The organism is Lapillicoccus sp. (assembly GCF_039935575.1).
Taxonomy (GTDB): domain Bacteria; phylum Actinomycetota; class Actinomycetes; order Actinomycetales; family Dermatophilaceae; genus Lapillicoccus.
Map to the genome: position 1 here is coordinate 1 of NZ_JBDTKA010000062.1, position 56047 is coordinate 56047.

The window sequence follows — 56047 nt, forward strand, 5'->3', positions numbered from 1 at the left end:
CCGGCCCCGACGATGATCACCGGCAGCCCGTTCTGCGAGATTTCGTGACACGCCGCACACAGCGCTGAGATGTCCTCCGGCGCGAGGTCCTGCATCTCGTCGAGGAACACGGCGACGCCGCGCCCGAGGTCGGCAGCGAGACCACCGACGTCGGAGAGCAGCTCGACGAGGTCGATCTCGATGTCACCGGAGTCGGCCCGTCCGGTGGTGGCGATCGCGTCGATGCCGGGGTTCCAGCGGTCGCGCAGCTTCGCCGACGCCGGCACGTCCCGCTGGGCGAAGGCCTTGAGCGTCCCGAGCACCTCGTCGGTGCGGGCATGGCCCAGCTCGCGGACCGCGACGTGCAGCGCGGCAGCGAGTGGTCGCCGCAACCGCTGGTCGGGACGAGCCTCGAGCTTGCCGGTGCCCCAACCGGCCCGGACCGCAGACGAGCGCAGGGCGTTGAGCAACACGGTCTTTCCCACGCCCCGTAGCCCGGTGAGCACGACCGACCGCTCCGGCCGCCCCTTGGCCACGCGTTCAAGCACCACGTCGAACGCCAGCAGCTGCTCGTCGCGACCGGCCAGCTCAGGTGGACGCTGGCCGGCTCCGGGCGCATACGGGTTCCGCACGGGATCCATGGATCGGACTGTATGCGTCCGTCTAGCGTCGACCCGAGATTGCCGGAGACTCCGGTACGCGTGTCGTCGGTATAACCGTTGGCGCACTGTTAGCCGCTCGTGACAGCGTGCGACCCATGGCCTCACGGACGAGTAACTTCTGTATCGACGCCGCCGACCCCTACGCGCAGACCATGTGGTGGGCCCAGGTGCTCAGCGACCACCACCTCCCGGACGACGAGGAGACCGAGCCCGGGGCGGAGGAGTGCGGTCTCGTCGGTCCCGACGACCGCTACCTGCTGTTCCTCAAGGTGCCGGAACCCAAGACCGTCAAGAACCGGATGCACATCTGTCTTCGTCCAACCGACCGCAGCCGCGACGAGGAGGTCGACCGCCTGCTCGGGCTGGGAGCAACGCTGGTCAACGACCTACGGGAACCCGACCGCGGCTGGGCCGTGCTCGCCGACCCGGAGGGCAACGAGTTCTGCGTCCTGATGCCGCGGTCGGAGCAGCAGGACTAGCCCGACGACTAGCCCCCGACTAGCCCCCGACTAGCCCCCGACTAGCCCTGTCACGCTTCGAGGTCGACGACGTCGAACCGCTCGTCCGGGTGAGCGATCGCCTCCTGTTCGGCGATCAGCGCCAGCTCGTAGAGACCCGCGGTATGCGTGGCCTCGAGGATTGCGTAGACGCTGGCCGCCGTGCGGGACAGCGCGACTCGCGGCCCGTCGGTGAGCGTATGCGCGAGGAACAATGCCGCGGTGACGTCCCCTCCGCCCTGCACCGTCATCGCCAGCTTCGGCGTCGTCACCACCCAGGCGCCGTCCGGTGACACGCAGGCCATCTGGATCGCGTCGGCCGGCGTCTCCGCTGTCAGGACACTCGTCACGAGTACCGTCTTGGGCCCGCTGGCGCCGAGCGAGGTCATCGCCTCCACAAGGTCGGCCTGTGTCGATACCTTCGTGCTAGTGAGGAACTCGAGCTCGAACTGGTTCGGCGTGACGATGTCGGCGGCCGGCACGACGTGGTCACGCATGAAGGCTGGGATGCCCTCGCGCACGTAGAAGCCCCGCCCCACGTCACCCATCACGGGATCGCAGCAGTAGACCGCAGCAGGGTTCGCTGCCTTGACCCGCGCGACCGCGCTTAGGACCACCTCCCCCACCGCCTCGGCCCCCTGGTACCCCGACAGCACCGCGTCGATTCCTGGGAAGACCCCTCGGTCCTCGATGCCGTCGACGACCTCGCGGACGTCGGCGGCCGCAATGAGCGGACCCCGCGTCGCGCCGTATCCCGTGTGGTTCGAGAACGTCACGGTGTGCACCGGGTAGACCTCGTGACCGAGCCGTTGGAGCGGGAACACGGCCGCGGAGTTCCCCGCGTGGCCATAGGCCACGTGAGACTGGATCGACAGGATCCTCACGGGGTCCGGTCTCCCGCGGTGCTACTTGACCCGCGCAGGGTCACCGCTCGGTGCGACGATCGGTTTGCCGCTCGCGGCCCAAGCCATCATGCCGCCGTCGACGTTCGCGCTGTCGACCCCCTGCTGGACGAGCCAGGCCACAGCGCGGCCCGAGCGGGCACCGCTGCGGCAGACGACTGGGAGCACGTTGCCCGAGTCGGTGAGCTCCGCCAGCTCACCAAGCCGGGACGAGACCTCGCCGAGCGGGATGTGGACCGCGTTCGGGGCATGCCCGACGTCCCACTCGTCCTGTTCTCGCACGTCGAGCATGACGGCGTCGTCGGCGAGGCCGCGCGGCGCGACGGTGGGAGTCGAAGGTTGAAAGCTCATGAGACCATCCTCGCATTCAGGTCCGAGACACCGAGCTGGCCGTCACTTGAGCAACCGGGACATCCGCCGGTCGGCAAGCGGCTTCCCACCCGTCTGACAGGTGGCGCAGTACTGCAGCGAGGAGTCGGCGAAGGACACCTCGCGGACCGTGTCACCGCATACGGGACAGGGCAGGCCGGTGCGGCCGTGCACCCGCATCCCCTCGCGTTTGGCGTCCTTCAGCTCCTTGGCCGGCTTGCCCGACGCGGCCACCACGGCGCCGGCGAGCGTGTCGCGCAGCGCCGCATACAGGCGCTGGACCTCTTCCGGGTTCAGCGTGGCCGCGAGGGCGAACGGCGACAGCCGCGCTACGTGCAGGATCTCGTCGGAGTAGGCGTTGCCGACCCCGGCGATGAACTCCTGGTCGCGCAGCAGACCCTTGACCTGGGTACGCCGACCCGCAAGCATCGCAGCGAACGTCGCCTCGTTGAACTCTTCGGCCATCGGGTCGGGACCGAGTCTCGCAATCCCCGGGACCTCCCGCACGTCGCGCACGATATATGCCGCCAACGACTTCTTGGTCCCTGCCTCGGTGAGGTCGAAGCCTGACCCGTCGGAGAGCCTGACACGCAACGCAATCGGACCCTTGCCAGGACGCAGCACCGTCTGTGGCAGCTCGTCGGACCACCGCAGCCAGCCCGCCCGAGCGAGGTGGAAGACGAGGTGGATCCCGTCGATGTCCATGTCCAGGAACTTCCCGTACCGGTGGATGCCGTCGACGGGGCCACCGGCGAGCGCCGACGGCGGCGGGTCAAAGGTCTTGAGCACCGAGAAGGAGGCGAGGTCGACACGGGCGATCGCGAGACCGGCGGTCCGCTCGGCAAGGAAGTCGACGAGCGCCTGGACCTCGGGCAGCTCCGGCATGCGTGCCATGATCCCACGGGCACCTGCTCAGCGGCGGCAGGTGATCGCGTCGGCCGGGACTCAGCTGGAGGTGGGTTCTGGCAGCTTCCCTGCTGCCCGAAGGATCCGCTGCAGGCCGTAACCGTCGGGCGCGTAGTAGACCGGGACGTCCTTGGGTGCCCGGCTGGTGCGCGGTGACAGCTCCTCGTTCGAGACCGGGATCCCGTGCGAGAGCACCTGTTCCGTGGGGGTGAGCTGGCGGATCGCAATGGCGTCCACCACCTCGGGCCGGGCCTCGGCGAAATCCTGGTAGATCTTGGGGTCGTGCTGGCCGTCGTCGCCGAACAGCGTCCACACGATCCCGGGGAAGTCGCGCGCCAGACGGTCGAGGCTGGCCCGCTTGTGCTCCTGCCCGCTGCGGAACCAGCCGGTGTTGGTCGGCCCCCAGTCGGTGAGCAGCAACGGGCCGATCGGATAACCGTGCCCGCGCAGGAACCGGGTCAACGTCGGTGCCGTGTTCCAGGCCCCCGTCGAGACATAGACGATCGGCGCCCCGGGGTGGCCGGCGAGCAGGTCGCGGTACATCGGAGCCATCCCGGGCACGACCCGGCGGGCGGCCTCATGGCGCACGAAGGTGTTCCAGGCCGCGATCATCATCCGTGGCAGCGAGGTGGAGATGACGGTGTCGTCGATGTCGCTGACCAGACCATGGGTGACGTCGGGGCCGACGACGAAGACCTCGGCCTGGGCGGGCTCGGCGCCCTGGGCGGTCAACGTGACGTGGTGCCAGCCAGGCCCGAGGTCGTGGCCGCGGAAGCTGGCGTCGATGTGACCCGAGCGGTCCGCTCGCGTGTGGAACGTGCGGTCGCCGACCGTGACCGACACGGGCACGTCCATCGCGGGGGCTGTGACGAACGCCCGCCACCCCCGGTCGCGCGCGTGCAAGGAGCGCATCCCGCCGAAGGTGAGGTCTGGCTCGTCGTCGCCGGGTTGGCGGTCCCTACTGAGGACCACACGTCCGAAGACCCGGATGACGTTGTCGGCCTTGGCTGGGTCCAGGCCAGCGTTCAACATCGCGGCGGGACGGCTCGACCCATACCCGACGTGCCCGATGATCCGGTTCTTCCATCCCCGGCGCCGTAGCCCACGCTCGAGCTTGCGGTGCCACGCGTCCTCGGCGAGCGCTGCGGCATGGGGGCGTGCCATGCGCCCAATCTAGGACACCGGCCGGATCCGGCGACCCGGCTGGCCGGCTGGGACCGCCCCGCCCGCAGCTCCTCGAGGGTGCGCGCGAGGTCGCGATCATGGTCGGCATCAAACGGGGTGCGCTGGAGGTGGGGCAGCTGTCGGGTCCGCCGGTGGGTTCGTTCGAGAAGACTGACGATGGCCCCGACGAAGGCCACGATGATGGTGACGACGCCGGCGGTGCTGAGGATCTGGCTGAGATTCTCGTTCATGGCAGTAATCCTGCGCTCGTGGCATTCTCGCCACGAGTGGCTGGAATGCCACTATGCATCGATTTAGTGCCAAATGTGGCAGGCTGTTCTCGTGACCGCGACATGAGCCTTCGCACCGTGGCCGTCTTGCTTGCCGACCAGGCCGCCGTCTTCGAGTTCGGCGTCCTCCACGAGGTGTTCGGGATCGACCGGACCGCCCAGGGCGTTCCGGCGTTCGATCTGCGCGTCTGCGCCGAACATCCCGAACGTCCGGTCAACCTGCTCAACGGCCTGTCGCTCAACGTGCCACACGGGCTCGAAGGCCTCCTGGGAGCCGATCTCGTCGCCGTCCCGGCGACGGAGCTGCGGGAGTTCTCGCCGGCCCTCCTCACCGCGCTGCGGGACGCGCACGACGCGGGTGCCATCGTCTTGTCGGTGTGCAGCGGGGCGTTCCTCCTCGGGGCAGCCGGGCTGCTCGACGGGCGCGAGTGCTCGGCGCACTGGATGAACACCGTGGACCTCGCCGCGGCCTACCCGTTGGCGCGGGTCAACGGTGACGTGCTGTTCGTCGACGAGGGAGACATCATCACGAGCGCCGGCACGGCTGCCGGCATCGATGCCTGCCTGCACCTCGTACGCCGCGAGCTCGGCGCAACGGTCGCGACCACCATCGCCCGACGCATGGTGGTGCCTCCGCAGCGTGACGGAGGCCAACGCCAGTTCGTCGACATGCCCATCCCGGAGTGCACCGGCGACAGCCTGCGCGATGTGCTGCAGTGGATGAGCGAGCATCTCGAGACCGAGCAGTCCGTCGCCTCGCTGGCTCGCCGGGCCTCGATGTCCGAACGCACCTTCGCCCGGCGCTTCGTCGCCGAGGCCGGGACGACGCCCGCCAAATGGCTTGTGCTGCAACGAGTAGGCCGTGCTCGTGAGCTCCTCGAGGGCAGCAACCTCGGTATCGACCAGGTCGCCAGCCGCAGCGGGTTCGGCAGCGCCGCCCTGCTGCGGCACCACTTCACCCGCACGGTCGGTGTCCCACCGAGCGACTACCGGCGCAGCTTCAGCCGGGCCCTCAGCGCATGACGGATCTGGAGTCGTTGACGCGGGACCAGCTGCGCACCCGTCGGACGATCAAGTGGAACGCGGCCCCCGACGACGTGCTGGCGATGTGGGTCGCCGAGATGGACTACCCCACCGCACCGGCGGTGACGGACGCGCTGCACGCGGCCGTCGACAACGAGACGTTCGGCTATCCCCTCAACGCCCAGCACTCCGGGCTCGCCGACGTCCTCACCACATTCCTGCAAGACCGGTATGCCTGGACGGTCGACCCCATGCGGGTGCACCTCGTCGGCGACGTGCTGCACGGGGTCGCACTCGCGATCGAGCTGTTCAGCGGGCCAGACGACCCGGTCATCATCACGACACCCGCCTACATGCCGTTCTTCGACGTGGTCCCGCGAACCGGTCGGCCGCAGGTCCACACGCCCATGACGACCGTGGACGGACGTCCCGCACTCGACCTGGAGGCGATCGACCGGGCCTTTGCCTCCGGCGCGCGCACCCTGGTCCTTTGCAACCCTTACAACCCGCTCGGCCTGGTGCTCACCCGCACCGAGCTCCTCGCACTCGCCCAGGTCGTCACCCGACACGGCGCCCGCGTCATCTCCGACGAGATCCACGCACCGCTCGTCCTGTCCGGAACGCATATCCCCTATGCCTCGCTCTCCGACGAGACGGCCGCACACACCCTCACCGTCGTCTCCGCGAGCAAGGCCTGGAACCTACCCGGCCTCAAATGCGCCCAGGTCATCACCTCCAACGACTCGGACACCTCTGCCTGGCAACGGCTTCCGCTGGTCGCGACCATCGGGGTGTCAACGCTCGGCATCGAGGCGACCCTCGCCGCATACCGGCGCGGCGGGCATTGGCTGGGGGAGGTCCTCGAGCTCCTCGACCGACACGCCGACCTCGTCGCCGATGCCGTCGCGGCGATGCCGGGAGTGAGGCATCGCCGCAACGAGGGGACCTACCTGGCTTGGCTCGACTGCACAGAGCTCGAGCTCGACGTCGAACCTGCCGCGTGGTTCCTCGAGCGCGCCAAGGTGATGCTCAGTCCCGGACTCCCGTTCCGGGCCGAGCCGCGGCGATTCGCCCGGCTGAACTTCGCCACGACAACAGCGATTCTCGAGGAGTCCCTCGACCGGATGTCAGCGGCCGTCCACAGCCTCTAGCTCCCGAACTACGCCCTACTGCCAGCTGAACGACGCCCGCGGCGGGACGCGAGAGTGACCGACAAGGGCACGAACCGCTCAGGCGTAGACCTGAGACAGGGGCACGTCCGGGTCGGCGAGCTTCGTCCGGTCGACCGGCCGGTGCGAGGCCACCAGGGCCTGGATGTCGTCCTGGACGTCCCAGATGTTGACGTTCATGCCAGCCGTGACGTGGGCGTCGGTGTCGACCCAGAAGGCGAGGTACTCCCGTCCGGGGAGGTCGCCGCGGATCACGACCGCGTCGTCCGGCCCCCCGCGTCCGGAGTACTCGAGCCCGAGGTCGTATTGGTCGGAGTAGAAGAACGGCAGCTTGTCGAAGTCGCCCGCTTTGCCCAGGACGCCCTTGGCCACCGAAGGTGGGCGGTCCAGCGCGTTGGCCCAGTGCTCGACGCGGACCCGCCTGCCGAGCGCCGGGGTCTCGGCGTTCGCGACGTCACCGACCGCGAACACGTCCGGGTCGCTCGATCGGCCCTGGGCGTCGACGAGGATCCCGTTGTCGACGTCGAGGCCGCTGGTCACCGCGAGGTCGACGTTGGGGGTCACCCCGATCCCGACCACGACGACGTCGGCGGGGATGGACGTCCCGTCGTCGAGGCGTACCGACCCCGCGGTGACGCCCCCGTCACCGGGCTCGATGGCGTCGACCGTCACGCCGGTGCGCAGGTCTACTCCATGCTCCCGGTGCAGGGCCGCGAACGAGGCGCCGAGGGTGGCGCCGAGAACACCGATCAGCGGCTGTTCGGTCATCTCCAGCAGCGTCACCTCGGCTCCGGCGGCCCGCGCCGACGATGCCCCCTCCAGCCCGATCCACCCCCCTCCGATGATGACGACCTGAGCGCCGTCGACGAACGCCGACCGCAGCCGGTCGCTGTCCTCGATGGTGCGTAGGTAGAGCACGTTGCCGAGCTCCGCACCCGAAAGGGTGCTGCGCCGCGGGGAGGCGCCGGTTGCGATGACGAGCTTGTCGTATGCCGTCCGCTTCCCGTCCGTGGCCACCACCCGGTGCTCCTTGCGCTCGATCGCGGTCACCGCGGTGCCGATCCGCAGGTCGACGTCGTGCGAGGCATACCAGTCGAAGGGGTGGACCAGCACGTCGTCGGCCGTGCTCTCCCCCCTGAGGTAGTCCTTGGAGAGCGGCGGACGCTCGTAGGGCGCGTGCCGTTCTGCCGCAAAGATCACGATCGACCCGGTGAACCCTTCGTCGCGCAGGGCCTCAGCTGTTGTCGCGCCCGCCAAGCCGCCACCGACGATGACGACCTGCTGCACTTCGCTACCGCTCATGTCGCCAACCTACGCGGCGCCTGCCCCCGGCTTTCAGTCGTGGATGTGAGGATGTCGCCCATGATGGGCAGAGTCTCACGCCGTTCCCGTGCCGTCGTCATGGGCGCAGGCCTTGCTCTGGTGGTCCCTGCCGCTCTCGGCGGGTGTGACCTGGTCGGCGGCAGCAAGCCCGCGACGCCGGACGCGACGGTCAAGGCCCTGGCGGACGGACTAGCCGGCGGCGACCTCACGAAGGTGCCGTTCGACGGGGCGACGGGGGCCAACGTGGCTGCCTTCATGACCACCGTGACCGCCGACCTCAAGGACCTGAAACGCACCGTCAAGGTCACGCAGGTGAGCAAACCCAACGCGAACGACTCCAAGGCGACCGCGACCCTCACGTTCGTCTGGACCATCCCCGCCTCACTCTCCAGCCCGGCCGCAACAGCAACGGCGACGGGGACGACCACGGGAACGGCAACCACCACTCCGGCGCCCACCACCACTCCGGCGCCCACCACCACTCCGGCGGATGGGTCCGACGGCCTCTGGACATACACGACACCGGTCGGCCTGACCCGGGCGCAGGACACCACCTGGCACGTCGCGTGGAACCCGACCATCATCGCCCCCGACCTGACCACGAGCGAGCGGCTCACCCTCACCACCGCGCCGGCCAAGCGGGCCGACATCGTCGGGGCGAACAACGTCCCCCTCATGACCGAGCGGGCAACCGCGACCGTTGGGATCGACAAGACCCGGATCCCTGCTGCGAGCCTGGCTGCCTCGGCCACCGCGCTCGCCCAGCTGGCCGGCTCCGACCCCGCCGCGTACGCCGCGCAGGTGGCGGCAGCCGGCAGCAAGGCCTTCGTCCCGCTCATCACCGTGCGTGCCGACGACGCGCTCGTGACAGAACAGGCCGGGGCCATCGCGGCCATTCCCGGCGCCTCGGTGGTGGGCGGCAAGGCCGTCGTCGGGCCATCCCCGACCTTCGCGCGATCCCTGCTCGGGACGGTCGGCGAGGCGACGGCAGAGCTGGTCCAGAAGTCGAATGGTGCCTTGCACCAGGGCGACATCGTCGGCCTCTCGGGGCTCGAGCAGCGCTACGACATCCAGCTGCGCGGGACGTCCGGCGTGACCGTCCGGGCCGTGGTGAAGGACACGGCAGGCAAGGTCACCACGTCACGCGACCTGTTCACCCGGCCGGCAACCGACGGCAAGCCGCTCCAGCTGACCATGGATGCGACGGCGCAGACCGTGGCCGAGGCAGTCCTCCAAGGAGTCACGACGACACCCGCGGCTATCGTCGCGATCCGGCCGTCCACCGGAGAGATCCTCGCGTCGGCCAACGGACCGGCGGCCAAAGGGATTGCCTTGGGCACCTCCGGTCAGGTGGCCCCCGGCTCGACGTTCAAGATCGTGACCGCTCTCGCCCTGTTGCGCGCGGGGCTGACGCCGGACTCCATCGTCAGCTGCACCCCGACCTTCAACGCAGGCGGCCGGATCTTCAAGAACTACAACGACTACCCACCGGACAAGGTCGGCAACATCCCGCTGCGGACCGCGTTCGCGAACTCCTGCAACACCGCCTTCATCTCCAACAACGCGAAGATCACCCAGGCCGACCTCGCCTCGGCAGCCGCGGCCCTCGGTGTCGGTGTCGACCTCGACCTCGGCTTCCCTGCCTATCTCGGCTCCGTGCCGACCTCGGCCGGCTCAACCGAGCACGCGGCCTCGATGATCGGACAGGCCAGCGTGCTCGTCGCCCCGATGGACATGGCGACGGTAGCGGCCTCGGTCATGCACGCTGCAGTGGTCCGCCCGCGCCTCATCGCGGACAACCCCGCGATCGCCGGCTTCCCCACTCCGGCCACACCTCTGCAGCCGGCCGAGGCGCAGGCGCTGCAGTCGATGATGGGCGCCGTCGTCAGTGAGGGCAGCGGTCGGTCGCTGGCCGGGGTCGGGGTCACGCTCGCCAAGTCGGGGACGGCCGAGTACGGCACGGCCACACCGCTCAAGACCCACGCCTGGATGGTCGCCGGCAAGGGTGACCTCGCCGTCGTGGTCTACGTCGAGGACGGCGTCTCGGGCGCCCAGACCGCCGCACCGCTGCTCTTGTCCTTCCTGCAGGCATACGGGGGCTGAACTTCGCTGCGCGCAGGGGTGGTGCGGAGCAGCAGATCGCGATGGGGTGGGGGTGGGTCCCCACGGGGTCCTCGTCCTTCGGGCATCGCGGCTCGGGGACGGCGACGAAGGAGGCGCGGATGTCGGAAACGGCAGGTGAGACGACCGCGGAGGACACCGGCGAAACCGGGAAGTCCGACGCCGTCGAGGTCGACACGGTGATGGCACACCCGGTCGACCACGTGTGGAAGGTCCTCACGACCAACGACGGCGTCGCGGCGCTGCTGGGGTCCGGCGCGCGGCTCGGCAGCAAGGGCGAACCGTGGCGCGCGGAGGACGGCAGCCACGGCGTCTGGCGCAGCTATCACCCGCTCGAACAGGTCCGGGTCTCGTGGCACGCCGACGCCGATGCCCCGCGCTCGCTCGTCGACCTGCACCTGCGCCCCGAGGGAGACGGGACGCGCGTCATGCTGCGGCAGGAGCCGGCCGGCCCGGACAGCGCGGCCACCCGCACACGCTGGGCCGCCGCCCTGTCCCGGCTCGACGCGCTGGCTTGAGCCGACCGACCTCGACGGCTGTCCGTCGAACGGGAGATGGTCGCGATCGGCGGCCTCGGTGGCGTCGGATCGCGACCATCTCCCGTTTGGGTGACACGGGTCTGCACGGGTCAGCTCACGGGATCACGTCGCAGTCGGGGTTGCCTCCCGACGAGGCGGGATACTGGGTCGATGCTCCTCCCCGTCCGGGCCTGGCCGCTCGCCAGGGCGGTGGGCCTCACCGCCCTGGCGACCTCGGCCGTCCTGTCCGCCTGCACGGCCCCTGGGCTCGCGGGGTCGACCGGGACGGGCTCGGTCGGGTCGTCTGTTGCATCACCAGGGCCGGCGCTCGCGTGGACGCCGGTGGCGCTCCCCGCCGGAGTGGCTGTGCGGACGCTGACCACGATGGGAGACCGCCTGCTCGTCGGTGGCCTCGCGGCCGGCTCACCTCCCGCGCCGGTCATGCTCACCCTCGATGCCGGTGGAGCCAGCAGCAGAGTCCCGCTCACCCCGGCGTCCGGGTATGCGTTCGAGGCGCGATGGTACTCCGTGGCCACCGACGGCACCAAGATCATCGCCATCGGGGGCGCAACCGGCGGCGCCCACTCGAATGTGCGTTGGACCACGTGGACGGGAACCGCGGCCGGCGTGAAGGAGGTGCCACAGAGCTTCTACGCCTTCGGCGGTTGGGGCGCCGGCGACCTCGTGGACGCCGTCACGACGCCGGGCGGTGACGCGCTGGTCGGCAGCTGGGGAGGAGCCAAGGCCGGTCTCGACGCCGCGGTGTGGACGGAGTCCGGCGACGTCTGGACACGACAGGACCCCGCCGGCACAGCGCTGGAGAGCACCGCGACGCTGCTCGTCGGTCCGCGCGCCGCCACCCGCGACGGTGCGGGGATCCTTGTGGCGGGGTCCGCGCTCCACCTGGTGCCAGGGTCGGTCAACCAGGCGGCGGCGGTGTGGCGCTCAGCGGGCGTGGACACCGGTTGGCATCGCGTCGACCTAAGCGACCCAGGCACCTACAGCGAAGCCGTCTCCGCGACCTGCGGCGAGGCCGGCGCCGGCACCTGTGTCGTCCTCGGGCAGGTCGACGGGTCGCTGGCCGTCTGGGAGCTGGACGGCGACACCCCGAGGCGGCAGGGCGGCATACCGGCCATTGCCGTCGGCGACAAAGACGTCGTCCCGGCACCGGTCCTGCACGGGTCGGACGCCGTGGTGGTCAGCCCGGACGGGAGCCGAACTGCAGTGCTCGTGCGTGCGTCCGGGACCTGGCACACCTCGACCGGACCAGCGGGTACGCCGGCAGCGGCGGCAGCCGTCGGCGGCCGTCTCTACGTCGCGACGCGGACGACGACCGACGGGCCGACCACGCTATGGGCAGCCGCGCTCCCCTGATCAGGCGTCGAGCTCCGTCGGCAGGTCGAACAACGGGAACAGTGCGGTGTCGAAGTAGGCCGTTACGCGCTCGACTCCCTGCTCGCCGAAAGTCAGCTGTTGCAGGTGGAACGCCCGCCAGACGCCGTCGTCCTCGCGCATGTAGACGCCGAACGCGGGCTGCCCGTTGGCCGAGGTGGGCAGCAGCCGCATGTCGCCGGCCTTGGACGCGGGGCAGTTGTTCTCGATGAGCCGGCCGACGGCTTCGGCGCCCTGGTACCAGCCGGTGAACGGCGGCATGTCCCAGACGACGTCCTTGGCCAGCATCGCGACGATCTCGTCGATGTCGTATGCCTCGAAGGCCGTCACGTATCGGTCCAGCTGCGCCTGGACCTCGGGGTCGTCCACGACCAGGTCGGACGAGAACTCGTCGAGCGGCGCCATCTTGGCCACCTGGGCCCGGGCTCGCTGCAGACTGCTGTTGACGGCGGCTACGGAGGTGTCGAGCAGCGTGGCAACCTCGGCCGCATGCCAGGCGAGGACGTCGCGCAGGATGAGGACGGCTCGCTGGGTGGGGGTCAGGAACTGCAGGGCGGCAATGAAGGCGATGCGGATGGTGTCGCTCGACACGGCTGCGGCTGCAGGGTCGACCGGCGCAGTGCCGGCGATGACGCGGTCGGGAAGCGGCTCCAGCCACGAGATCTCCGGGCGCGCCTCCAGTGCGCCCGTGGGATCGGACACCGGCGCACCCAACCCGGTCGGCAGTGGGCGCCGCGCCCGGCCCTGCAGGGCCGTCAAGCAGGTGTTGGTGGCGATCTGGTACATCCAGGTCCGCACGGACGACCGGCCTTCGAAGCCGTGGAACGCTCGCCAGGCGCGCAGATAGGTCTCCTGCACGAGGTCCTCTGCCTCGTGGACCGAGCCGAGCATCCGGTAGCAGTGCGCGGTGAGCTCACCGCGCAGCGGGCCCACGAGGTCCACGAACTCGCGGTCAACGTCCTGGGGCGAGGTGGCGGCCCCGGTTGCGCTGCGCGGGGTGGCGAGGTCCGTCATGGAGAGGAAACTACGCGAGGACGCGATGAGTTCCGGTCGCGGTTCGCCGACTTCGTCACGGGGGAGGTGGGAGACCCGAAGGCGGCTACCTCGGTGATCAACTGCCTGACCGCGGACTCCCCGCAGGAGGTGGACGATCTCGTCAGCAAGGCGCTCTCGTCGGGCGGCTCGGAGTGGATGCCGAAGATGGTCGACGGTCCGGTGTACGGGCACAGCTTCACCGACCCGGACGGCAACGTCTGGGAGGTACTGCACATGGACGTGACGCAGCTGCCGGAAGGCGCCGACCGCTGACGCGGCCCAGATCAGTCGCCGCGCAGTGTGGTGATGGCGAGACGGATCTGGTGGTCGAACAGGAGGGCTGGCTCGGTGAACGATTCACCGCCCAGCTGACCGAACACCTCCAGGCTGATCGCCCCGAACATCGTGGACCAGAACAGCACACCCCGACCGAGCACCGCCTCGGCGAGGTCCAGCTGCAGCTCTCGGCTGATGCGCCGCAGGTCCTTGCCCAGCCCGCGGGGCAACGGCACAGACCCGTCACAATGGACGTCGCCGACGGCGACGCCCTCGGCGAGCAGGGCCAGGAGCGCCAGGACGATCCTGGTCCCGGGGGCGACCGTGACCTCCGCCGGAGCGGCATACCCGGGCACGGGGCTTCCATAGAGCAGGGCGTACCGAGCGGGTTCGGCCAAGGCCCACTCGCGGACGGTCTGAGAGATCGCGAGAAGTCTTGAGTCCCAGCGCCTTCGTGACTCGCGGACGAGCGTCATGTCCACCAGGTCACCGACCTCGTCGTAGGCGTCCACAACCAGCAGCGTGAGCAGGGCATCACGGTCCGCGACATAGCGGTAGACGGCGGACGACACCATCCCGAGGTCACGCGCGACCGCACGCAGCGACAGAGCGGCGGCTCCTCGCTCGGTGAGGTGCACCCTGCCGATCTCGATGATCCGCTGGCTGATGTCATCGCGTCGTTGCGCGCGCGGTCCTGTACTCACGCGTGTCAGTCTCCCACAAAACAAGAGCACTGCTCTTGACAAGCCCTGCAAGAGCCAGGCATCCTCATTTCGAGAGCACTGCTCTCGTATCTACTTGACAGCCGCAACGAGGAGAGCCATGTCCACCAGCCCCAGCACACCGCGTTACGTCGCCCCCACGGGTCGTGGCGACATCGCCACGACGAAGGTCATCCGCTGGCTGACCGAGCACGGCGTCAGCGTCTTCGGATCCCGGGTGCTGACCGTGCGTGGCCGCAAGTCGGGCACACCCCAGCAGATCCCGGTCAACCTGATGCCCCTGGACGGTGAGCGCTACCTCGTCTCGCCGCGGGGGATCACCCAGTGGGTTCGCAACGCCCGGGCGGCCGAGGAGGTCACGCTGGGCGTCGGACAGCGCGTCGAGCACGTCCGACTGGTCGAGGTCCCGGTCGAGGACCGGGTCCCGGTCCTGCGGGTCTACCTGGACCGCTGGGGATGGGAGGTCGGACGGTTCGTCGAGGGGCTGACCAAGGACTCGACGGACGCCGAGCTGGCTGCCGAAGCAGCAGGCATACCGGCGTTCAAGGTCGTCGATATCGCTTCGTGACCGGTTGCTCGCGCGACTCCCATCCAGCGTGGCTAGCGTGGAGGGATGGACAGACGCTGGTTGGTGCCGGCAGGAGTCACCGCTCTCGTGCTGCTTGCCGGCTGCAGCAGCTCGACTCCCGCACCCGAGCCAACAGCGACCGTGACGGCCACTGCGACCGCCACCAAAACGGCCCCGCCGTCCCCCAGCTCGGCCACCTCCTCGAGCACACCGGCCCCCACGGCGGCGGGGACAGGGGCGAGCACCCCGCCGGCTGCCGCCGCCCCCAGCGCCTGCCGGGCGCCCGATATCGGTCTGTCGATGGAGTCGGGCTCGGGCGCGATGATGCACATCGGCTACCTACTCTCGGCCAAGAACGACACCACCTCGACCACCTGCACACTGCAGGGATACCCCGGTCTGTCGTTGGTTTATGGGACCGCAGGGCAGCAGCTGGGCCAGGCGGCGGAACGCACCACGGCGGAGACCCCAGTGGTCACCCTTGCCCCGGGTCAGCGGGCCACCGCCTCGGTGCAGCTGGCCCGGTCCGAGGCCGTACCCAGTTGCGGCGCGACGGCCGCGGCGGGCTGGCGGATCTACCTGCCGGGCGAGACCGACGCCCAGTTCGTCCCGGCCGCGCTGACCGGCTGCTCTAACGCGGCGGTGCGGTTCCTGGAGGTCGAGCCGTTCCAGGTGCCCACCTCCTGACCCCCCGCTGTTGCGGCGTACCGGTTCGTTTGTGAGGGTTGCGAGATGAGAGTTCTTGTAGCCGGCGCGTCAGGGTTCGTCGGGTCGCGGCTCTGCCCGGCTCTGGAAGCGGCAGGCCACGAGGTGCGGGCGATGACCCGGCGCCCCGACACCTACGAGGGTGAGGGGACCGCGGTCGAGGGGGATGTCCAGAACGCAGCGTCCCTGGACGCCGTCCTCGAGAGGTGCGAGGCCGCGTACTACCTCGTGCACTCCCTGGGAAGCGACGACTTCGTGACCCGTGACGCGGAAGGGGCGCAGACGTTCGCCGAGGCGGCTGAGCGGGCCGGGGTGGCCCAGATCGTCTACCTCGGAGGGCTCGGCGACGACCGGGAGGAGCTCTCCGCGCACCTGCGCAGTCGGCGCCAGGTCGAGTCCGTCCTGGCTGGGTCCGGCGTACCCGTCACGACGTTGCGGGCTGGGATCATCATCGGCGACGGGGGGATCTCCTGGGAGATGACTCGGCAGCTCGTCGACCACCTTCCCGCGATGATCACGCCGAGATGGGTGATGACGCGGACCCAACCGATAGCGGTCGACGATGTCGTGCGCTATCTCGTCGGTGTCCTGGGTATGCCCGAGGCCAAGGACCGCGCGCTCGAGATCGGCGGTCCAGAAGTGTTGCGCTACAAGACGATGTTGCAACGGGTGGCCCGCCTTCTCGGCAGGGACCTGCCCATCGTGCCGGTGCCGTTCCTGTCACCTCAGCTGTCCTCACGCTGGCTCTCGCTGGTCACCGACGTCGACACGACGACCGGACGGAACCTCGTCGACTCGATGACCAACGAGGTCGTCGTCCGGGACCGTTCCATCCGCGAGCTCGTCCCGTTCGAGCCGATGTCCTACGACGACGCAGCCCGAAAGGCGCTGGATGAACGGGCCCAGCGTGAGGCGGCGAGCTCGGCCGCGACGATCAGGGCCGGCGGAACGCGGGGCACCGTGCGCCGAGTGCTCGGTGCCATGCCAAAGCCGTTCCACCTGCAGGAGCCCAAGGTCCCCGAGGAGACGCGCTCGGTCCGCCGCAAGCGCCGGGCGATCGTGGCGGGCGTGGGTATCGCAGGAGCGACCCTGCTCGGTCTGTCACTGAGCACCGAGCCGGGGTCGAAACGGTTCTACTGGTTCACGGGAGCCCTCGCGGCCACGTGGACGGCCGGGGCCGTGGCCTCCGGGCCGTTGCACCTCGGGTGGATCAAGGGCCGCGACGACAACCTGCGGCGTCCGCTGGTCACCCCCGTCGCGACGGGAGTGCTCGCCTTCGGCGCCTTCTACGGTGCCGCGCTGGTCGCCCGCGAGATCCCCGTCCTCAACCGGGCCATCGGCGACGTCCTTCGGTACGCAGACCAGGGCAGCATGCCGCTGATCATCCTGACCACCTCCATCAACGGAATGGCCGAGGAGCTGTTCTTCCGCGGGGCCTTCTACACGGCGGCAGCCGAACGGCCCATCCTCATCTCGACCGCGGCATACACGGTGGCCACGGCCGCGAGCCGTAACCCGGCGCTGACCGTAGCGGGGGGCGTCATGGGCGCGCTCTTCGGTATGCAGCGGCGCGCTTCAGGCGGGATCCAGGCTCCGCTGCTCACCCATGTGACCTGGGCGATGCTCATGCTTCGCTTCCTGCCGCCGCTGTTCCAGCGCTCGATCAAGAGGGAGCAGCTGCGCGCATGACCACGGCGCCGACCCTCCTGTGGTTCCGGCGCGACCTGCGGCTGCGTGACCACCCGGCGCTCGACGCCGCGGCGCAGCAGGGTCCCGTGACGGCCCTGTTCGTGCTCGACCAGGTGTTGCTGGCGGCGGACGCCGGCCCTCGGACCGCCTACCTCTACCGCACGCTGCGGGCTCTCGACGAGGACCTGCGCTCGCACGGCGGCCGGCTGACCGTCAGGCGCGGGCGCCCGGCGAATGTCGTGCCGCACCTGGCCAAGGAGATCGGCGCGAGCGCCGTGCACGTCAGCGAGGACTTCGCGCCCTACGGCACGGCTCGCGATGCACGCGTGGAACGGTCGCTCGGGGACGTGCCGCTCGTGCGCACCGGCTCCCCGTATGCCGTCTCGCCGGGTCAGGTGCGCAAGCAGGACGGCGGCCCGTTCAAGGTGTTCACCCCGTTCTACCGCGCCTGGTCCGACCGTGGCTGGCACAGCCCCTCGAGGTCGAGCCCCTCACTTGTCGACTGGCACCCGGTCGACGGGATCGACATCCCGCACGACCCGGTGACGTCGGTGGAGCTGCCCGATGCGGGTGAGGCGGCCGCTCACAAGCGGTGGGAAGCGTTTCTCTGCAACGATATCGACGGATACAAGAATGACCGAGATCGGCCCGATCTCGACTCGTCGTCGCACCTTTCACCCCACCTGAAGTTCGGGACCATCCACCCGCGCACCATGCTCGCGGACCTCGGCAAGGACGGCGAGGCATACCGGCGGCAGCTGTGTTGGCGCGAGTTCTACGCTGCGGTCCTGCACCACTGGCCGAGCAGTGCGCACGAGTACTTCCTGCCGGCGATGAAGCAGATGAGGTACGACACGGGGAAGCGCGCGGACGACCGCTTCGCGGCCTGGCAGCGTGGCGTGACCGGCTACCCGATCGTCGATGCAGGGATGCGGCAGCTCTCGGCGACCGGGTGGATGCACAACCGGGTCCGGTTGATCGTCGCCTCGTTCCTCGTCAAGGACCTGCATCTGGAGTGGACGCTCGGCGCGAAACACTTCATGGACCATCTGATCGACGGCGACCTCGCTAACAACCAGCATGGCTGGCAGTGGGCCGCGGGGACCGGCACCGATGCGGCACCATACTTCCGGATCTTCAACCCGGTCACCCAGGCGAAGAAGTTCGACCCCGACGGCGACTATGTGCGCCGCTGGGTTCCAGAGCTGAAGTCGTTGTCGGCCAAGCAGATCCACGAACCGTGGGCTCTCGACGAACCACCCGAGGACTACCCGGGGCGCATCGTCGACCACGACACGGAGCGCAAGGAGTCACTCGCGCGCTACCAAGCCATCCGATGACAGGAGTCACATGTCTCATCTGAAGTGGACCGCCCCCGCCCTCGTCGGCACCGCCGTGACCGGCGGGCTCGGAACCGACGTGAAGTCGCGGTGGTACGCGAGGCTCGACAAGCCATCGTGGCAACCGCCAGGGTGGGCGTTCGGACCCGCGTGGACGACGCTGTACACGCTGATCGCTGTGGCGTCGGCGCGGACGCTCGACCGGATCGAGGACGAGGACGAGAGGCGCGCCTACGTTGGGGCGCTCGCCCTCAACCTGGGGCTGAACGTCGGCTGGACCTGGCTGTTCTTCACCGCGAAGAAGCCGAAATGGGCGCTCAATGAGATCCTCGTCCTGGAGGCGTCCAACCTTGACCTCATCCGGCGTAGCGCTCGCATCGACGGCGTGTCGGCGGCGATGCTCGCACCGTATGCGGTGTGGACCGGATTTGCCGCCGCCCTGAATGCGTCGATCGCCCTGGCCAACCCGGACGCATGAACGGCAGCAGTCAGTAGCACTCAGTAGCACTCAGTAGTGATCAGCCGAGGTCAGGCGAGGTCATAGTCGAACCAGACCCGGTGCGTGCCGTCCTCCTCGATCGCCATCCCCCACCGCCGCTGATCCCGGCGAGGGCGCCGACGCCGCTGCCGGGGACGACGACCCACAGCTCGTTCTGGCGGTCGGTGCCGTGGGTGGTCGCGGAGTGCGCGAAGGCGAAACCGCCACCAGCGTCGCCCAAAGCGCCCTCGAAGGTCTCCATGGCGACGTAGGTCCCGACACCGGTCGCCTGGTCGAACGCCGCGACGAAGATCGTCGTCGAGCGGCCGGTGATGTCGCCTGCGTACACTTTAGTGAAGGTCATCACGCCGACGGGCAACGCCACCTCGAACTGGTCCGGCTCGGGGTCGAGCGCTGTCGGAGCGGAGCCGGTCACGCAGAAGGTTCCTTCGGTTCTCATACCTGTTGACGCTAGCGCGTGGGGCCGACAGCCAGCGGGGGTGCCGGAGTGCGCGGACGTCGGGGGCGGGGTGGGCTCGTGTGGCGTGTCGGTGCGGGGCTCGATGATGGGGGGCATGGCCGAACCTCTGCTGACCTCGATCCCCACCCGCGGACCCTTCGCCCTGCAGGAGCTGGCGTTGTTCGGCTTCGGCCATCAGTCGGACACCACATTCGACGGAGTGCTGCGCATGGCGTTCCGCGTCGACGGAGACCTCGAGTCGGCCGTCGGGGTCGAGGTCAGGCAGGAGGGTGAACGACTCGACCTGACCATCCACGGTGCGGCCGATCCCGACGTCGTGTCTCGTCAGGTGGCCCGCATCCTCTCCTGTGACCACGACGGGGTCGCCTTCGCCGCGCTGGGTCGCCGCGACCCCGTGATCGGGGCCCTGCAGGAGGTGGCGCCGGGGCTGCGACCTCCGCTCTTCTACTCGCCCTACGAGGCGGCGGTCTGGTCGGTGATCAGCGCTCGACGCGGGCGGCAGCAGGGAATCCGGCTGAGGGAGCGGCTCAACGAGACATACGGAGAGTCGTTCGAGCTCGCCGGGCGGACGGTCTCGGCCCTGCCGTCCCCACATCGCCTGGCCGAGGTCGAGGCGCTGCCAGGTATGCCGGCAGACCGGGTTCCGCGGTTGCAGGCGATCGCCTCGGCAGCGCAGCGGGGCGATCTGGACGTCGAGCGCCTCGTGGGGATGGGTCCCCAGGCGGCTGGCTCGGCCGTCCAAGCGTTGCCGGGGATCGGTCCGTTCTACAGCTCGTTGATCGTCGTGCGGGCGTGCGGGTTCGCCGACGTGCTGCCCGTCGAGGAGGCGCGCAGTCGGGCGACCGTTCACGAGCTCTACGGCATCGAGCAGCCGATGACCGACGACGAGTACGTCGCGTTTGCCGAGCGGTGGAAGCCGTTCCGGACCTGGGCGGTCGTCCTGATCAGGGCTGCTGCGAGTCGCCTGCGCGATCGCGGAGCAGTGGGCACTGGCCACGGAGGATCGGGCTGACCACGCTGCTGGGCGATACAGGCTTGCGGCGGATTACGGTGCGCCGCAACTGAACTGGCGTCTGAATGACATGTCCCCAGTCGTTTGCGGCGGCGGTGCCTTTCGAGACCCGGTCCGCTGAGCCGGTGTTGCCGGTGCGGGTGGCTGCGGCGTCGGGACTGCTGGGTGTGGCCCGGGTGGCCGAGGCCGTCGAGACCCTGAAGTCGTGGGCCGACGCCCACGGGTTGGCGGCGTTGGCGCGGATGCATCAGGCCGTCGGGTCGCAGTGCCAGATCCGCCGCCCACTGCCGCCCACCGAGCTAGTGGTGCTCAGCGCTCGGCTTTCCGAGCGGTTCACACCACGAGTGGCCGGCCGACCGACCCGGTGTCCGGCAGTTCTCGGCGTCGACTTCGGGCATCGCCGGGTCTACGTCGCTGTGGCCGACGCCTCGCATGAGATCGTGATGTCGGGGGCCACCGTCGCCTGCTGAACGACGCTGAAGGGATCAGAGCACCAGGCGCCGGGCAGCCAAGGCTTGGTACGCCGGTCGACAGGCCGAGGCCACGGCGGCATCGTGGTCTGTCAGGTTGATCGTGCGCGAACGCCACGGCTCGAACCCCGTGGACCGCTCGACCGCCGCGTACCAGTGCGGCGCCCACACTCCGTCGCTGTCCCGGGGGCCGGCCGGCCAGTGCAGCATCCGGTCGGTGAACTCGATCCCAAGCCAGTCGCACAGCCACCGCAGGTATGCCTCGGGGTCGCGCAGGAAGTCGCCGGCGTCGATGACCGGCGTCGTCGGCTGCGTTTGCGGGTGACCCTTGAGCGCCTCGAACAGCCAAAGCTGTTGCAGCAGGCCGATATCCGCAGGCACGCACGCCTCCCGCGAGCGTACGTACGACGCCACCACCTCGTCGGGATCGCGGATGAGCAGCACGTTGCGGAAGGCGCTCAGCCACGACAGGTCCGCGTCCTGATCGAGGTGGTGCGTCATGTGCTTCGCGTAGTGAACGGCCGCGTCGACCGGTGCACCCAGATCGCGAACCACCTCCGCCGGGTCGGTCGGCTGTGACGCGATCACCTCCCCCGCGGCCGGGTGCTCGATCCCAGTGCGGGACAGGAAGGCCGCGTAGAAGGGCTCGTCGACCACCACCGTGTCCGGCCGGTTCCCCCAGGAGCGCATCAGGGCCGTCGAGATGTTGCGTGGCCCGCTCCACATCGCGACCCGGACGGTCACGCGGCGGCCGTCCGCGCGGTGACGTCGGCCCGGACGTGTGCCTGATAGAGACCCTGCAGACGCTCCACCATGGGCCCGCGAGCACCAGTGCCGATCGTCCGCCCGTCCACGGTGCGCACCGGCACGACGCCGGCGAACGTGCCGGTCACGAACGCCTCAGCCGCGTTGTAGACGTCCGTGAGACTGAACGTCGTCTGACGAGAGGCGATCCCGTTGCCGCGGCATACCTCCAGCACGTTGCTGCGGGTGATCCCCGCCAGGCAGAACCGGCCGTCTGACGTCCACACCTCGCCGCCGCGCGTGACGATGAAGAAGTGGGTGCTGTTGCAGGTGGCCACGAACCCCTGTGGGTCGAGCATCAGCGCCTCGTCTGCTCCAGCCGTGTACGCCTGGATGCAGGCCATGATGTCGTTCAGCTTGCTGTGGGCGTTGAGCCGCGGGTCGAGGGTGTCGGGTGTCGCTCGACGGACGTGCGACGTGAACACGGTGATGCCCTCGGTGACGGTCGCAGGCATGGGTTCCTTGTGCTCGGCAATGACGACCACGGTCGCCGGCCCGATGGTCATGCGGGGGTCCTGGTAGGGCGTGGACTTCACCCCTCGCGTCACCATCAGCCGCACGTGCACGCCGTCGGTCATCTCGTTCGCCGCCAACGTCGCATAGATGGCGTCGGTGATCTCGGCGCGGCTCATCCCGAGGTCGAGCATGATCGCGCGGGCACCCTCCTCGAGCCGGTCGAGGTGACGCTCGAGAAAGGCAGGGTGCCCACCGCTGACCCGCAGCCCTTCCCACACCCCGTCACCGAGGACGAAACCGGAGTCGAACACCGAGACCACCGCCTTGTCCCGCGGCACCAGCTCGCCACTCACCCAGATCTGGATGTCGGCGTTTCGGGGATCGTCGGCGTGGTCGTGAGTTCCGAGAGCCATGGCTCCGAGGGTAGGGGTGGCGACGCTTCCTCTGCCGATTCCTATGACTGCGATATGAGTCTGCAGCCGCCCCTGCCGCCCGGCGGGCGGCAAACGTAGAGTCAAGCGGTGGCCCGCGCTCTTGCCCCACCCGAGGTGAGCGCCGTCGAACCTCCCGGCGGTGACGGTCCCGAACGCCCGGGCTCGCGGCGAGCCCGACTGCAGTCCCGGATGCGCGTTGTCCCGCGCCGTCTTTGGGTCGCCGTGATGGTGGTTCTCCTGTTAGCTGCTGCCGCGCTCGCCTTCGCGCTGACGCGGCCGGCCGGCCCTGCGCCGATCACCCAGGCGGATGTGAACGCGAGCGTGCAGAAGGGGGTCGCGGACCAGGCGAAGAAGGACGCGCAGGCACCCGCCGCCGCCGCACTGGCATACCAGGCGATCCAGCCGTCGCTCGTGCTGATCCAGACCATCCGCACGTCCGCGACCGGGGCGGAGTCGGGCAGCGGCGCAGGGGTGATCGTCAACGCCGACGGCACGATCCTGACCGCGCTGCACGTCGTCGTCGGGGCGCAGACCATCAACGTGCAGTACACCGACGGCACGTCGTCGACCGCCAAGGTCGCCAGCACCCAGCCCGACAACGACATCGCCACGCTCGCCCCAGCGACCCTCCCCCAGACGGTGGTCCCGGCGGTCCTCGGCGGCGGCGTTCAGGTCGGGTCACCCGTCTTCGCCGTCGGCCACCCCCTCGGCCTCACCGACTCACTGTCCGCCGGTGTGGTCTCGGCGCTCGACCGAACGGTGCCGGTCAAGGACGGCAAGAAGCTCGAGCACCTGATCCAGATCGACGCCGCGGTCAACCCGGGCAACTCCGGAGGCCCGCTGCTCAACCGGGCCGGTCAGGTCGTCGGCATCGTGACCGGTCTGGCCAACCCGGGCGACCAGGGCTTCTTCGTCGGGATCGGTTTCGCCGTCCCGATCGCGACGGCCGGCGGCGCGGCCGGCAGCCCGCCGCAGTGAGTCACATCCCTGGTGATCAGCACGCTGCAGTGAGTGACAACCAGTGAACCCAGACAGCAGCCACAGCCCCGATCGCCCAGACCGAACAGGACCGCAGATGGAGCCCGACGCCACCCGCCCGACGCCCATCACCCACCCGTTGGAGCAGGCGCTCTACGAGGTCAAGAAGACGATCGTCGGCCAGGACGACCTGCTCGAGCGGATGATCGTCGCCCTACTCGCCCGTGGTCACCTGCTCGTCGAGGGCGTTCCCGGCCTGGCCAAGACGATGGCCATCAAGACCCTTGCGGAGGCGATCGGCGGCGACTTCCAACGGATCCAGTTCACCCCCGACCTGGTGCCGGCCGACCTCATCGGGACCCGGATCTACAACCAGAGGGACGGCGAGTTCCAAGTCTCGCTGGGCCCGGTCTTCGCCAACCTCGTCCTCGCCGACGAGATCAACCGCGCGCCGGCCAAGGTGCAGAGCGCGCTGCTCGAGGTCATGCAAGAACGCCAGGTCACCATCGGCCGGCAGAGCTACCCCGCCCCAAACCCGTTCCTCGTGATGGCCACGCAGAACCCCATCGAGTCCGAGGGCACCTACCAGCTGCCCGAGGCGCAGGTGGACCGCTTCATGCTCAAGGTCCTCATCGGATATCCCTCCGCCGCAGAGGAGTTCGTTGTCGTCGAGCGAATGATCGGCGCACTCGCGGCGACCCAGCAGGTGCTGGACGCCGACGCGTTGCGGATATACCAGCGGCAGGCCGACGCGGTCTACGTCGACCCTGCGGTGATCGAGTATGCCGTCCAGCTCGCGACTGCTACCCGCAGCCCTGCCTCGGTCGGCAGGCCCGAGCTCGTGAAGTACCTCACCTACGGTGCCAGCCCCCGCGCCTCGATCAACATGGTGCTCGCGGCCCGGGCGCTCGCCTTCTTGCGTGGTCGGGACTACGCGCTCGCGACCGACGTGCGCGACCTGGCCCGCGACGTGCTTCGACACCGAATCGTGCTGTCCTACGAGGCGCTCGCTGAGGACCTCAGCCCTGACGACCTGCTCAGCCCGATCCTCGACGCCGTCGCCGTCCCGACCGTCCCCTTGAGGGAGCGGCCCCGCTCGCCCACCACCCCGGGTGCCACTGGAAGCTCGCCGTGGACCAGACCGCATCGCTGACCCCCCAGCGGCTGCTCAGCCGCATGGAGTGGCGCGTCGTCAGGCTGCTCGACGGCCGGCTCCAGGGCGACTACCGCACGCTGTTCCGCGGCTCGGGACTCGACTTCACCGACCTGCGTGAGTACGAGCCGGGGGACGACCTGCGTCACATCGAGTGGAACGTCACTGCCCGGATGGACACCGCCTACGTGCGCGAGTTCGTCGAGGACCGCGAGCTGACGGCTTGGTTGCTGCTGGACCACTCGGCGTCGATGGGTTTCGGTCCGGTCGACCGACAGAAGGACCTCGTGCTTGCCGAGATCGCCACCACGCTCGCGCTGGTGCTGACCCGGGGCGGCAACCGGGTCGGCGTCGTCCTGATGGGTGAGGACGGTTCGGCCAAGCACGAGGTGATCCCGCCGGCTTCGGGTCGCAACCAGGTCCTGCGGATCGCGCGAAGCCTGCTGGACCGGCGAGCAGCCGCGCAGGAGGCGGTTTCGAAGGCGAAGCCAGGTGGGTCCGTCACCGACCTGAGCGTCCTCTTCACGGCGGCCTCCGGTCTGGCCCGGCGCCGCTCGCTCGTCGTCGTCGTGTCCGACTTCATCAGTGGCCCCGGCTGGGTCAGACCGTTGGGGCAGCTGGCTCGTCGACACGAAGTCGTTGCGCTGCAGGTGAGCGACCCACGCGAGTTCGAGCTGCCGAGCGCCGGCATGATCTACGTCGAGGACGCCGAGACTGGTGAGCAGATCTTCGTCGACACCGATGACCCCGGGTTCCGCGCCCGGCTGCGGGAGGCGGCCGACGCCAGACAGGCAGAGCTGCTCGAGCTGACCCGGTCTGCGGGGGTCGACCTGCATGAGATCAGCACCGATGAGGACCTCGTCCGCGCATTGATGCGGGTGTCTGCCCTGCGCCGCCGGAGGCGCCGATGACGCTCACCTGGCCCTGGGCCCTGCTCGGTCTGCTGGCCCTCCCGCTCGTGCTGCTGGCATACCGGAGGCTGTTGCGCCGTCAAGCCGCCCGCCGAACCGAGCTCGCCTTGCGAGGACTGGTAGTGGCCCGGCCCACCCGACGCGACCGGCTGCGCCACCTGGCTCCCGCCCTGCTGCTCACCGCGCTCGCGGTGATGTTGTTCGCCATGAGCCGCCCCGTCGCCGCCGTGGCCGAACCCGCCCGGGAGGGGACCGTGGTCCTCGCCTTCGACGTGTCGACGAGCATGGGCGCCAAGGACGTCCAGCCCACCCGGCTGGACGCCGCCAAGGCCGCGGCCAAGGTGTTCATCGACAAACAGCCCCCGACGATCAAGCTGGGCGTCGTGGCGTTCGGCGGCAACGGGGTGATCGCGCAGCAGCCGACGACCGACAAGGCGCAGGTGCTGGCAGCCGTGGGCCGCCTCCAACCGTCGGGGGAGACGTCGCTCGGCCGCGGCATCCTCACCTCGCTCAGCGCCATCGCCGGCAAGCCGATCGTCAGCAGCGGTGACGGCGAGAACGTCGCGGGCTCGGAGACACCCATCGGCTACTACCCGGGTACGGCCGTGGTGCTGCTCACCGACGGGGAGAACACGAGCGGACCCGACCCGACCGAGCTCGCTGACCTTGCCTCCTCCGCGGGAGTCAAGATCTTCCCGATCGGGCTGGGGAGCGCCGCCGGAACGGTCCTGCAGGTGGGCGGATTCAGCATCGCCACCCGTCTCGACGAGGACGCTCTGAAGAAGATGGCCACCACCACCGGCGGCACCTACTACGCCGCGGGCGACGCCTCGACCCTGACCCAGGTCTACGACTCGATCCAGCTGACCTGGGTCTCGCGCACCGTGCCGCGTGAGGTGACCTCGCTGATCGCCGGGATCGCCACCCTGCTGCTGCTCCTCGGTACCGCAGTGTCGGTGCTGCGCCAGGGACGGGTGGTCTGAGATGTCGTTCGCCTCCCCCCTCCTGCTCGTCGGGCTCGTCGCGGTCCCGATCCTGCTCGCCGCCTACCTATGGCAGCTGCGCCGGCGCCGTACGTCGGCGGTGCGGTACTCCAACGTCGCGCTGGTACGCCTCGCCGCCGGTCCCAGCCGCCGCTGGCGACGGCATGTGCCCATTGCCGTCGTCCTCGCCAGCCTCGCGCTGCTCGGGCTCGCGAGCGCCCGGCCCCAGGTACGGCTGGACGTGCCGGTCTCGAGCTCGGCCGTCATCCTCGCCCTTGACGTCTCCGGCTCGATGTGTTCGACCGACGTCTCCCCCAACCGGCTGAGCGCCGCCCAGTCCGCGGTGCGGAAGTTCATCGAGAACCAGGACGACCAGACGAAGGTCGGGCTGGTGCTGTTCTCGGGGTTCGCGCAGCTGGCCGTGGCTCCGACGACCAACAAGGCCGATCTGCTCGCGACGCTCGACGCCGTGACAACCGGCCGAGGAACGACCATCGGTGCAGCCATCCTCAAGTCGGTCGACGCCATCTCCGAGCTCGACCCCAACGTCGCACCGAGCGACCCGGGCGACGCCCCCAACCCGGACGGGACCTCCCTAGTCAAGTCCCCCACCGAGACACCGGCCACCCCGACCCCGACGCCGGCCAAGAGCGCGTCTGGTGACAAGGCTCCCGAGATCGTCGTCCTGCTCACCGACGGTGCGAACACCCGAGGCATCAGCCCGCAGGCGGCCGCCGAGCAGGCGGCAGCTCGAGGCGTACGGGTCTATCCCATCGGGTTCGGGACGACCAACCCCACCCAGATGGTGTGCTCGCGCAGCCAGGTCGGAGGTCTCGAGCAGCAGTTCCGGGGACCCAACCCCGGTGGGGCCGGTGGCGGCGGGGTTTCGCTGCGCAGCTTCCTCGTCGTGGACGAGGACGCCCTGCGCACCGTCGCCTCGACCACCGGCGGCGAGTACTTCGCCGCCAAGGACGCGGACCAGCTGAACTCGGTGCTCTCCGACCTGCCGAAACACATACAGCTGCAGGAGCAGGACGTCGACATCTCGTTCGGGTTCACCGCGGTGGCTGCGGTGCTGCTCCTGCTCGGTCTCGGCCTGTCGATCCGGTGGAGCACCTTGTCCGGCTGATCAGACAGCCGGCGCGATCCGGATGCCGATCCGGTTGTCGTCCTTGCGGGTCAGCTTGCGGGTGGCGAACATCGCGCGGGCCAGCAGACCGTACTTCTCGACCAACAGGTCTCCGAGGCGTTTCAGGTCGAGCTCGTCCTGGAAAAGCGTCGCGCTTCCCTCGACTGGCGTGGCGCCCTCGGCCACCTCGCCGGTGCGGCTGCTCGGGACCATCACTACCCGCGTGGTATGCCGGATCCGCTTCGCCTTGCCCGTCGTGTCCAGCGTGGTGACCAGCAGGTGGTCACCGTCCGCGACCAGCCATACCGTGGTCGCCACCGGCGTACCGTCACGCTTGAACGTGGTCAGCGTGATGAACTGTTCGTCGGCCAGCGGTGTGGATGTCATGACCGCATTGTCAGCCATGCGACCCTGCTGTCGTGACGGCGCCCCAGACTTCTGCGACCCAGCGACACCGGACATCGGTGTTCCGCGCCGTCGTCGGCCTGCTCTGGGTGGTGGTGGCCGGGTATGTCCTGATCACGAAGGCCGGCACGCTGCTCGCCGGACACCCCGCATACCCGACCTTGCTCATCGCGACGACTGTGGTCGGCCTCATCCTGGTGGTGGCCGGGGTGCGCCCCGCTCGACCACGAGCCGGGCGCGGTGGGGCAGGGCTGGTCATCGGCCGGGTCCTCGGCGTCGTCGGCACCGTGCTGCTGCTCGGCGGGATCGTCTACCTCATCCCGCTGCCGGCCACCGATCCCGTCTCCGCCATGCAGTCGACGTCGGCGGTCACGGTGGAGAGCTCACCCACCCGGATCGTCCTCACGCCCGCGGGTGGGACGACCCCCCGGGCTGGGCTCGTCTTCCAGCCCGGCGCCAAGGTCGACCCGCGCGCCTACGTCGCGCTGCTGAAGCCGGTCGCGGAGGCCGGTTATCTCGTGGTGATCGTCAAGCAGCCGTTCGACATCGGCTTCCTGTCGATCGGCGATCCCGGCAACGTGATCGCCGCCAACCCTGGTATCACCCGGTGGTCGGTCGCCGGCCACAGCCTGGGCGGCGTCGCAGCCGGATCGTATGCCGAGCAGCAGAAGCCGCTCGTGCGCGGACTGCTGTTCTGGGCGTCCTACCCGCTCGGGTCCCTGGCCGCCCGGACCGACCTGGTTGTCACCTCGGTGTCCGGGACCAACGACGGCCTCTCGACCCCGGCTGATATCGAGGCGAGCCGGGCCAAGCTCCCACCCAGCGCAACGTTCGTGGCGGTCGAGGGCGGGGTGCACGCGTTCTTCGGCGACTACGGCGAACAGCCGGGCGACGGGGCGCCTTCGGTGTCCCGTGAGGTCGCGCAGCAGCAGATCATTGCGGCGACGGTGGCGTTCATGGCCAAGGTCGCGGCGGCCTGAGGCTGCGCGCTTCCCCGTCACTGCAGCTACCGCTGTTCGTCCGGCACCAGTAGGTCGTGCGGCCGCCGACCGTCGCCCGGTCGAGCTCGGCGCCGCAACGAGGGCAGTGGCCGCCGCGCTTGCGGGCGGGAATGAAGCTGCCGGTGGGTACGCCGCCGCGCAGGATGGCCCGACGAGTGGCCGCACGAAGTGCCCGCCGCAAGACGGCGAGCTCGTCGTCGTCGAGATCGTCGGCGGAGCGTCGCGGCGAGATGCGCGCCTGCCAGAGAGTCTCGTCGGCGAGCAGGTTCCCGACGCCGGCAACGACGGACTGGTCGAGCAGCCAGGTCTTGGCCGCCGACGACCCGCGCCCGACCCGCGCCCGGAACTGCACCAGGGTGATGTCCTGGGCGTCCGGCCCGAGGCGCTCGCGGTCGGCATCGAGGCGCACCCGGCTCAGCCGGCGCGTGTCGAACAGCCGCAGCTCACCGTCGTCATCGAAGGTCAGGGTGAACCGGTTCCACGCCGGGTTGCGTGGCTGGCGGACGGAGCGGGGGGTGTGGTCCCGACGTAGTCGCCGCCCGAGGAGCGCGTCTCGGATTTCCCCCAGAGCGTGCGGGCGGCAGACATAGGTGTCGGCGTCATCGACGTCGGTGATGAGACGGCGCAGCCCGGCCAGCCCGATGGCGGCGCGGACTGCATGTATGTGTCGTGTGCGCGAGGGGGGACTTGAACCCCCACGCCCTTGCGGGCACTGGCACCTGAAGCCAGCGCGTCTGCCATTCCGCCACTCGCGCGCGGGGCCCAGTGTGCTGCATGGCCCGCACCATCGCCAAACTCGCCAAACTCGCCGAGCTCGTCAGCCCTTCAGGCCGACGGTCCTTCGACGATCCACCGCTGGCCGCGGGCGTCCCAGCGGTACGTCTGCCCGTCCGCACTCGTCCACGACGAGGTCGCGCCCCTGCCGCCCGCGGCCGCGGCGACGTCGACGTTGGGTTCCTCGACCACGACCTGTCGGCCGCCGCCGGTGGGGGTCGAGGCGACCCGGTTCGCGGTGCGGGACACCCACTCCTGCCGGTAGGCGTCCCACGTGTAGTCCGTCACCTGCCCCAGCACTGTCGACGGAATCTCGGGCGCCTGAGATCCAGCCGGCGCACTCAGCTCCTCGACCACCGGTTCGGACGGCACCCAGCCGCCCGACGCATACCCGGGCGCCTCCACGACCTGCTCGGGCTCGGCCAGCACCTCGGCCCCGACAACCTTGCCCAAGGTCTCGTCCTCACCCGGCTGCAGGGCGACCGGCTCGCGAACCAGCCGGCGCTGCGAGACCTCCACCTCGTCGGGGATGAGCAGACCATGGGCCGTCCAGTCGGGGTTCCCCTGCTGGGTCTCTTCGGGCGCCCGCGACGACCGGGGGACGCGAGCCGCAGCGACAGCGCCGCCGGGCTGCTCGCCCTCACCGAGGTCCCCGAGCTCGCCCTCCTCGACCGACGGCACGATCCCGAGCCGGATCCGCTCCTCCGCCTCGAAGTCCACGAGCTCCTCGGGCGTGAGGTAGCCGTAGGTGGGGTGGGTGGGCTGCGGCGGCAGGTAATCCTCGGGCAGCTCGATCCTCACCTCCCCAGGGTACGGAACACCGCGGCTTCGTGTGCCCGCCACCAGCAGGTATGCCGGGACGCACCTTCGTCGACCCGCCGCGCGCACGACCGCCGGGACTGCCCCAGCGCACCCCGTCGCTCCCCGGACTCCCTGCTTGCGGCGGCTACCATGAACCCACCTGTGCCGACCCGACCCGTTCAGCCCCGACCCGTTCAGCACAGTGCCGACGTGGTGCGCGGCCCGCGGGTGTACAGCGAGATGCAGCCGAGACACAGCCGAGAGAACGCCGAGGACGAACGAGGAGGAGGCGCAGTGGGACTGTTCGACAAGGTCGAACGTGGCCTGGAACGAGCGGTCAACAGTGCCTTCGCCAAGGCCTTCAAGTCCGAGGTCCAGCCCGTCGAGCTGGCCTCGGCGATCCGACGCGCCATGGACGACCGCGCCGCCGTCATGGGCCACGGCCGCACGATGGTCCCGAACATCTACACCGTCGAGCTGAGCACGACCGACTTCGACCGGCTGTCCGGATATGAGGACGCCCTCTCGGACGAGCTCGTCGCTGCCGCCCAAGAGCACGCCGACTCACAGCGCTACCAACCGGGTGGGCCGGTCCAGGTGACGTTCCACAAGGACGACGAGCTGGAGACGGGGGTGTTCCGGGTACGTCCCGCCACCTCGCGCCGTTCGATCGCCCCGAGCACCCAGCTGCCCCAGCGGGCGCAGTCGGCTCAGCCCGCGCCACAGTGGGCGCCGGAGCCGCAGCCCGCCGGCGCCCCCGCGCCCCATCCCCACGCGAATCCGCACGTGAATCCCGCCGCCTCTGCCCCCAGTCGGCCGGCCCCCAGCCCCGTCCAACGGCCCTGGCTCGTCATCGACGGCGAGCGCTACCCCCTCATCGGCGCGCACACCGTGATCGGGCGCGACGAACTGGCGGACATCGTCCTCGACGACCCCGGCATCTCCCGTCGGCACTGCGAGGTCCGGGTCACCAACGACGGCCCGCATCTCGTCACCTCGATCCGGGACCTCGGTTCGACGAACGGGACCTACGTCAACGGTGAGCGCATCACCAGCACCCGGCTCGGTGAGGGCGACCAGATCACTGTCGGACGCACTCAGGCGGTCTTCCGGCCCGGCAAGCGGTGACGCCCTCGTGAGTGAGCTCACCTCCACGGTCGTGCGGCTCGGACTGCTCGCCCTCCTGTGGGTCTTCGTCCTCAGCCTCGCCCTGGTCCTGCGCCGGGACATCTACGGCACGCGCATCTCGGCCCGGTCGGCGCGCAAGGCCGCGCGCGCCCCGCGGCCGGCCCCCCCGGCGAGAGCCGCGCAGGCTTCCCCTCAGGCTTCCGCGCCGGCACCGGCCCGCCCGCCGCGACGGCGAGGCCTGCCCACGACCCTCGTCGTCACAGACGGCCAGCTGGCCGGAACGTCACTACCCCTGGGGCGGGGCGGGGTGCTCGTCGGTCGGGCGCCGGAGTGCACGTTGGTGATCGACGACGAGTTCGCCTCCAGCCGGCACGCCCGCATCTTTTCCCGTGGCGACGGGTGGTTCGTCGAAGACCAGGGCTCGCGCAACGGCACCACCGTGGGCGGCGTGAAGATCACCGGCGCGGTCCCCGTGGAGACCGGCGCCGTCATCCGCATCGGCCGCACCACACTCGAGCTGCGGGACTGACCGATGGCCATCGCCCTGCGCTACGCGGCGCGGACCGACCTCGGTCTGGGACCCAAGTCACGCAACGAGGACAGCGGGTATGCCGGCCCGCACCTGCTCGTCCTCGCCGACGGCATGGGTGGCCACGCCGCGGGCGACGTCGCCAGCTCGCTCATCGTCGGACAGCTCGCGCCCCTCGACGGAGAGAGCATCGGAGCCGAGCAGGCATTGCCGACCCTCGAACGCTCGGTCCGCGACGCGAACACGCGGCTGCGGCGCGCGATGGAGGACAACCCGAAGCTGCAGGGCATGGGCAGCACCACCATCGCCATGCTCCGCACCGGCAACAAGCTGGCGATGGCCCACATCGGCGACTCCCGCGCCTACCTGTTGCGCGGCGGTGTTCTCAGCCAGATCACCAAGGACCACTCGTTCGTGCAGCAGCTCGTCGACGAGTCCCGGATCACGCCGGAGGAGGCCGAGGACCACCCGCAGCGCTCGCTGGTGACCCGGGTGATGACCGGCCAGACCGACGACGAACCGGACCTGTCCGTGCGCGAGCTCAAGGCCGGCGACCGTTACCTGCTCTGCTCGGACGGTCTCTCCGACTTCGTGCGCCGGGACATCATCGAGGAGATCCTGACCGAGGCGTCCGGGCCCGCAGCCGCCGCGGACCGGCTCATCGAGGTCGCGCTCAAGGCGAGTGCGCGCGACAACGTGACGGTCGTCGTCGCGGACGTCGTCGACCTCGCCACGTCCGAGGCTCCCAACACCAGCCCCCAGATCGTCGGAGCCGCCTCCCTGCGGGACCGTGAGGGCAAGCGCACCCGCGGGCTCCCGATCAGCCCGGCCGAGAAGGCCGCCAGCCTGGTCCGCTCGCTGCGACCCGCGGAGAGCCCGCACGACGAGGACGAAGTCGCCGCACTCGTCCCCCACCCGTCGCGGCGCACGGTCAGGGTCCGCCGAAGCCTGCTAGCGGCGGTCGTCGTGCTCGTCCTGGCCGCAGCCGGATGGGCCGGGTATGCCTGGAGCCAGACCCAGCTCTACCTCGCCGCCTCGGGTGGCTACGTCGCACTCTTCCGCGGCGTTCCCCAGAACCTCGGTCCGATCGAGCTGTCGCACGTGGACCAGGTCACCGACATCCCGCTGTCCGACCTGCCGACGCTGATCCAGGACCTGGTGACCTCCGGAATCCCCATCGGCAGCAACGAGGTCGACGCCGCGGCGCGGGTCCAGACCCTGCGTGAGCAGGCGGCCCAGTGCCGGGCGCAGGCGGCCCTCGGCGTGCCGTGCGGACAGGTCCCAGTAACGCCACCGACGACAGCCAGCGCCTCGACATCCGCCCCGACAGCCACCGACAGCGGCACCGTGACGATCGCGCCGGTCACCCCCAACACGCTGCTCACGACCGGACCGACGCCATGAGCGTGACCGTCGAGACCATCAACGCGCGCAACCAGCGCAACGTCGAGCTGCTGCTCATCCTGCTCGCCGTCGGCATCACCCTGCTCGCCTGGGTCAGCGTCGACCTCGGCGTGAGAGAGACGGTCCCCGCGCAGCTGCTGACGGTCGGCGGTGGGCTGCTCGGGTTGGTCTTGGCGTTCCACCTCGTGCTCCGGTGGCGGGCGGCATACGCAGACCCGTTGCTGCTGCCGATTGCCACGCTCCTCAATGGTTTCGGGCTGGTGATGATCCACCGCCTCGACCTCGCCGGAGGCCGCACAGGTGTCAACAGCGACGCGGGACGCCAGCTGGTCTGGACCGGCCTCTCGGTCGTGGTCGCCGCGCTCGTCCTGATCCTGCTGCGCGACCACCGTTGGCTGCGCCGCCGGACCTTCACCGCCATGGCGATCGGTCTCGTCCTGCTCCTCCTGCCGCTCGCGCCCGTCGTCGGCACCACGATCTACGGCTCACGCATCTGGATCCGCCTCGGCCCGCTGTCGTTCCAGCCGGGCGAGGTCGCCAAGCTCGCCCTCACCGTGTTCTTCGCGGGCTACCTCGTGCAGGTGCGCGACGTGCTCTCACTGGCCGGGCGCAAGGTCATGGGCTTCACGTTCCCGCGCGGCCGCGACCTCGGTCCAATCCTCATCGCCTGGCTGGTCAGCCTCGCGGTCCTCGTCTTCGAGCGCGACCTCGGCTCCTCACTGCTGTTCTTCGGCCTGTTCGTCGGGATGCTCTACATCGCGACCGAGCGGCCGAGCTGGATCGCCATCGGTCTGGTGCTGTTCGCGGGTGGCGCCTACCTGGCATACCGGCTGTTCGAGCACGTCCAGGTGCGGGTCGACCTCTGGCTGGACCCGTTCTCGGCCAGCTCGCTGGCCCAGTCCGACCAGCTCGCCAAAGGCATCATGGGGATGGCCGCCGGGGGGCTGTTCGGCACCGGGCTGGGGCAAGGTCGGCCGTGGCTGGTCGCCTTCGCCAACAGCGACTTCATCTTCGCCAGCTTCGGTGAGGAGCTCGGACTCTTCGGGGTGGTCGCGCTGCTGTGCCTGTACGCCCTGTTCGTCCAGCGTGGCATGCGCACCGCGCTGGGGGTGCGCGACGGGTTCGGCAAGCTGCTCGCCTTCGGGCTCGCGTTCTCCGTCGCGCTGCAGGTCTTCGTCGTCATCGGCGGCATCACCCGGGTCATCCCGCTGACCGGGCTGACGACGCCGTTCATGTCGCTCGGCGGATCCTCGCTGCTCGCGAACTGGACGCTGATGGCGATCCTCCTGCGCATCTCCGACCAGGCCCGCCGACCGGTCGGGGACTCCCCGCCCGAGGAACGCCAGCCCGGCGCGGGCACCACCAGCCCCACCGAGGTGGTGGCGATGCGATGAACACCCCGCTGCGCCGGGTGACCTCCGTGGTGGCCCTCCTCTTCGTCGCGCTGCTCGTCTCGACCACGCTGATCCAGGTGATCTTCGCGCCGTCCATCAACGCCCGCCCGGACAACCGGCGCACGTTGCTGGACAACTACTCGCGCGATCGCGGCCAGATCCTCGTCGGCGACCAGCCGATCGCGAAGTCGGTCGCGACACCCAACCAGGAGATCGCCTTCCTGCGGACCTATCCCGCGGCGCAGCTCTACAGCCACGTCACCGGCTACTTCTCCTACACCTACGGCGCCGGCGGCGGCCTCGAAAGCTCGGCCGACGACCTGCTGTCCGGTCAGTCGGACGAGCTGTTCTACACCCGGGTCACCGACCTGTTGACCGGCCGCACACCCGTGGGCGCGAGCCTGAAGACCACGATCAACGCCAAGGCCCAGCAGGCCGCCAGCGCCGCCCTCGGCAACCAGCGCGGGGCCGTCGTCGCTCTCGATCCCAAGACCGGCGCGATCCTGGCGATGGTCTCGCACCCGGAGTACGACCCCAACACGCTGTCGCAGCACGACCAGACCGCCGTCGTCGCCTCCTCGAAGTCCCTGACCACCGATCCCACCCAGCCGCTGGTCAACCGGGCGATCAGCGGCAACCTCTACCCGCCCGGGTCGGTCTTCAAGATCGTCACCGCGTCGGCCGCGTTGGAGAACGGCGTCGTCAACGACCAGAGCCTGATCCCCGCCCCCGCCGTGCTCACCCTCCCCCAGACCAACGTCGGACTGCCGAACTACGACCGGCGTGCGTGCGGTCCCAATGACCAGACCACCTTGCAGCACGCCCTCGAGATCTCGTGCAACACCGCAATGGGCTACCTCGGTATGCAGGTGGGCGCCGACAAGCTCGCCGCCCAGGCCTCGAAGTTCGGGTTCGGAACCACGTTGCGGATCCCGACCCGGGTCGACCCCAGCAGGTTCCCGACCGGGATCAACCAGGCCCAGACGGCGCAGTCGGCGATCGGTCAGTTCGACGTCCGCGTCACGCCGATGCAGATCGCGATGGTCAGCGCGGCGATCGCCAACCGCGGGATCCTCATGCGGCCCTATCTGGTGCAGACTGTGCTCAGCGCGGACCTGCAGACCATCGACTCGGCCACACCGGAGCGGCTCTCGGTCGCCGTGTCACCCCAGACGGCTGCCACCCTGACGACGATGCTCACCTCGGTCGTCGACAACGGCACCGGCACCCCGGCGAAGATCGACGGGGTGCAGGTCGCCGGCAAGACCGGGACGGCCGAACAGGGCAACGGCAAACCGCCGCACGCCTGGTTCACCGCGTTCGCCCCGGCGAACGACCCCAAGATCGCGGTCGCCGTGGTCGTCGAGGACGGCGGCAACGCCGGCAGCGAGGCCGCCGGGGGCCGTCTGGCCGGACCCATTGCCAAGGCAGTCATGGAAGCGGTGCTCAGCCAATGAACCCAGAGACAGGCATGACCCTCGGTGGTCGCTACACGCTGACCGACCGGATCGCGGCCGGCGGGATGGGGGACGTCTGGCGGGCGACCGACTCCGTGCTCGGCCGTGAGGTCGCCGTCAAGGTGATGCGGGCGGCCGTGAGCGCCGACCCGACGTTTGCCGAGCGCTTCCGGGACGAGGCGCGGCATACCGCGTCGCTGGCCCACCAGAACATCGCGACGACCTACGACTACGGCGAGGACGACGGCACCGCGTACCTTGTCATGGAGCTGGTCGACGGGGAGCCGCTGTCCGCGATCATCGCGCGCGGGCCGGTGCCTCCGTCCCGCGTCCGCAGCATCCTCGGCCAGGCCGCGCTCGCCCTCGCCGCGGCGCACGCGGCGGGCGTCGTGCACCGCGACGTGAAGCCGGCCAACATCCTGGTCACCCCCGACGGGCGGGTGAAGCTCACGGACTTCGGGATCGCGCGGGCGGTCGACGGCGCCTCCCACACGCGGACCGGCGAGGTGCTCGGCACCCCGCAGTACCTCTCCCCCGAGCAGGCCCTCGGCCGGGTGACGACGGGGGCCAGCGACATCTACGCCCTCGGCATCATCGGCCAGGAGATGCTCACGGGGCGCAAGCCGTTCGAGGCAGGCTCGGCCGTCGCCACGGCGTTGATGCAGGTCAACGACGCGCCGCCGCCGCTGCCGGACACCGTGCCCACGGACTTACGCGACGTCATCGAGCAGTGCCTGCTGAAGAACCCCGAGAACCGTCCCCGGTCAGCGGCAGCCCTCGCCGCAGCCCTCGGTATGCCAGTCGCTGGACTCGCGACCGTGCCCGCGGCGACCGAGGTGGTGCACACCGGAGACACCGACCCGGCCGGTACGCAGGTGCTCGCTCCCCAGGACGGACCGGCCAGCGCCACCTCGGTGATCCCTGCGGCATACCCCGAGTACGAGGCGGGTTACGACGAGGGCTACGAGGACGGCGTCCCGCAGCCGCGCTATGCCGAGGAGCCGCCGAAGAAGCGGGGGATCGGCCTCTGGTGGCTGCCGATCATCGTCGCGGTGCTCGCGATCGGGTTCTTCGCCTACTCGTTCGTCAGCAACAACCGGACCACGCCTACGCCGCAGCCCACCACCTCGACGGTGTCGTCGTCCACGACCACCACCACGACGACCTCGGCTCCGCCCACGACGTCGACGACTTCGACGGCGCCGAGCACGACGACGACCACGACGACGGCCGCCCCGGCGACGGCCAACATCGTGGCCTCGGACTTCGTCGGACGGCCCGTGGGTGCAGCCAAGTCGATCCTGGTCAGCTACAAGTTCCCCGAGAGCGCGATCATCGTCAACGAGAAGAACGACGCGTCGCCGGCGGGCACGGTCATCGACATCAGCCCGATCGGACGGGTGGCGCTCACGTCGACCGTCACACTGACGGTGTCGAACGGCAACGCGACGGGGGGACCGTGAGCACGGCACGACTGCTGGGGGGACGTTACGAGGTCGGTGAGCTGATCGGGCGGGGAGGGATGGCCGAGGTGCACCTCGGCTACGACACCCGGCTCGACCGGCCGGTGGCACTCAAGCTGCTGCGCACCGACCTCGCGAGGGACAGCAACTTCCTCACCCGGTTCCGCCGGGAGGCCCAGGCGGCGGGCGGCCTCAACCACCCCTCGATCGTGGCCATTTTCGACTCCGGCGAGGACACGACGACCGACGCCGGCGGCGCCAGCGCGCCATTGCCCTACATCGTCATGGAGCACGTCGACGGCGAGACGTTGCGCGCCAAGCTCAGCCGCGAGAACGTCATCGCGCCGTCAGAGGCCGCGCGGATCACCGAGGGAGTGCTGGCCGCGCTCGCCTACAGCCACCGGATGGGGATCGTCCACCGGGACATCAAGCCGGCCAACGTCATGCTGACCAGGCGCGGCGACGTCAAGGTGATGGACTTCGGGATCGCCCGGGCGATGGCGGACACCTCTGCGACGATGACCCAGACGCAGGCCGTCATCGGCACCGCGCAGTACCTCTCGCCCGAGCAGGCCCAAGGGCTGCCGGTCGACGCCCGGTCGGACCTCTACTCGACCGGGTGCATGCTGTTCGAGCTGCTCACCGGGCAACCGCCGTTCGTCGGGGACTCAGCGGTCTCCGTGGCATACCAGCACGTGGGTGAACCGGCTCGGCGGCCGTCGAGCCTCAACCACGACGTCCCGACCGCCTATGACGACGTGACGCTGCACGCGCTGGCCAAGAACCGTGAGCACCGTTATCAGAGCGCCACCGAGTTCAGGAACGACCTGGTCGCCGCCCGCGAGGGACGGCCGCTGATCGCCGCGACAGCTGGAGCTGCGGTTGCCGCCCTGGCCGGAGCCGGCGGGTCCGGCGGGGGCGCCGGCGAGGGCGCGGCGACCCAGCTGTTGGGCCCACGCAAGGCCCCCGACACGCAGGACCCGCTCACTGTCGGGCGCGACCCCGACCAGGACGACAAACGCTCGGGGTGGGTGTATGCCGCGATCGTCGTCGGCGTGCTGGTGCTGCTGGCGGGTGCCGTGTGGGGCGGGGTGAATCTGTTCTCTCGGGAGAGCCCGCCCGACCAGGTCGCCGTGCCCCGGGTGGTCGGGCTGACCTCCGAAGCGGCTCGGGCGGCGCTGACGGCAAAGAACCTCGCGCCGCAGGTCAACAACGTGACCAACAACGAGGTCCCCAAGGGCACCGTGGTTGCGCAGAACCCCAAGGAGGGCACCAACGTCAACCCGGGCTCGACGGTCAGCTTGGACGTGTCGACCGGGCCGGGCGAGGCAGGGGTCGGCAACGTGGTCGGGTTCACCCAGGACGCCGCGATCACCGCGCTGCGCTCGCTGGGGTTCACCGTGTCCGGGATCGTTCCGGTCAACGACAATGCCCAACAGAAGGGCAACGTCGTCAGCACCGACCCGGCCGTCGGCGCGGTCGTCCCGCTCACGACACCGATCACCTTGCGCGTCGCCACGGGTCAGGTCCCGGTTCCCGACGTGCGGACCAAGAACTACGCCCTGGCCCAGGACGCGCTGACCAAGCTGGGGTTGCTGGCCGATCTGACCCAGGTGCCGGACGCCAACGCGGTCGAAGGCACAGTCCTCGACCAGTCGCCGGCCACGGGGACGATAGTCGACGTCGGGAGCCGGGTCACGCTCAAGGTGGCCCAACGACCGACGACACCTCCCACGACCGTCACGGTCACTCAGACGGCTACCGCGCCGCCGACGACTCCTGCGACGACCACGAGGACGACACCACCAACGACGTCGACAACTTCGGGCACGGCCACCAGCCGGACCGGCGCTACGACGTCGACGCCACCCCCGTGAGCACGCCGTGGACGAGCGGGCTGAGCCCGACCGACCGGTCCACGGCACCCTGCATGCCGCACAGCGTGAGCCAGTTCGCCAGCAGTCGATGACCGCCTTCGGTCAGCACACTCTCGGGGTGGAACTGCACGCCGTGCAACGGCAGGGAGGCGTGCCGGACGGCCATGATCACCCCGGTGTCGGTGTGGCCGTTGGCGACCAGCTCAGCCGGGCGGGTGGCCGGGTCGATGGTCAGCGAGTGGTACCGGGTCGCCGTGAACGGCGAGCCGAGCCCGTCGAGGACGCCGCTGCCGTCGTGGTGGATCCGCGAGGTCTTGCCGTGCAGGAGCTCGGGCGCGCGACCGACTGTCGCACCGAGGACGACACCCAGCGCCTGGTGCCCCAGGCAGACGCCGAGCATCGGCTGGTCGCGCTCGGCGCACGCCTCGATCATCCTCATGCTGACCCCCGCCTCCTGCGGCGTGCCCGGTCCGGGCGAGACGAGCACGCCGTCGAAATCGGCACCGTCGGCAGGTGACACAGCGTCGTTGCGGACCACCTCGCACACCGCGCCGAGCTGCTGGAGGTATCCGACGATCGTGAAGACGAAGCTGTCGTAGTTGTCGACGACGAGGATCCGGGTGTCGGTCATCGGCTCGGTCTCATCAGGCTGGAGGTCCTGTGCTGGGTCATGGCGTGGGGGTTCCCGTCGAGGGTTCGATGGTGACGTCCTCGAAGGGTAGGTGCGGCGCGATCGCCGGGAACACCCAGACGAACAGGACGCAGACGACGACGGCCGCCAGCGCGACCATCTGGAGGATGCGGACGAGGCGGCTGCCTGGGAGCAGGCGCCAGAGGGCGGCATACATCGGCGGTGCTCCTCAGCTCTGCGCGGCGGGGTCGGCGAGGAGTCCTTCGGGCAGGCCCTGCGCGCGCGGGATGGACTGTTCGAGGTGGGAGAAGACGATGTAGCGGTTCGTCGAGCCGTAGCGGGGGTCGCAGGAGGTGAGCGTGAACCAGGCCTGCGTGGGAGTGACGCCGGGTTGTCCGGGAACCGGCGCGAGCACCTCGACCGTCGTCGGCGGGACGATCTCGGTGCGGACCGCCCGGTAGACGTACCAGCCGTCGCGGGTCTCCAGCACCATGACATCCCCTGGCTTGATCGCATCGATGTTGATCAGCGGGTTCCCATGGCCGGCGCGGTGGCCGGCGATCGACACGTTCCCGACCTCGCCGGGTAGCTGAGTCTGTGGGTAGTGGCCGAGGCCCTTGGCCAGCACGTCGAGGCCGACTCCCTGCAGGACCGGTTTGGCCCAGGTCGGTCCGCCGAGGCGGGGGATGCGCAGGACCGCGAAGACGCTGCCGTCGGTGAGGTCCGCCGCGGTCAGCGGCGCCGACGTCGTAGGAGATCCGCCGCCGACCGGGTGTGGCGCGTCGAACTGCTGCTCGAGCCCCGACACGATGCCCGCCTGGTTGTTCGACTCGACGACGCCCACATAGCCGAGCTGCCAGACGACGAACAGCAAGAGCAGCACGCCGAGGGTGATCGACAGCTCCCCGACGACCCCGATCGTCGCCCGGACCCTGCTCATCGGCTGCTCATCGGCAGCTCATCGGCCACTCACCGGCAGCTCACTCGCCCCGCACCGCGTCGAGCGAGACCGGGCCGGTGTATGCCGGGAGCTCGGCGGAGTCCTTCTGCGTGACGTCCCAGCCAAGACCGACCGCGTCGACCCACTCGCGGTAGATCTTCACCTGCGGGTCAGCGTCGAGGGCGGCGCGCATCCGGTCGGGGTCGCCGATGGCGGTGACTACGTAGGGCGGCGAGTAGACACGCCCCTGCAGCAGCAAGGTGTTGCCGACGCACTGGACCGCGGTCGTTGCGATGACCCGCTGGTCCTGGATCATCATCGCTTCCGCGCCGCCCGCCCACAGCGCGTTGACGACACCCTGGACATCCTGCTGGTGGACCACGATGTCGTCCGGACCGTAGGGCTTCGGCAACGAGGCGGCGGTGCGATGGGCGTCGTCGAGCGAGACCTGCAGCGTGGCGCCCCGCACGGCCGTCGTGCCGACGCCGGGCGCGAGCGCAGCCATCCGTGCGCTGATGTCGGCCAGGGAGGCGTTGCCCGGAGCGGCGGCCGCGTTGAGGTCGTCGACCTGGGACTGCAACGCGCTCACCTGTTCGGCCTTGCTGGCGACGTCGCGGCTGGCAGCCGCGACCAGGCTCGGTAGGTCCCGGCCGGCGGTCCGCAGGTCGGTCCCCTGGGCAGTGCTGAAGCTCGTCGCGAAGAGCACGCCGGCCAGCGCCGCGGCCACCGGCACCACTAACGCCCACGTCGACGGGCGCCGCCGCGGCCGGCGGGACTCCTCGTGTCGGCGGGGTGGGGTCTGTCGACGCGGTGGGGTCGGCTGGCGCGCTGACGTGCTGCTGGTGGGTGGCACAGGTTTCCGCTCCTCGGCGTGGCAGGAACTACGCTAAGCCACCGACAGTTCTGCTGGATCCACCCTCCCAAGGAGTCACCCGGTGCCCGAGTCCAAAGGCCGCGACAAGCGGGCGAGCTACACGCCGCCCGCCAAGTCCAAGGCGCAGGCGCCCAACCCCGAGTGGTGGGTTCCCGTCTTCGTCACCCTGCTCCTGCTCGGCCTCGCCTGGATCGTCGTCTTCTACATCACCCAGGGCGCCTGGCCGATTGGCAAGTTCAACTACGGCAACCTGGTCATCGGCTTCGCCCTGCTGCTCGCCGGGTTCGGCATGGCGATGCGCTGGCGCTGAGGTTGTCCACAGTGTTGTCCCCAGCATGGGGACAAATGACACCGGTGTAAGTCCGTCGGGTCAGCTCAGCGCAGCACCGGGGGCACGGCGGAGTACTTGACCGCCATCGCGGCCAGCACCAGGGCGAGCACCCCGAGAAGGCCGGCGAGCGCATACCGTCGCAGGTGCTCCTTGTTGAGCAGCGCGATCACCCCGGCGCAGGCAAACCCGGTAACGAAGCCGCCGACGTGCGCCTGCCAGGCGATGCCCGGGACGATGAAACCCAGGACCGCGTTCAGCAGGATCGTGATCCCGATGCCTGCGGTCGTCCGGCCGAGGTGCCGGTTCAGCACGAGCAGCGCGCCGAACAACCCGAAGACTGCACCGGACGCCCCCACGACGGCGGTGAACCAGGACTGGTAGTCGTTCTGGGCGGCTGTGACGCTGACCAGACTGGTCGGTGCGGCAGCGATGAGGACCACTCCGGCCGATCCGCCGATGGCGCTGACGAGGTAGAGCACGACGAACCGGGTCCGCCCCAGCAGCCCTTCGAGGTAGGGCCCGATCTGCCAGAGGCAGAGCATGTTGAACGCGATGTGCAGGTAGTTGCTCGGGCTGTGCAGGAAGGCGGCCGTCAGCATCCGCCACGGTTCGCTCCAGCCCACGACCGGGGCGAACGCGAGCTCGTTGGTCAGGGCCGGACGGACCATCTGTCCCAGGAACAGCACGACGCAGACGGCGATGATGACCTTCGAGGCCCAGCCCGGGTCGCGCGCCCGACCGCCGAACACCGTGACGGTGGGTCGGACGGACCGGGCCTGCTCGCGGACGCAGTCGACGCATTGCACACCCACGGCAGCCGGACGCTGGCACTCCGGGCACACCGGCCGGTGACAGCGCTGGCAGCGCACATGGGACTCGCGGTCGGGGTGCCGTGGGCAGACGGGCACGTCGACGGGTGCCTGGTATGCGTGGTGCTCGCTCATCGTGCCTGTCGAACGTGCCTGCGGTCCCCGGTGGTTCCGGGTGTCAGGCGTTCTCGTCGAAGGTGACGCTCTCGATGACGATGTCCTCACGAGGCTTGTCCGACCGGTCGGTCTCGACCCGGGCTATCCGGTCGACGACCTCACGGCTCGGCCCGTCGGCGACCTCGCCGAAGATCGTGTGCTTGCCGTTGAGGTGAGGGGTCGCGCCGACGGTGATGAAGAACTGCGAACCGTTGGTGCCCTTGCCCATTCGCTTGCCGGAGTTGGCCATCGCCAGCAGGTAGGGCTTGGTGAAGGTCTTGTCGGGGTGAATCTCGTCGTCGAAGGTGTATCCGGGACCGCCGAAGCCCTTCCCCAGCGGGTCACCGCCCTGGATCATGAACCCGCTGATGATCCGGTGGAAGATCAACCCGTCGAAGAACGGCGTGGGGTTGGTGCGGCCCGCGTCGTCCTTGTACTCCTTCTCTCCCTTGGCCAGTCCGACAAAGCTCTCAACGGTCTTGGGGGCCTCGTTGGCGAAGAGGGTGACGGCGATGTCGCCGAGGTTCGTGTGCAGGATTGCCTTCATGCCGTCATCCTCCCATGAGCTCCCGCGCTGCCCGATGACGCTCCAGTGCCTCTCACCTGCGAGGCAGTGGTGTGCGGCGTACGGAAACAGGGCAGGATGGGACCGAGGCAATACCGTTTCATGCCCACAAAGGCCCATCAGGGCACACACGGGCACACACGGGCCCACAAGGGGCGCACCCGAGAGCAGCCTGCAGGAGGAACTGTGTTCGGTCGGAAGAAGGATCCCTCGTATGCCGGCTATGTCGACGCCGTACGCGACCGGGCGGACGCCGCCACGAGTCGTAGCGCCGACCTCGCCTCGTCCTACGGGCCGGTCGTCCGCGAACGTGCCCAGGATGCGGCGCACGCGGCGGCCGAAGCGGCCCGCACCTACGCCCCCGTAGCCCGGGACCGTGCAGAGGCGGCAGTCGAGTGGTCGAAGCCACGCCTCGAGGAGGCCTACGAGGCCGCGAGCGAACGACTGCAGCCCGTCGTCGAGACGGCCGTCGACAAGGCCAGGCCTTACGTCGACAAGGCGCTCGGCGTCGCCGCGCCGAAGGTCCAGGGCGCCGTCGACGGGCTCACGCCCAAGGTCGACGCGGCGCACGACGCCATCGTCGACGACTGGCTGCCCAGGCTCTCGGCGGCCATTGCCACCGTCGTCGCGGCGGCACATACCGCCAAAGAGCACGCCGTCAGCGCCACCGTCAGCGCCACGGACCAGGTCGTGGCCGCGAAGGACCAGACCGTCGACGTCTCCAACCGGACAGCCGACGTCGTCACGTCGAAGGCAGGCGGCAAGGGCAAGCTGCTCATCGGCCTCGGCATCGTGGCGGCCATCGGCGCCGTCGTGGTCGTGCTCGCGAACCGCAAGCCCAAGGAGGACCCCTGGGCGACGCCTTCGAGCACGTACACGCCCCCGGCCTCCGGTCGCGGTTCGACGAGTTCGACGGGTTCGACCTTCAGTGACCGGGTCTCGTCCGCCAAGGGCGGTGTCGCCAGTGCGGCGAGCACGGCGGCCGACAAGGCATCCGACCTCGCGGACAAGGCCAAGGAGTCGGTTAGTGAAGCCACTCACGCCCTGAGCACCAAGGCCGGGGACATCACCCACGACGTGACCAAATCGGCCGACGCCGCGAAGAACGCCGCGAGCGACGCGGTGGACTCGGCCAAGCACAAAGCCGGCGATGCGGCGGACTTCGTCGACTCCGCCAAGGACGCTGCTGGCGACGCCGCGGGCTCGGCCAAGCACAAAGCCGGCGATGCGGCGGACTCCGTCGACTCGGCCAAGGACGCCGGCTCCGACACGGTCGACGTGCTCGGCGAGGTTGCGGACCAGGCGGGCGACACCGCCGGCGATGTCGCCGACGACGTGGCCGGGGCTGCCGGTGACGTCAAGGCGGATGTCGCCAAAGGGGCCGGCCGCGCCAGCAAGAGGGTCGAGGACGCGACCGACGGGAGCTAGCCGGGCTGGCATACGCGACACCCCGGAAACGGCGCTTGCGCGCCCGCACCGACTGGCCCTGGTCGGGGAGGCGGGCCGCAGCACCGCCGGGACGGCGTCTGCGAGGCCGGTGCGGCGCCCTGACGGTCGTCGACGTCACTGCGGTATCCGATGTCCCGCCCTCGGGACCACAGCACGTCGATCCGAACTCAGATGTTCCCGGGTTCAGGGGCGTGACCTCGATCCGAACTCAGATGTTCCCGAGTTTCGCGTCCTGGAAACTGAACAATGTCGGAAACTTCAGAGTCCGGATGAACCTCGGGCGCGCGATGGTGCCCCGTGCCTGACCGCTGTCAGGGCCGAGCCGGAGTCAGTGGGCTTTCCACTGGGCGTGGTCGCCGAGCTCGTTCCGGTAGTCAACTGTCAGGGTCGGTGAGTTCTGGTCCGAGAACGGGATATACCCAGCCGCACACTGACCGGCCGCATACTGGGCGCTCTGGGGGTACATGTCGCTCGGCGGATGCGACCCGTCGTAGAGGTGCGACTTCGAGGAGCCGGTGGCCGCGAGGACCGTCCAGGGGTCCCACGAGATGCGGGTCGTGTCGTCGGTGGACCCTGGCGGCAGCGACGTCACGCAGACGCGCGCGCGTACCAGGTAGCCCTGCGCTTCGGACCCGGTGGCCTCGTCGACCCGGACCGTGAAGTGCGCGAACGTCACGGTGTCGCCTATCCGTTGCGGAGTGATCGGCCTGCTACTCGGGCTGGGCGTGCTCGTGGTGCTGGTCGGGCTGATCGTGCTTGTCGTTGCGGTGGTCGCGCGTGACGTTGTGCTCGACGCCGAGCTCGAACCCGTGGGCGTGGGTGGGGGCGTCGAGGCCGTGCAACCGGCCACCGACAGGACGAGTGCCGCCCCCGCGATCGGGGACGCCCGACGGGCCGCGCCCCACCGGCTTCGAGACCTCACGAACCTGACCCCCCGGGGTTAGACATCCTATCGAGCGTACTCACCATCGGATTCTCGACCGGACTCACGTTCTCAACGGTTTCCGTCTCTGTCGGGCGCGTAAAACCCACGAGGTCGTGAGTTCGGTGCGGAAAGGCGTGAGTTCGGTCGACAGCGGCCGGGCTGCCCGGTGGTGACCTACCCGAAGGTAAGGCACGCGCATACGGAGCCAGGGGTATTTTTGTGGCAACCGTGCCTACGCGTGACGGGTTCGATCCGTGGTCAAGGGAGGTCGCCGTGAAGAACCAGGTCGACGAGGACCTACAGCTGCTGCAGCACCTGACGACGGAAGCGGCTGATGTGCGCTTCGCCAACATCGACCGGATGAGCGTCGCCGAGCTCGCGTCGACGATGAACGACGCCGACGCCGAGGTCCCCGCAGCGGTCCACAGGGCCCTGGGTCAGCTCGTCCCCGCCATCGAGGCGTCGGTGTTGCGGATGGAGCGGGGCGGCCGACTCGTCTACGTCGGTGCGGGAACACCCGGACGGATCGGGGTGCTGGACGCCTCCGAGAGCCCGCCCACCTTCGACACCCGACCCGGGCAGGTGACAGCGATCATGGCCGGCGGTCGCGACGCGCTGACCTCGCCGCAGGAGGGGGCGGAGGACGACGTCGAGGCGGGGGTTGCCGCGATGGACGAGGCTGATGTCGGGCCTCTGGACACGGTCGTGGGGATCGCCTCCAGTGGACGAACTCCCTATGTCGTGGCCGCCGTCCGCCGCGCTCGCGAACGTGGCGCTCTCACGGTCGGTCTGGCCTGCAACGAGGACACTCCTCTGTCCCGAGAGAGCGAGTACCCCGTCGAAGTGCTCGTCGGACCGGAGGTCGTGAGCGGGTCGACGCGGCTCAAGGCGGGGACCGCCCAGAAGCTGGTCCTCAACATGTTCTCGACCATCGTCATGGTCCGGCTGGGCAAGACCTACGGCAACCTCATGGTCGACCTGCGAGCCAGCAACGACAAGCTGCGGGAGCGAGCCGTCAGGATCGTCTGCACCATCACCGGTGAGCCTCGTTCGGCCGCCGTTGCTGCCCTGGAGCAGACCGAGTATGCCGTCAAGCCGGCGGTGGTCCTCCTCGTGTTCGGCGTCTCTGCGAGCCAGGCGCAGGCCCGCCTCGACCGGGCCGGGGGCCATCTCCGTGCAGCCCTCGAGGACCGCGAATGAGCGCGACCCGCAGACCCGACTCGCGTGGCGCACCCCGGCACCAGCCCCGGCCGGGGCGTGCCGGTCGCCTCGCTAGAGCGTGCCGACCACACCGGCCTTGGTCAGCAGGTCCGTGATCAGGAAGGTCCCGTTGCTCCCGTAGGTCGGGACCCACTCGGGATCCTGCGTGAGGTAGCTCTGGCTGTCACCCTCGATCAGGCCGATGATGACCTCACCTACGATCCGGCCGCCGACCGGGCCGAGGTGCTCGCCGGCAGCCGTGACCTGGGCCTCTCGCAGGACGTAGAACCACAGCGGGGTCCGCTCGTCGAGGTGGTCGCCCGACACGCCGGCGAGGTCCGCGAGGTCAGCCGCGGCGAGGACGGGCAGCTTCATCGCCTTGGCTACAGCCTGGCCCGACGGCACCTTCATGGTGAGGTTGCGCAGCAGGTTGCGGATGGCGAGAGAGTCTGGCGTCCCGGTGCCCTGCCCCATCAGGTGGAACAAGATGCTCGACAGAGCAGTATCGATCTTCTTGTTCGGCTTGACCCGCCCGTCGCCGAAGTCGAAGAACGTCTGCCAGTCGATGAACCGCCGCGGTGCCCGGCAGCCGCCGCGCAGGTCGTCGGGGTCGCCGGGGTTGGGGTCGCCGGGCTTGAAGACGAGTCCGAAGAACTGCTGGGCTGAGTCAGTGGCGCTGGTGCCGAAGTTGGCACGGTAGCTCGGCCGAACCTGCGAGTGCCCGAAGCGGTATGCGGCGACAGAGAACTCGACAGGGATATAGGGGTCGTTGCGCCAGTTGTAGAACTTGCGTCCATTACTGAGGATGTCGTTCGTCGTGGCCGGACCGATCGTGCGCGGCAAGAACTCGTGGATGATCATCCACTGGTAGTGCCAGCGCACGATCCGCTGCGCCTCGGCGAAGATCTCTTCCGGCGTGTATGCCGCGCCGAGCTCGGCCTTGACGTCGGCCACGACGGCGTTGTGGAACTTGAGCATCCCGACGTGCAGCTGCGACACCATGAGGTTCTCGTCGTTTCGTGGGTCACCGATGACGGCGACCTTCTGCGAGTTGCGGGGCAGGTCGTAGCGCGGCTGGCCATCTACCGTCTTGGCGGCGGAGCCGGGGGTCTCCTCGACGAGCATCGTCGTCCGCCCGCCGTCGACGCTCTGGTCGTAGAGCGCGGGGCTGGCGCCGGGACCGCTTCCGTAGAGGTTGTCCAGGTCGAGGGCTGGGATCCGGAAGTTGCGGATCGACTCAGGGTCCTGGGTTCGCGCGAGGCTCGACGTCGGGTCGAACGTCATGTCGTGGTCGAGGAACTGTCCGAGAAACGTGAACCCGGCGGTGAGCGTGGGGTTGTTCGGGTTGTGCGCGCTCTTGGCCGGGTCGGTGATGAGGGTGATCGGGTCGGACAGGTCGTCCTGGGCGTCCATGATCCCGCCCGCCTTACCGATCTCGACAAGGGCTTTGCGGATGCTCGGCGTGTCCGCCGAGAATGCGGGGAGGGTCGGGAACATCCGCCCGAACCGGCCCTGCTCGTAGAAGGTGGATGACGGGGTCGTGACTCCGTTGTCAGCGTTTCCATGGCTCATGCCGATAGAGAGACGTACGGAGGTCCAACGGATACATCGAGCAGGCCAGGCGGTGCGACTAGTCGACGAACTTGGCGCGGGAGCGCTACGGGCGAAGTACCGGCGCGACCCTTCAGGCGCTGAGGAAGCGCATATAGCGCGATTCGAGCAAGTCCCGGTCCGGGCGGTCGGCCCGGCGTTGGGGAAGCACCATAAGGGGTTGGCCATGCAATCCTTTGATGCCGTACTCGAATAGTGGACCGTCGACTTCCGCAAGGACGTCATGTCGAATGGCGACTTCGTAGCTCGGAGCGATTCCCAGGATGCCGGCGTCGTAGGCCGCGTGGTGGATCTTGCAAAGGGCGAGGCCGTTGCGTACCGCCGCGATTCCATCCTGGTTCGCGTCTGGGACGATGTGGGCGGCGTCCAGTAGCTGCGTGTGGCGCAGCGAGCAGACCGCGCACTGTGTCTCGTAGGCGCGCATGACCATGGAGCGGAAGACTGGCTGATGAAGCCGCTGTCGTGTCTCGCGCAGCACGTACTGCCTCAGGACTTCCTCAAGGGGCGAGTCGAGCACGGGTAGCGCCTGCGCCTTGACATACGCGAGGACGAACTGTTCGAGCTCCGGCTCGGCACTGATGACGTAGACGGGAAACAGGGCCTGGAACCAGCCGGGATCGACGCCGACTAACCAAATAATGGGTAGCTGTAGCTCTAAAGCCCGCATGACAGCGTTGTTGTCCGCCGTGCCGCGCGCGTCGCCCCGCATTTTGTAACGCGGGTATCCATCAGGGCCGAGGACATCGTCGTAGGGCCGTGATCGGACGTGCCGACTATGGACCGTCATTATTGTGAGCGCGGCCCGGCAGTCACGCGGTTTGCGGATGCCTCGGCCCTGGTCTATGAGAGTCAGCCGCTCGCCCCTATACATGAAGCGGGTCAACTCATCGCGGCTGATCGCGTCTCGACCGTCGTTCGTCCGCAGCGCAAGCCAGACCATCGCCTCACGCCGGAGCTCGACCTCGTCCTCTAACGACCGCACAGGTCCACTGTGGCACGCGCGTAACCCGATGAGTGGTCGGCAGACACCGGCGTATTGTCTGAACGGCGATCTTCAATACTGGTGGAGCCAAGAGGACTCGAACCCCTAACCCCCTGCTTGCAAACTGCACGACTGGGTTGCGCCAGAGGGTGATTGAGCACAACTGAGGACTCTCCAGGGCACTGGACGACGCCCGTTTGGGCCCGACTGCAGTACTTTTCTGGAGTACGAAGCTCGGACCCGCCGAGGGCTGCGGGCGTCAGACCTTGGAAGTCGAGGACCCCGCTTCCGTCAAGGTCTGAGCCGCATCGGAAGCGAGCTGACCAGTACTTGAGGTAGCGATCCTGAGGAGCTCCCCAGCTTCGTCCCCGACGCAGGTCCGGCTCAACCGCGTCTCTTCCCCTTGATCCTCTTGTACTGGTCGACAGCCTTGCGGGAGCTGCGCCAGACACCGTCGGATCCTTGGACAGCGTCAAGCCGCCCGCGTTGAGCCGCCTGCCGGAGGGCAGCGATGGTGAACTCCTCGTTGACCAAGGCGGCCAGCGGGACGAGCCGGGCCGGGCCGGCGAGATTCGGGACGATGAAGCGGTTGAGGTTGTCGTACATGGCCCGGGCGAGGAGCTCCCCGAGCGGTCCGACGTCGTCCACGTCCGCCTTCTGCAGCGCCGTCAGGTACGAGGACCTCTGCTGCTTCAGCACGACGATCGGTGGGTATCCCAGGCGCACGAGGAGCAGGTTGAGGACGAGTCGGCCTGTTCGCCCGTTCCCGTCGATGAACGGGTGGATCCGCTCGAAGTGGTTGTGGATCTGGGCAAGCCTCTCCGGCAAGGGTGTCGGCTGGTCCGTCGCCACCAAGCCGACCTGCTGGTCGTTCACGGCGTCGACCCACCCGCGCACCTGGACGTCGACCAACGGCCAGGCTGGAGGCGTCATCCCCCCGCCGAACGGATGGATGTCGTGTTCACGGAAGTTGCCGGGGCTCTCGCGGTCGGTTGCCTCAGGATGCGGCGCGACCTGCCATACCGGGTCCATGGCGACCTTATGGATGTGCCGGAGCTCCTGGGTGGAGATCAGACCTCCGTCGTGCCAGTCGCCAGGTTCGAGAGCCTGCGCGTACACCCACTGGGCCGCGTCACCGTACCCCTTGACTTCCATGTACTCCTTGAGCGGCTTGGCCCCAACGGCCTTGCCTTCCTCCAGCAAGAGCTCGACCTCGCGCAAGACCAGGGTGTTGCCCTCGAGTGCTGTGGAGTGGTGGGCCTCCAGATGCCAGATGTCTGACCAGATGGCCTCCGACTCCTTCGGCGACGGGAGGCCGCCCAGGCGATCGCGCAGCTCTGCGAGGGCTGCCTCCAGCCGGGCGTGGACGGTTGCGCGCGAGGGCCGTCCGCGAGGCATGACACCTCCAGTTGATAAGGGGTCTGGCTAGCCAATTGATCTTATCAACATCGGTTGATCACCCTCGGCCCGACCCAAAAGATCTGATCAACCAGCGCGTACGCGCCGCAGGGGTCACGTCGGCCCGGGGCGCCAGGTGGCCCTCGGACATGGGGTGGAACGCCGTAGCCGTACTTCGCTGGGGGTACGGACACCCACAGAGGCCCGGTACTGGTTCGCTTTCGCCGTTTCGTGGCCGGTCTCCGTTGCTGTCGTGCTCGCGGCCTCGATTGGCGTCCCTCTGCTTTTGCCCACACTTCTTGCTCGCCCGTGAGCGTCGGGTGATCTGGCAGGAGGGGCTCGCTGACAGCGGTTTGGCCAGGAGCCAGTCGACCAGGCGAGCAAGAATCGCTATATGAGCGACTCGCAGGGGCCAGTTCCCTAGCCTGGCCCCGACCGACCAGACATGACGGCGATGGCCAATGACGGTACAACGGCGTACAACCGCTCTGGCGAACGGCTGTCTGTCAGGGCGGGTATCCGGGAGGCGGACTCTTCGGTACTTTTCTCACACTGCCGATCTCCATGAGGAGTCCCTCGATGCCCATCCGTTCACGAATTACTCGCGCGGCTCTGGTTGGTGCCGCGCTCACCACGTCGCTGGTTATCGCGGCCTGCTCCAGCGGGTCGACGACGGCAACCGACAACGTCACTGCGGGCGCTGGCGCCCCTGGAGGCAAACTGGTCGTTGGGATCACCACCGACCCCAACACGCTCTTTCCTTGGAAGGCGACCCAGTTCCAGGCCGTCAACGTCCTACAGAACATCTACGGCACCCTCACCGAATTCGACAAGGACCTCAACGTGGTGCCCGGGATTGCGCAGTCTTGGACCCCGTCCGCCGACGGCATGACGTTGACGATGAAACTGCGCCCGGGACTGAAGTTCGCCGACGGTAGCGCGCTCGACTCGACCGACGTGAAGTACTCCCTCGACAAGATCAACACCGAGGCGACCGCCGCTGTCGCACGGTCCTCACTAGCGTCAGTGGCATCGGTGGCCGCCCCGGACCCGACGACAGTGGTGCTGACAATGAAGAGCCCGGACGCCTCGCTGCCGGCCAACCTGGCCTCGGTCAACATGGCCATCCTCTCCTCGACCGACACCGAGACCGCCCTGCAGACCAAGCCCAACGGTTCCGGGCCCTACGAGTTCCAGGCCCGGGTTCCCAACCAGTCGCTCACCCTGTCCAAGAACCCCAGCTACTACGGGACCCCGGCCACATTGGATTCCCTCGAGTTCCGCGTCATCCCCGACGAGACGTCGATCGTGTCCTCCATGCAGTCCGGCAACGTCCAGATGTCGGTGCTCAACGACCCTCTCGTGGCCAAGGCCGCTGAGGGTGGGACGCTCAAGGTCGCCAAGACGCCTCAGCTGAGCTACCACGTGCTGCAGCTGAACGCTCGCAAGGGTGACCTCACGGACGTCAACGTCCGTCTGGCGATCCAATGCGCGATCGACCGCAAGCAGGTGCTCGACACGGCAGCGCTCGGTGAGGGTGAGGTCACCGGGCCGATCACCTCACCGGCATACAAGTCTGACCCGGACGCACGGCCCTGTCCGAAGCGTGACTTGGCCAAGGCCGCGCAGTACCTCGCCAAGGCGGGTAAGTCCTCAGTGACGATCAAGACGATCGTGTCGCAGGGTGAGTACGCCACCTCGGTGAACGAGGCACAGAGCCTGAAGGCCCAGCTGGCCGAAGCCAAGATCAACCTCGACCTGGAGGTGCTGGAGTCCGGTGCCTATGTGGATCGTTGGGTCGCGGCGGACTTCGAGGCCGCGGTCGCCCTGAACGGCGGACGCCCCGACCCCGACGGCATGTACGGGCGCTACTTCACCAGCACCGGTAATCTCAACAAGGTTGCTGGGTACAGCTCACCCGAGCTCGACCAGCTGTTCGCGCAGGGAAAGAAGGCGACCGACAAAGCCGAGCGCACCAAGATTTACACGCAGGTATCGGACGACCTGGAGAACAACGCGGCGTGGGTGTGGCTGTTCACGAGCTACACCTACACAGCTACGACCAGCGGCGTGCGGGGTTTCACCCCGATGGCCAACGGCTCCCTGCAGTTCCTGCGGAGCACCACCGTCACGCAGTGACCGCGCTGCTGCAAAACGGGCTGGTACGCAAGCTCGGGGGTGCGGTGCTGACACTGCTCGGGGTCGCCGTGGTCGTGTTCATCATGCTGCGGGCCATTCCGGGTGACCAGATCACGGCCGGGCTGGGCACAGAGGCGGCTGCTCTGACGCCAGCACAGAAGGCGCAACTACAGGCCTACTACGGCATCGACCGACCGTTGCTCAGCCAGTTCTTCTCCTGGCTCGGCAACATCCTGACCGGCAACCTGGGATTCTCCTCCCGTAGCCAGACCACCGTGCTCGACCTGACATCCCGCGCGCTGCCTGTGACCATCGAGCTGGCCATCGCGTCCATCGTGCTGGCACTGCTCATCGGAGTGCCGCTCGGCATGCTGTCTGCGTCACGCCCCAACTCCGTGCGTGACGGGTTCGGCCAGCTGGTCGGACTGGCCGGACTGTCGATACCCGCGTTCCTGCTGGCCTCGGCGCTGCTCTCGGTCTTCGCCTCACGGTTCGGCTACAACCCCAACGGCCGCAACTTCGCGGGACTGCTGCAAGACCCGCTGCTCAACCTTCAGCAGATGGCCATGCCGGCGTTCGCGCTCGCATTCGGTATCTCCGCACCGATCATGCGAACCACCCGCACTGCGGTCCTGGAGGTGGCCTCCGAGGACTTCGTCCGCACGGCCCGGGCCAAGGGCGTGCCGCCGCGGCGGCTGCAAGTGCGGCACGTGCTGCGCAACGCCCTGATCCCCATCGTGACGATGACCGGCCTGCAGTTCGGCTACCTACTCGGCGGCGCCGTCGTGGTGGAGCAGATCTTCTCGCTGCCGGGGATCGGACGCCAGGTGCTGATCGGCATACAGCAGAAGGAGTATGCGCTCGTGCAGAGCAGCGTGCTTGTCATCGCGTTGCTGTTCGTCATCGTCAACCTACTCACCGACCTGCTATACCAGGCCATCGACCCGCGGGTGCGGGCGTCATGACCGAGCTGGCTGACGCCGGGGTTCCCACCTCGTCCCGGATGCGCAGCGTGCACCGTTGGCGAGGGCTGCTCACCAACGTCAGCGGTCTCGTTGGTCTGGTCATCGTCGTGCTGTTGGTCGCCTTGTCGCTCGTGTCGGCCCTCGGTCTGCTGCCCTATGACCCGGTGGCGCAGGACCCACCGGCTCGACTCCAGGCGCCGTCGGGCACGCACTGGTTCGGCACCGACCAGTTCGGTCGTGACGTGTTCACCCGCGTCGCCGCGGGCGTCGCGAACTCGATGCTCATCGCCGTTGTCGCTGTGGCCTTCGCGAGCGTCATCGGCACCCTCGCGGGCGTCACCGCGGGATTTCTGCGCAGCCTGCCCGACACCGTCATCGGCGCGGTGACCAACGTCCTGTTCGCCTTCCCGCCGTTGCTGTTGGCACTGTCGCTCGCCTCGGTCTTCACCCGGAACTGGTTCACGGTGGCGGTGGCCATCGCGGTGGTCTACGTGCCGATCTTCGTCCGCGTCACGCGGGGACCGGTGCTGTCACTGCGTGAGATCGAGTACGTCAAGGCAGCGACTGCTACCGGGCAGTCCAGGGCCGCCACCATGTTCCGGCACGTCCTGCCCAACATCAGCGCGATCGTCATCGTCCAGGTCACCCTCTCGCTGTCCTGGGCTGTGCTCACGGAGGCTGCCTTGAGCTTTCTCGGGCTGGGAACGCCGCCGCCGACCCCGTCCCTCGGCTCGATGGTCTACGAGGCGCGCGTTCTGGTGAATATCGCGCCGTGGACGATGGTCGCGCCGGGCGCTGTCATCGTCCTGCTGGTGGTCGGGCTCAACTTGCTGGGAGACGGCGTCCGCGATGTGCTCGACCCGAGGATGCGGGGCTCACGTTGAACGAGGAGGCGGGCCA

General features: G+C 69.2%; 59 protein-coding genes and 1 tRNA gene (1 of these 60 cut by a window edge). 35 read left to right on the forward strand and 25 right to left on the reverse strand.

The window, feature by feature from the left end; genetic code table 11:
* Window positions 1–620 (reverse strand): ATP-binding protein (locus ABI385_RS07410; protein WP_348103105.1); only part of this gene is annotated, 620 nt, incomplete at its 3' end.
* A gap of 116 nt (window positions 621–736) precedes the next feature.
* Here ABI385_RS07410 and ABI385_RS07415 point away from each other — a divergent pair.
* Complete coding sequence (locus ABI385_RS07415) at window positions 737–1120, forward strand: VOC family protein (protein WP_348103106.1); 384 nt, start codon at window positions 737–739, stop codon at window positions 1118–1120.
* 50 nt (window positions 1121–1170) lie between these two features.
* Here the strand turns inward: ABI385_RS07415 and pdxY are convergent, their stop codons facing one another.
* The 4 genes from pdxY to ABI385_RS07435 are packed head-to-tail and all read right to left on the reverse strand — an operon-like array spanning window position 1171 to window position 4479.
* The gene (pdxY, locus tag ABI385_RS07420; RefSeq protein ID WP_348103107.1) at window positions 1171–2022 is read right to left on the reverse strand and encodes a pyridoxal kinase PdxY; all 852 of its coding nucleotides are present in this window, start codon (window positions 2020–2022) and stop codon (window positions 1171–1173) included.
* A 21-nt stretch (window positions 2023–2043) separates the two neighbouring features.
* Window positions 2044–2391 carry a rhodanese-like domain-containing protein gene (locus ABI385_RS07425; protein WP_348103108.1) on the reverse strand — a complete coding sequence of 116 codons (348 nt, stop codon included), beginning with the start codon at window positions 2389–2391 and terminating at the stop codon, window positions 2044–2046.
* A 42-nt stretch (window positions 2392–2433) separates the two neighbouring features.
* Window positions 2434–3294 (reverse strand): DNA-formamidopyrimidine glycosylase family protein, encoded by an 861-nt coding sequence (locus ABI385_RS07430; RefSeq protein ID WP_348103170.1) that lies wholly within the window; start codon window positions 3292–3294, stop codon window positions 2434–2436.
* Between the two features lie 60 nt (window positions 3295–3354).
* Complete coding sequence (locus ABI385_RS07435) at window positions 3355–4479, reverse strand: phosphatase domain-containing protein (protein WP_348103109.1); 1125 nt, start codon at window positions 4477–4479, stop codon at window positions 3355–3357.
* Between the two features lie 353 nt (window positions 4480–4832).
* Here ABI385_RS07435 and ABI385_RS07440 point away from each other — a divergent pair, with 353 nt between their 5' ends.
* Window positions 4833–5792, forward strand: a complete 960-nt coding sequence (locus ABI385_RS07440) for a helix-turn-helix domain-containing protein (protein WP_348103110.1) — start codon at window positions 4833–4835, stop codon at window positions 5790–5792.
* Complete coding sequence (locus ABI385_RS07445; RefSeq protein ID WP_348103111.1) at window positions 5789–6943, forward strand: aminotransferase class I/II-fold pyridoxal phosphate-dependent enzyme; 1155 nt, start codon at window positions 5789–5791, stop codon at window positions 6941–6943. The genes ABI385_RS07440 and ABI385_RS07445 overlap by 4 nt, the downstream gene beginning before the upstream one ends.
* Window positions 6944–7021: 78 nt before the next feature.
* Here the strand turns inward: ABI385_RS07445 and ABI385_RS07450 are convergent, their stop codons facing one another.
* Window positions 7022–8263: an FAD-dependent oxidoreductase gene (locus ABI385_RS07450; RefSeq protein ID WP_348103112.1), complete on the reverse strand. Its 1242-nt coding sequence runs from the start codon at window positions 8261–8263 to the stop codon at window positions 7022–7024.
* A 60-nt stretch (window positions 8264–8323) separates the two neighbouring features.
* Here ABI385_RS07450 and ABI385_RS07455 point away from each other — a divergent pair, with 60 nt between their 5' ends.
* The 3 genes from ABI385_RS07455 to ABI385_RS07465 all read left to right on the forward strand — a co-directional run bounded on the left by ABI385_RS07455 (window position 8324) and on the right by ABI385_RS07465 (window position 12297).
* On the forward strand, window positions 8324–10387 hold the full coding sequence (locus ABI385_RS07455; protein WP_348103113.1) for a penicillin-binding transpeptidase domain-containing protein: 2064 nt from the start codon (window positions 8324–8326) through the stop codon (window positions 10385–10387).
* A gap of 119 nt (window positions 10388–10506) precedes the next feature.
* Window positions 10507–10923: an SRPBCC domain-containing protein gene (locus ABI385_RS07460; protein WP_348103114.1), complete on the forward strand. Its 417-nt coding sequence runs from the start codon at window positions 10507–10509 to the stop codon at window positions 10921–10923.
* A gap of 171 nt (window positions 10924–11094) precedes the next feature.
* Window positions 11095–12297, forward strand: a complete 1203-nt coding sequence (locus ABI385_RS07465; RefSeq protein ID WP_348103115.1) for a hypothetical protein — start codon at window positions 11095–11097, stop codon at window positions 12295–12297.
* On the opposite strand, the gene ABI385_RS07470 is transcribed toward ABI385_RS07465, so the two are convergent.
* Window positions 12298–13329 (reverse strand): sigma-70 family RNA polymerase sigma factor, encoded by a 1032-nt coding sequence (locus ABI385_RS07470; protein ID WP_348103116.1) that lies wholly within the window; start codon window positions 13327–13329, stop codon window positions 12298–12300.
* Window positions 13330–13395: 66 nt separating this feature from the next.
* Here ABI385_RS07470 and ABI385_RS07475 point away from each other — a divergent pair, with 66 nt between their 5' ends.
* Window positions 13396–13623, forward strand: coding sequence for a VOC family protein (locus tag ABI385_RS07475; protein ID WP_348103117.1), 228 nt, complete (start codon window positions 13396–13398; stop codon window positions 13621–13623).
* 11 nt (window positions 13624–13634) lie between these two features.
* Here the strand turns inward: ABI385_RS07475 and ABI385_RS07480 are convergent, their stop codons facing one another.
* Complete coding sequence (locus ABI385_RS07480; RefSeq protein WP_348103118.1) at window positions 13635–14330, reverse strand: TetR/AcrR family transcriptional regulator; 696 nt, start codon at window positions 14328–14330, stop codon at window positions 13635–13637.
* A 118-nt stretch (window positions 14331–14448) separates the two neighbouring features.
* Here ABI385_RS07480 and ABI385_RS07485 point away from each other — a divergent pair, with 118 nt between their 5' ends.
* Genes ABI385_RS07485 through ABI385_RS07505 form a run of 5 tightly spaced genes read left to right on the forward strand, consistent with a single transcriptional unit; the run spans window position 14449 to window position 19128 of the window.
* Window positions 14449–14916, forward strand: a complete 468-nt coding sequence (locus ABI385_RS07485; RefSeq protein WP_348103119.1) for a nitroreductase/quinone reductase family protein — start codon at window positions 14449–14451, stop codon at window positions 14914–14916.
* A 45-nt stretch (window positions 14917–14961) separates the two neighbouring features.
* Complete coding sequence (locus tag ABI385_RS07490) at window positions 14962–15603, forward strand: DUF4232 domain-containing protein (protein ID WP_348103120.1); 642 nt, start codon at window positions 14962–14964, stop codon at window positions 15601–15603.
* Between the two features lie 45 nt (window positions 15604–15648).
* Window positions 15649–17310 carry an NAD(P)H-binding protein gene (locus ABI385_RS07495; RefSeq protein WP_348103121.1) on the forward strand — a complete coding sequence of 554 codons (1662 nt, stop codon included), beginning with the start codon at window positions 15649–15651 and terminating at the stop codon, window positions 17308–17310.
* On the forward strand, window positions 17307–18650 hold the full coding sequence (locus tag ABI385_RS07500) for a deoxyribodipyrimidine photo-lyase (RefSeq protein WP_348103122.1): 1344 nt from the start codon (window positions 17307–17309) through the stop codon (window positions 18648–18650). Before ABI385_RS07495 ends, ABI385_RS07500 begins: the two co-directional genes overlap by 4 nt.
* A 10-nt stretch (window positions 18651–18660) precedes the next feature.
* On the forward strand, window positions 18661–19128 hold the full coding sequence (locus ABI385_RS07505; RefSeq protein ID WP_348103123.1) for a TspO/MBR family protein: 468 nt from the start codon (window positions 18661–18663) through the stop codon (window positions 19126–19128).
* 40 nt (window positions 19129–19168) lie between these two features.
* Here the strand turns inward: ABI385_RS07505 and ABI385_RS07510 are convergent, their stop codons facing one another.
* Window positions 19169–19588 (reverse strand): DUF3224 domain-containing protein, encoded by a 420-nt coding sequence (locus ABI385_RS07510; RefSeq protein WP_348103124.1) that lies wholly within the window; start codon window positions 19586–19588, stop codon window positions 19169–19171.
* Window positions 19589–19703: 115 nt separating this feature from the next.
* On the opposite strand from ABI385_RS07510, the gene ABI385_RS07515 reads away from it, so the two are divergent.
* Window positions 19704–20621 (forward strand): hypothetical protein, encoded by a 918-nt coding sequence (locus ABI385_RS07515; RefSeq protein ID WP_348103125.1) that lies wholly within the window; start codon window positions 19704–19706, stop codon window positions 20619–20621.
* Between the two features lie 95 nt (window positions 20622–20716).
* On the forward strand, window positions 20717–21091 hold the full coding sequence (locus ABI385_RS07520; protein ID WP_348103126.1) for a hypothetical protein: 375 nt from the start codon (window positions 20717–20719) through the stop codon (window positions 21089–21091).
* A 15-nt stretch (window positions 21092–21106) separates the two neighbouring features.
* On the opposite strand, the gene ABI385_RS07525 is transcribed toward ABI385_RS07520, so the two are convergent.
* Both ABI385_RS07525 and ABI385_RS07530 read right to left on the reverse strand, forming a co-directional pair.
* Window positions 21107–21835 carry an HAD family hydrolase gene (locus ABI385_RS07525; RefSeq protein ID WP_348103127.1) on the reverse strand — a complete coding sequence of 243 codons (729 nt, stop codon included), beginning with the start codon at window positions 21833–21835 and terminating at the stop codon, window positions 21107–21109.
* The gene (locus tag ABI385_RS07530; protein ID WP_348103128.1) at window positions 21832–22764 is read right to left on the reverse strand and encodes an aminotransferase class IV; all 933 of its coding nucleotides are present in this window, start codon (window positions 22762–22764) and stop codon (window positions 21832–21834) included. Before ABI385_RS07530 ends, ABI385_RS07525 begins: the two co-directional genes overlap by 4 nt.
* A gap of 108 nt (window positions 22765–22872) precedes the next feature.
* Between ABI385_RS07530 and ABI385_RS07535 the strand changes: the two genes are divergently transcribed.
* The 5 genes from ABI385_RS07535 (at window position 22873) to ABI385_RS07555 (ending at window position 27939) form a co-directional block, all read left to right on the forward strand.
* Window positions 22873–23763: a trypsin-like peptidase domain-containing protein gene (locus ABI385_RS07535; RefSeq protein ID WP_348103129.1), complete on the forward strand. Its 891-nt coding sequence runs from the start codon at window positions 22873–22875 to the stop codon at window positions 23761–23763.
* A 97-nt stretch (window positions 23764–23860) separates the two neighbouring features.
* Window positions 23861–24916 carry a MoxR family ATPase gene (locus ABI385_RS07540; RefSeq protein ID WP_348103130.1) on the forward strand — a complete coding sequence of 352 codons (1056 nt, stop codon included), beginning with the start codon at window positions 23861–23863 and terminating at the stop codon, window positions 24914–24916.
* Entirely contained in the window at window positions 24895–25827 is a 933-nt protein-coding gene (locus ABI385_RS07545; RefSeq protein WP_348103131.1) for a DUF58 domain-containing protein, read from the forward strand. The genes ABI385_RS07540 and ABI385_RS07545 overlap by 22 nt, the downstream gene beginning before the upstream one ends.
* Entirely contained in the window at window positions 25824–26810 is a 987-nt protein-coding gene (locus ABI385_RS07550) for a VWA domain-containing protein (RefSeq protein ID WP_348103132.1), read from the forward strand. The genes ABI385_RS07545 and ABI385_RS07550 overlap by 4 nt, the downstream gene beginning before the upstream one ends.
* A gap of 1 nt (window position 26811) precedes the next feature.
* Window positions 26812–27939, forward strand: a complete 1128-nt coding sequence (locus ABI385_RS07555; protein WP_348103133.1) for a VWA domain-containing protein — start codon at window positions 26812–26814, stop codon at window positions 27937–27939.
* Here the strand turns inward: ABI385_RS07555 and ABI385_RS07560 are convergent, their stop codons facing one another.
* Window positions 27940–28326 carry a PPOX class F420-dependent oxidoreductase gene (locus ABI385_RS07560; protein ID WP_348103134.1) on the reverse strand — a complete coding sequence of 129 codons (387 nt, stop codon included), beginning with the start codon at window positions 28324–28326 and terminating at the stop codon, window positions 27940–27942.
* Window positions 28327–28358: 32 nt separating this feature from the next.
* Between ABI385_RS07560 and ABI385_RS07565 the strand changes: the two genes are divergently transcribed.
* Window positions 28359–29324, forward strand: a complete 966-nt coding sequence (locus tag ABI385_RS07565) for an alpha/beta hydrolase (protein WP_348103135.1) — start codon at window positions 28359–28361, stop codon at window positions 29322–29324.
* Here ABI385_RS07565 and ABI385_RS07570 read toward each other — a convergent pair.
* From ABI385_RS07570 to ABI385_RS07580, 3 genes are all read right to left on the reverse strand, one after another.
* Window positions 29299–29754 carry a hypothetical protein gene (locus tag ABI385_RS07570; RefSeq protein WP_348103136.1) on the reverse strand — a complete coding sequence of 152 codons (456 nt, stop codon included), beginning with the start codon at window positions 29752–29754 and terminating at the stop codon, window positions 29299–29301. The genes ABI385_RS07565 and ABI385_RS07570 overlap by 26 nt on opposite strands.
* A 263-nt stretch (window positions 29755–30017) precedes the next feature.
* Window positions 30018–30100 (reverse strand) — tRNA-Leu (locus tag ABI385_RS07575).
* A gap of 70 nt (window positions 30101–30170) precedes the next feature.
* A complete protein-coding gene (locus ABI385_RS07580) occupies window positions 30171–30920 on the reverse strand; it encodes a hypothetical protein (protein WP_348103137.1) in 750 nt (249 codons plus the stop codon).
* A 294-nt stretch (window positions 30921–31214) separates the two neighbouring features.
* Between ABI385_RS07580 and ABI385_RS07585 the strand changes: the two genes are divergently transcribed.
* Genes ABI385_RS07585 through pknB form a run of 7 tightly spaced genes read left to right on the forward strand, consistent with a single transcriptional unit; the run spans window position 31215 to window position 40172 of the window.
* Entirely contained in the window at window positions 31215–32048 is an 834-nt protein-coding gene (locus ABI385_RS07585; RefSeq protein ID WP_348103138.1) for an FhaA domain-containing protein, read from the forward strand.
* Between the two features lie 7 nt (window positions 32049–32055).
* Window positions 32056–32577 carry an FHA domain-containing protein gene (locus tag ABI385_RS07590; protein ID WP_348103139.1) on the forward strand — a complete coding sequence of 174 codons (522 nt, stop codon included), beginning with the start codon at window positions 32056–32058 and terminating at the stop codon, window positions 32575–32577.
* A 3-nt stretch (window positions 32578–32580) separates the two neighbouring features.
* A complete protein-coding gene (locus tag ABI385_RS07595; RefSeq protein WP_348103140.1) occupies window positions 32581–33981 on the forward strand; it encodes a protein phosphatase 2C domain-containing protein in 1401 nt (466 codons plus the stop codon).
* Window positions 33978–35375: an FtsW/RodA/SpoVE family cell cycle protein gene (locus ABI385_RS07600; protein WP_348103141.1), complete on the forward strand. Its 1398-nt coding sequence runs from the start codon at window positions 33978–33980 to the stop codon at window positions 35373–35375. The genes ABI385_RS07595 and ABI385_RS07600 overlap by 4 nt, the downstream gene beginning before the upstream one ends.
* A complete protein-coding gene (locus ABI385_RS07605; RefSeq protein WP_348103142.1) occupies window positions 35372–36832 on the forward strand; it encodes a penicillin-binding transpeptidase domain-containing protein in 1461 nt (486 codons plus the stop codon). Before ABI385_RS07600 ends, ABI385_RS07605 begins: the two co-directional genes overlap by 4 nt.
* A complete protein-coding gene (locus tag ABI385_RS07610; protein WP_348103143.1) occupies window positions 36829–38295 on the forward strand; it encodes a protein kinase domain-containing protein in 1467 nt (488 codons plus the stop codon). Before ABI385_RS07605 ends, ABI385_RS07610 begins: the two co-directional genes overlap by 4 nt.
* Window positions 38292–40172, forward strand: a complete 1881-nt coding sequence (pknB, locus tag ABI385_RS07615) for a Stk1 family PASTA domain-containing Ser/Thr kinase (protein ID WP_348103144.1) — start codon at window positions 38292–38294, stop codon at window positions 40170–40172. The genes ABI385_RS07610 and pknB overlap by 4 nt, the downstream gene beginning before the upstream one ends.
* Here the strand turns inward: pknB and ABI385_RS07620 are convergent.
* The 4 genes from ABI385_RS07620 to ABI385_RS07635 are packed head-to-tail and all read right to left on the reverse strand — an operon-like array spanning window position 40147 to window position 42479.
* Window positions 40147–40803 (reverse strand): aminodeoxychorismate/anthranilate synthase component II, encoded by a 657-nt coding sequence (locus ABI385_RS07620; protein WP_348103145.1) that lies wholly within the window; start codon window positions 40801–40803, stop codon window positions 40147–40149. The genes pknB and ABI385_RS07620 overlap by 26 nt on opposite strands.
* Window positions 40804–40840: 37 nt before the next feature.
* Window positions 40841–41020: a hypothetical protein gene (locus ABI385_RS07625; protein WP_348103146.1), complete on the reverse strand. Its 180-nt coding sequence runs from the start codon at window positions 41018–41020 to the stop codon at window positions 40841–40843.
* A gap of 12 nt (window positions 41021–41032) precedes the next feature.
* Window positions 41033–41743 (reverse strand): class E sortase, encoded by a 711-nt coding sequence (locus tag ABI385_RS07630; RefSeq protein WP_348103147.1) that lies wholly within the window; start codon window positions 41741–41743, stop codon window positions 41033–41035.
* A gap of 40 nt (window positions 41744–41783) precedes the next feature.
* Window positions 41784–42479: a DUF881 domain-containing protein gene (locus tag ABI385_RS07635; protein ID WP_348103148.1), complete on the reverse strand. Its 696-nt coding sequence runs from the start codon at window positions 42477–42479 to the stop codon at window positions 41784–41786.
* Window positions 42480–42678: 199 nt separating this feature from the next.
* On the opposite strand from ABI385_RS07635, the gene ABI385_RS07640 reads away from it, so the two are divergent.
* On the forward strand, window positions 42679–42927 hold the full coding sequence (locus tag ABI385_RS07640; RefSeq protein ID WP_348103149.1) for a cell division protein CrgA: 249 nt from the start codon (window positions 42679–42681) through the stop codon (window positions 42925–42927).
* A gap of 65 nt (window positions 42928–42992) precedes the next feature.
* Here the strand turns inward: ABI385_RS07640 and ABI385_RS07645 are convergent, their stop codons facing one another.
* Both ABI385_RS07645 and ABI385_RS07650 read right to left on the reverse strand, forming a co-directional pair.
* Complete coding sequence (locus ABI385_RS07645; RefSeq protein WP_348103150.1) at window positions 42993–43892, reverse strand: rhomboid family intramembrane serine protease; 900 nt, start codon at window positions 43890–43892, stop codon at window positions 42993–42995.
* A gap of 43 nt (window positions 43893–43935) precedes the next feature.
* Window positions 43936–44460 carry a peptidylprolyl isomerase gene (locus ABI385_RS07650; protein ID WP_348103151.1) on the reverse strand — a complete coding sequence of 175 codons (525 nt, stop codon included), beginning with the start codon at window positions 44458–44460 and terminating at the stop codon, window positions 43936–43938.
* Between the two features lie 204 nt (window positions 44461–44664).
* Between ABI385_RS07650 and ABI385_RS07655 the strand changes: the two genes are divergently transcribed.
* Entirely contained in the window at window positions 44665–45906 is a 1242-nt protein-coding gene (locus ABI385_RS07655; protein ID WP_348103152.1) for a hypothetical protein, read from the forward strand.
* A gap of 349 nt (window positions 45907–46255) precedes the next feature.
* Here ABI385_RS07655 and ABI385_RS07660 read toward each other — a convergent pair whose 3' ends face one another.
* Entirely contained in the window at window positions 46256–46603 is a 348-nt protein-coding gene (locus ABI385_RS07660; RefSeq protein ID WP_348103153.1) for a hypothetical protein, read from the reverse strand.
* 22 nt (window positions 46604–46625) lie between these two features.
* Between ABI385_RS07660 and ABI385_RS07665 the strand changes: the two genes are divergently transcribed.
* Complete coding sequence (locus tag ABI385_RS07665) at window positions 46626–46871, forward strand: hypothetical protein (protein ID WP_348103154.1); 246 nt, start codon at window positions 46626–46628, stop codon at window positions 46869–46871.
* Window positions 46872–47125: 254 nt separating this feature from the next.
* Entirely contained in the window at window positions 47126–48052 is a 927-nt protein-coding gene (gene murQ / locus ABI385_RS07670) for an N-acetylmuramic acid 6-phosphate etherase (protein ID WP_348103155.1), read from the forward strand.
* A gap of 72 nt (window positions 48053–48124) precedes the next feature.
* Here murQ and ABI385_RS07675 read toward each other — a convergent pair whose 3' ends face one another.
* From ABI385_RS07675 to ABI385_RS07685, 3 genes are all read right to left on the reverse strand, one after another.
* Window positions 48125–49624 (reverse strand): heme peroxidase family protein, encoded by a 1500-nt coding sequence (locus ABI385_RS07675; RefSeq protein WP_348103156.1) that lies wholly within the window; start codon window positions 49622–49624, stop codon window positions 48125–48127.
* 112 nt (window positions 49625–49736) lie between these two features.
* Window positions 49737–50645, reverse strand: a complete 909-nt coding sequence (locus ABI385_RS07680; RefSeq protein ID WP_348103157.1) for an HNH endonuclease — start codon at window positions 50643–50645, stop codon at window positions 49737–49739.
* Window positions 50646–51029: 384 nt separating this feature from the next.
* On the reverse strand, window positions 51030–52043 hold the full coding sequence (locus ABI385_RS07685; protein WP_348103158.1) for a Fic family protein: 1014 nt from the start codon (window positions 52041–52043) through the stop codon (window positions 51030–51032).
* Window positions 52044–52622: 579 nt separating this feature from the next.
* Between ABI385_RS07685 and ABI385_RS07690 the strand changes: the two genes are divergently transcribed.
* The 4 genes in view from ABI385_RS07690 to ABI385_RS07705 are tightly spaced (each overlapping or abutting the next) and all read left to right on the forward strand, a layout consistent with a single transcriptional unit that may run on beyond the window.
* Complete coding sequence (locus ABI385_RS07690; protein ID WP_348103159.1) at window positions 52623–54182, forward strand: ABC transporter substrate-binding protein; 1560 nt, start codon at window positions 52623–52625, stop codon at window positions 54180–54182.
* Window positions 54179–55147: an ABC transporter permease gene (locus tag ABI385_RS07695; protein ID WP_348103160.1), complete on the forward strand. Its 969-nt coding sequence runs from the start codon at window positions 54179–54181 to the stop codon at window positions 55145–55147. Before ABI385_RS07690 ends, ABI385_RS07695 begins: the two co-directional genes overlap by 4 nt.
* On the forward strand, window positions 55144–56031 hold the full coding sequence (locus ABI385_RS07700; protein ID WP_348103161.1) for an ABC transporter permease: 888 nt from the start codon (window positions 55144–55146) through the stop codon (window positions 56029–56031). The genes ABI385_RS07695 and ABI385_RS07700 overlap by 4 nt, the downstream gene beginning before the upstream one ends.
* Window positions 56028–56047: the beginning of an N-acetylmuramic acid 6-phosphate etherase gene (locus ABI385_RS07705; RefSeq protein WP_348103162.1), read on the forward strand. It continues 856 nt past the right edge of the window; only the first 20 of its 876 coding nucleotides appear in the window; the start codon lies at window positions 56028–56030; its stop codon lies beyond the right edge, outside the window. The genes ABI385_RS07700 and ABI385_RS07705 overlap by 4 nt, the downstream gene beginning before the upstream one ends.

Coding starts and splice junctions, on each gene's coding strand:
- ABI385_RS07415 (WP_348103106.1), top strand. CDS start 737: ATGGCCTCACGGACGAGTAACTTCTGTATCGACGCCGCCGACCCCTAC.
- ABI385_RS07425 (WP_348103108.1), bottom strand. CDS start 2,391: ATGAGCTTTCAACCTTCGACTCCCACCGTCGCGCCGCGCGGCCTCGCC.
- ABI385_RS07430 (WP_348103170.1), bottom strand. CDS start 3,294: ATGCCGGAGCTGCCCGAGGTCCAGGCGCTCGTCGACTTCCTTGCCGAG.
- ABI385_RS07435 (WP_348103109.1), bottom strand. CDS start 4,479: ATGGCACGCCCCCATGCCGCAGCGCTCGCCGAGGACGCGTGGCACCGC.
- ABI385_RS07440 (WP_348103110.1), top strand. CDS start 4,833: ATGAGCCTTCGCACCGTGGCCGTCTTGCTTGCCGACCAGGCCGCCGTC.
- ABI385_RS07445 (WP_348103111.1), top strand. CDS start 5,789: ATGACGGATCTGGAGTCGTTGACGCGGGACCAGCTGCGCACCCGTCGG.
- ABI385_RS07450 (WP_348103112.1), bottom strand. CDS start 8,263: ATGAGCGGTAGCGAAGTGCAGCAGGTCGTCATCGTCGGTGGCGGCTTG.
- ABI385_RS07455 (WP_348103113.1), top strand. CDS start 8,324: ATGATGGGCAGAGTCTCACGCCGTTCCCGTGCCGTCGTCATGGGCGCA.
- ABI385_RS07460 (WP_348103114.1), top strand. CDS start 10,507: ATGTCGGAAACGGCAGGTGAGACGACCGCGGAGGACACCGGCGAAACC.
- ABI385_RS07465 (WP_348103115.1), top strand. CDS start 11,095: ATGCTCCTCCCCGTCCGGGCCTGGCCGCTCGCCAGGGCGGTGGGCCTC.
- ABI385_RS07470 (WP_348103116.1), bottom strand. CDS start 13,329: ATGACGGACCTCGCCACCCCGCGCAGCGCAACCGGGGCCGCCACCTCG.
- ABI385_RS07485 (WP_348103119.1), top strand. CDS start 14,449: ATGTCCACCAGCCCCAGCACACCGCGTTACGTCGCCCCCACGGGTCGT.
- ABI385_RS07490 (WP_348103120.1), top strand. CDS start 14,962: ATGGACAGACGCTGGTTGGTGCCGGCAGGAGTCACCGCTCTCGTGCTG.
- ABI385_RS07495 (WP_348103121.1), top strand. CDS start 15,649: ATGAGAGTTCTTGTAGCCGGCGCGTCAGGGTTCGTCGGGTCGCGGCTC.
- ABI385_RS07500 (WP_348103122.1), top strand. CDS start 17,307: ATGACCACGGCGCCGACCCTCCTGTGGTTCCGGCGCGACCTGCGGCTG.
- ABI385_RS07505 (WP_348103123.1), top strand. CDS start 18,661: ATGTCTCATCTGAAGTGGACCGCCCCCGCCCTCGTCGGCACCGCCGTG.
- ABI385_RS07510 (WP_348103124.1), bottom strand. CDS start 19,588: ATGAGAACCGAAGGAACCTTCTGCGTGACCGGCTCCGCTCCGACAGCG.
- ABI385_RS07515 (WP_348103125.1), top strand. CDS start 19,704: ATGGCCGAACCTCTGCTGACCTCGATCCCCACCCGCGGACCCTTCGCC.
- ABI385_RS07530 (WP_348103128.1), bottom strand. CDS start 22,764: ATGGCTCTCGGAACTCACGACCACGCCGACGATCCCCGAAACGCCGAC.
- ABI385_RS07540 (WP_348103130.1), top strand. CDS start 23,861: ATGGAGCCCGACGCCACCCGCCCGACGCCCATCACCCACCCGTTGGAG.
- ABI385_RS07550 (WP_348103132.1), top strand. CDS start 25,824: ATGACGCTCACCTGGCCCTGGGCCCTGCTCGGTCTGCTGGCCCTCCCG.
- ABI385_RS07555 (WP_348103133.1), top strand. CDS start 26,812: ATGTCGTTCGCCTCCCCCCTCCTGCTCGTCGGGCTCGTCGCGGTCCCG.
- ABI385_RS07560 (WP_348103134.1), bottom strand. CDS start 28,326: ATGACATCCACACCGCTGGCCGACGAACAGTTCATCACGCTGACCACG.
- ABI385_RS07595 (WP_348103140.1), top strand. CDS start 32,581: ATGGCCATCGCCCTGCGCTACGCGGCGCGGACCGACCTCGGTCTGGGA.
- ABI385_RS07600 (WP_348103141.1), top strand. CDS start 33,978: ATGAGCGTGACCGTCGAGACCATCAACGCGCGCAACCAGCGCAACGTC.
- ABI385_RS07605 (WP_348103142.1), top strand. CDS start 35,372: ATGAACACCCCGCTGCGCCGGGTGACCTCCGTGGTGGCCCTCCTCTTC.
- ABI385_RS07610 (WP_348103143.1), top strand. CDS start 36,829: ATGAACCCAGAGACAGGCATGACCCTCGGTGGTCGCTACACGCTGACC.
- ABI385_RS07620 (WP_348103145.1), bottom strand. CDS start 40,803: ATGACCGACACCCGGATCCTCGTCGTCGACAACTACGACAGCTTCGTC.
- ABI385_RS07625 (WP_348103146.1), bottom strand. CDS start 41,020: ATGTATGCCGCCCTCTGGCGCCTGCTCCCAGGCAGCCGCCTCGTCCGC.
- ABI385_RS07630 (WP_348103147.1), bottom strand. CDS start 41,743: ATGAGCAGGGTCCGGGCGACGATCGGGGTCGTCGGGGAGCTGTCGATC.
- ABI385_RS07645 (WP_348103150.1), bottom strand. CDS start 43,892: ATGAGCGAGCACCACGCATACCAGGCACCCGTCGACGTGCCCGTCTGC.
- ABI385_RS07650 (WP_348103151.1), bottom strand. CDS start 44,460: ATGAAGGCAATCCTGCACACGAACCTCGGCGACATCGCCGTCACCCTC.
- ABI385_RS07675 (WP_348103156.1), bottom strand. CDS start 49,624: ATGAGCCATGGAAACGCTGACAACGGAGTCACGACCCCGTCATCCACC.
- ABI385_RS07685 (WP_348103158.1), bottom strand. CDS start 52,043: ATGCCTCGCGGACGGCCCTCGCGCGCAACCGTCCACGCCCGGCTGGAG.
- ABI385_RS07690 (WP_348103159.1), top strand. CDS start 52,623: ATGCCCATCCGTTCACGAATTACTCGCGCGGCTCTGGTTGGTGCCGCG.
- ABI385_RS07700 (WP_348103161.1), top strand. CDS start 55,144: ATGACCGAGCTGGCTGACGCCGGGGTTCCCACCTCGTCCCGGATGCGC.